This is a genomic window from Rhodobacter capsulatus, assembly GCF_003254295.1.
Taxonomy (GTDB): domain Bacteria; phylum Pseudomonadota; class Alphaproteobacteria; order Rhodobacterales; family Rhodobacteraceae; genus Rhodobacter; species Rhodobacter capsulatus.
The window spans coordinates 1-55,501 of record NZ_QKZO01000015.1; the positions used below are offsets into that span (position 1 = coordinate 1).

A 55,501-nucleotide genomic window follows, 5' to 3' on the forward strand; every position below is an offset into this window, starting at 1 on the left:
GCAAGGCGGTCGAGCGTGTCGAAGGGCAGCGCGACAAAGGCGGTGATGCGGGCCCGCAGCGCGCCATAGGTTTGCGCGAAGACCAGCGCCTTTTCCGCCTCGGTGCCCGTGGCCTTCACCGGATCGGGCAGGCCCCAATGGCCGGTGATCGGCTGGCCGGGCCAGGGCGGGCATTCCTCGGCCGCGGCACTGTCGCAGACGGTGAAGACGAAATCCATCTGCGGCGCGGCCGGGCCCTGAAACTCCGACAGGTGCTTGGCGCGCAGGCCGGTGATGTCGTGGCCGTTGCGGGTCAGCACCTCGAGCACGAAGGGGTGGATCGCGGTTCCGGGCCTTGTGCCGGCGGAATGGGCGGTGAACCGCCCCTTGCCCAGATCGCGCAACAGCGCCTCGGCAAAGATCGAGCGGGCGGAATTGCCCGAGCAGATGAAGAGCGCGCGAAAGGGGGTGTCGGGCATCGGGGTCACCTTGGGCAAGAGGAGGGGCATGAGGTCGGGACGGGCCCGGCCCAGATCGAGGGCGAGATAACCGATCAGGGCTTCGGTTTTGTGAAGGTCGACGGCATAGAACAGCGACCGCCCTTGCCGGGTGACCGTGACCAGCCCGCAAGCAGTCAGATCCGCCAGATGATGCGAGAGCGTGTTTGGCTTGAGCCCCAGCGCCGCGGCGATCTCCGTCGGCCGCACGCCCTGCGGCGCAAAGCGCATCAGAAGCCGGAACACGGCAAGGCGGCCGGGATGGCCAAGAGTTGCAAAGCTGAGAGCGGCTGACTTTTCCATAATTTATGAATTATGGATTTCAGGACGGATGTCCAGTGAAGCTTTCATGACAGCCCAGCTCTGCGCAACCCGAGACAGGGCAGCAAGCGGCAGTCCTCGTGCCAAGACGACAGCGGATGAGCGGATCGCCCTTGATCTGCGACGGCAGACGGGGCACCCCGTTCTTACCCTGAGCGTCTTGCCCCTTTGCGAAGCGGATCATGCCGAACCTCTCTTTTCCGCCGCGCAACCTTGCCGCCTTCCTCTCAGGCGGGGTCATCGGCGCCTTGGGCGGGCTGATCGGCCTTGGCGGCGCCGAGTTCCGCTTGCCGGTGCTGATCACGCTGTTTCGTTTCGGCGCGCTGGAAGCGGTGATCCTGAACAAGGCGATGAGCCTGATCGTGGTGGCGACGGCCTTGCCGTTTCTCGACATGATGAAGACCCGGATGGTCGAGATCGCGGCGGAAGAAGGGGGGGCTCGACGCCACCTCGCGGGCCGAGGTCGGGCGGGCGAAGGTTCAGGGCCGGGCACCCGAGGAACGATTTTGGGTTCGGGACGATCTGCGAGCTGTCGCGGACAATCGCTGCGACCGGCGCGGTGTGCTTCGTCAGAGATACGGGAAGGGGGTTATGGCGGATCTGGCTGCGGGGCGAACCGATGCGCTTATCGGTGACTTTCCGGGAACCGGTGAGAGAGCGTTTGTCGCGAGGAGTATTTTCAGTGCGGCGCGGGCGCATCCGGGCATGGGCCTGATATTGCGCGAGGCAGAGCGCGCCAAGGAGAGGATGCGCAAGGGAGATTGGGAATCGGGTTGAACGGGCAGAGCCTCGATTGCCCGCCTCCCTGCGCCATGGCCCGAATTCATCGCTTCTTTTCGGGCGTTGGTCGTCTCACCTGATCAAGGGGCTTGCACATGGCCGGGACCGCTTTAATCTCCCCGGCATTGGCGAAATGGAGATTGGCGGACATGGACGGTACGGCAGGCGGCATTGGCGTCCTCTTGATGCTCGCCTTCGTGTTTTGGCTCTACATCTGGCTTCCGGCGTCGATGGCCGCCGGCCGTGGCAGATCGTCGGTGGGATGGGTCATTCTGACGATAGTTTTCTCGCCCTTCATCACCATCATCGCGCTGCTGGTTTTGGGGCCGACCGTCGAAACGGCTCTTGCGAGATTGCGAAACAGTTAGCCACACCAGCCACGCGGAACGCCAAAAAATTCGCTCCGTGCCGGGCCTCGGGTCACGCGCCTTCCAGATCGTGGCGTTGCGCGATGACACGATCCGCGATCACCGCGGCCACTGCGCGCACCCGGCGCGAGGCGGCAAGTTCGGCGTGGATGGCCAGGAGGATCGGCCGCTCCATCGGCGCGCCGTCGGGCAGCCGGGCCGCCAGCAGGCGCAGCCCGGCCGCGCGCGCAAGGAAATGCGGCAGCACGGCGACGCCCAGCCCATCCCGCACCGCCTGAACCTGCGCCGCCAGCGTGTTCAGCGCCAGCCGCGGCGCCGCGCGCGCACCGAAAGCGGTCGACCAGGCCAGCGGCACCGCAAGGCTGGGCGCGTCGGGCCAGGTCACATGCCGCGCGGGCGGCGCCCCCTCGGCGGGGCCGTAAAGGCCGAAACCCATCTGCGCCAGCCGCCGCACCGTCAGATTGCCGCGCTCGGGTGGCACCATCCGCAAGGCCAGATCGGCATCGTGGCGGTGCAGGTTCACCGTCGCCGTCCCCCATTGGACCTCGACGTCCAGCCCGGGGTTCGCCGCCAGAAGCGGCCCAAGCGCGGGCAGCACGACCGGCGCCACAAGGCTTTCGATGCTTGCCAGCCGCACGAGGCCGCGGATTTCGACCTGTGCCCCGGCCTCGCGCCGCATCTCCTGCAACGCCAGTTCCATCGCCTCGGCCCGGGGCAGCAGCGCCGCGCCCTGATCGGTCAGCGCGTGCCCGGTCTGGCGGCGCAGGAACAGCGGCAGACCAAGCGCCGCCTCCATCCGCTCGATGCGCCGCGAGATCGTCGCGACGCCAAGACCCAGCCGCCGCGCCGCGCCCTGCAGCGTGCCCTCGCGCGCCAGCGCCAGAAACAGCCGGATGTCGTCCCAGTTCTGCGGCTCCATATGCGTTCCATTATCGGAAAGAAGATGCACGATTTTCGCCATATATTCCACAGATGGGACGTGGGACAGATCCTTCGTGTCAAACAGGAGGGTTCCATGTCCGATGTCTTCTCCGCCCCGCGGCCGCGCGCCGAGACGGCGGCCTTCGCGCTGAGCGCGCTTGCGGCCGTCTGCTGGGGCTCGAATTTCGAGGCCACGCGCGTCGTGCTGCAGGAGATGCCGCCCTGGACCGCGGCGGCCGGGCGGTTCCTGATCGCGGCGCTGGCCATCCTTGGCTGGCTCTGGATCGCCGAGGGCTCCGGCCTTCCGGCGCTGCGGCGGAACTGGAAGGTGTTTCTGGGGCTTGGCGTGGTGGGGGTGGCGGGGTTCAACGCGGCGCTGTTTTTGGGCATGCGCAGTTCCAGCCCGGTCACCGCGGCGCTGATCATGGGCACGAGCCCGCTGACGACGACCCTGATCGAGGCGGCGCTGACCCGCCGTTGGCCAAAGGCGGCGACGCTGGCCGGGATGGCGATCAGCCTTCTGGGCGTGGCGCTGACGGTGGGCGCATTCTCGGGGGCGCGGCTGGCGCCCGGTGACGGGTTGATCCTGCTCGGCAGCCTCGCCTGGGCGCTTTACACCGTCGGCTGCCGCCGCTGGGTGGTCGCGGCAAGCCCGCTCGAAACCTCGGTCTGGACGATGCTCGCCGGGGCGCTGGCGCTGCTGGGGGCGGCCTTCGCGTTTGAGGCGCCGGTGGCAAGCGTTCTGGCGGCCTCGCCCGCGGCCTGGGGCGCGACGCTCTGGATGGCGCTGGCGGGCTCGGTTCTGGCCTATCTGTTCTGGCAGGTCGGGATTCAGGTCCGCGGGCCGGGGGCGACCTCGGTGCTGTTCAACCTCGTGCCGGTCTCCGCCCTGGCGATCGCCGCGCTTTTCGGCCGGACGCCCGAGTTCTCGCAACTGGCCGGGGTCGCGCTGGCGATCCTTGGCGTGCTGCTGGCAAGCGGACGCCTGAGGGTGCCCCGGCGCTGACGGGGCAGATCCGGGCCCGCATCATGGCCCGGGCGCGCCCCTTTTGACGGCGAGATCCACGGCGGCTCCGCGCGGCGCGGCCGCCGTCTTCCGCCTCGGGCGCCTGTCTTCGGTTGCGGCGGATCGATGCGACAAGCCCCGTCTTGTGAAGGGATGGAAAGGCCCCTAAATTGAAAGTCATCGCAGCTCGGGGGACGCATTCGACATGGACAGGATCTTCGCCGCCTTCCCCCCTCTGGTTTCGCTGCGAGAAGTCCTGTCCCATGCCTGCACATGTTTCCCTTTCCGGCCTGTCCTGGGTCACCCCTGACGGCACGCCGCTTTTCTCCGACCTGAGCCTGACCTTCGGCCCCGAGCGCACCGGCCTCGTGGGCCGCAACGGCACCGGCAAGAGCACGCTTTTACGGCTGATCGCGGGGCAGCTGCGGCCGGTCTCCGGTCAGATCCGCGTGACGGGATCCATGGCGATGATGCGTCAGGAGGCCCTGGAGCACCCGGACGAAACCATCGCCGATCTTTTCGGCGTGCGGGCGGCGCTTGAGCTTCTGCGCCGTGCCGAGGCGGGCGCGGCCCGCCTTGAGGATCTGGCCGCCGCCGACTGGACCTTGCCCGCGCGGATCGACGCCGCGTTGGCCAGCTGCGGTCTGGCGATCGCGCCGCAGACCCGGCTTGCCACGCTTTCCGGCGGAGAGCGCGGCCGGGCATCTCTTGCGGCGTTGATCCTCGCGGCGCCCGATGTCCTTCTGCTGGACGAGCCGACGAACAACCTCGACCGGGGCGGACGCAAGGCGGTGATCGATCTTCTGCGCGGCTGGAAAGGCGGGGCAATCATCGCAAGCCATGATCGGGAGGTGTTGGCGGAAATGGATGCCATCGTCGAGATCACGCCGCTTGGGGCGACCCGATATGGCGGCAATTACGCCGCCTTTTTGCAGCAAAAGGAAACCGGGCTGGACGCCGCGCGGCGAGAGGTGAGCCATGCCGAAAAGACCCTCTCCGAGGCGACGCGGCGCGCGCAACAAGCGGCCGAGCGCAAGGCCCGCAAGGACAGTGTCGGACGCAAGGCAAGGGCGAAGGGCGATCAGCCGAAACTCCTGATGGATGCCGCCAAGGAGCGCGCCGAAGCCTCGGGCGGGGCGGGGGCGCGCCTGCACGAAGCCCGGCACCACGCGGCGGCAGAGACACTTGTCGCCGCGCGCGAAAAGATCGAGGTGCTGGAGCCGTTTCGCATGCAGATCGCGCCGACCGGTCTGCATGCCGGCAAGACCGTGCTGCGGTTGGATCATGTGACGGGCGGCCACGATCCGGACCGTCCGGTGATCCGCGATCTGTCGCTCTGCGTCACCGGCCCCGAACGGATCGTCATTGCCGGGCCGAATGGCAGCGGCAAGACCACGCTTCTCAAGCTGATCACCGGCCAGCTTGCGCCGCACTGCGGACGGGTGGACCTTTGCGGCACAGTCGCCATGCTGGACCAGCATGGCGGCCTGCTCGAGGCCAACCTGACCCTGCGCGAGAATTTCCTGGGGCTGACCCCGGTTGCCACGCCGCATCTGGCGCATGCGGCCCTGGCGCGGTTCGGATTCCGCGCCAAGGATGCCCTGCGCAAAGCAGGGGATCTGAGCGGGGGCGAGCGGCTGCGGGCGGGCCTTGCCTGCATCCTTGGCGGCACGCCGCCGCCCGCGCTTCTGATCCTGGACGAGCCGACCAATCACCTTGATCTTGACGGCATCGGCGCGCTGGAAGCGGCGCTGGCGGCCTATGACGGGGCGGTGCTGGTCGTCAGTCATGACCCGGAATTCCTCAGATCGCTCCGACCGGACAGGGCGATTGAGCTGAAGAAATGACCGCCGCCGCGTCCCGGTCGCGTCCCCGACACGCCTCACAGGCCCGACCCGAACAAGGGCAGACATCATGACGCCCGAACTGGTGCTGCCGAAGGGGGCGGCGGCGCCAAAGGTCAGGGCGCTCTCATTCGGCGCTGCTGCTCGCAGATGGGCCATGATCGGCTGGCGGGGTCGGAGCGTCTGAAAGAAGCGCAATAATGTCGGCCATCTGCGCATCTCGGCGTTCCCCATCAGGCCCGCAATCGTCGGTCTGCCGGGTGGGGGCGCGGAAATCCGAACGGCCGGGATGCGTCGCGCCTCGCAGGGGCCGTCATGTCTCAACCCGCCTTTCGGCACCAATGGCCAGCCCATCGCCGTTTTGCAGAACCGTCGCCCAAAGCAGGAGCGGCAAGGCGACGATGCCGCCGATCGCCCCCCAGAGCCAGAGCCCGAACAGAAGCGCCACGAAGACCAGAAGCGGGTTCAACGCCATCCGTCGGCCCACCAGCGCCGGGGTGACGAACTGCCCCTCAAGCGTGATCAGCGCGCCGTAGACCAGCACGGGAAAGGCCGCTGCGCCGCCGTCGAAGGCGGCAACCCCGGCCAGAAGCAGCGCCACGGCAACCGCAGCCGGGCCCAGATAGACGACATAATTGAGCAGGAAGGCCACGATGCCCCAGGAAAACGCGCCGGGCAGGCCAAGCGCCTGCAGCGCGATGGCGGTGGCGATGCCCAGACCGGCATTGATCAGCGTGATCGTCAGGAAATAGCGCGAGACGGTTCCCTCGGCCATGCGCAGGCGCTGCGACAGCTGTCCGCGCCCGGCGGGGCTGACCAGCCTGCGCGCGGCCCAGTCATAGATCTCGCTGCGGGTGAGCAGGAAGAAGAAGAGCGTGCCGACGAAGGTCAGCGCCTGCGCGGCGATCGTGGGGGCGATCATCAGCGCGCCGGTGGTGACGGCGGGCAGATCGACCATCTGTTGCGGCGCGGGCCCCGCCTCGGCGCGGGCACCGTCCACCACCGCGCCCGAAAGCTCGCGCGTGGCGGCCTTCAGCCCGGCAAACAGACCCCGAAACGCTTTCATCACCTCCTGACTGTCGGCCCAGACCTTGGGCGCCTGATGCACCAGCTCGGCAATGAGCGGTTGCAGCAGCAGCCCGAGCGTGCCGAAAGCCGCCAGCGTCAGCACGAGGCTGGCCGAGGCCCCGATCGCCGGGGAAAACCGCAGCCTCTCCCACAGATCGGAAAGCGGCGAGAGCACGACGCCGACGACCAGCGCCAGCGCCATCGGCGCGACAAGGTCGCGCAGCGCCGCAAGCGCGGCCACCGAGGCGATCAGCCCCAGCGCGACAAGCGAAAGCTGCGCGGCCCGATCCATCGCCGCCCCCTAGTGCCGCGCGGCGCCGTTGCGCGCGGTTTTCGCCCGGGACACCGGTTTCGACCCCGCCTCGGCCTTGCGGGCGGCCGCACGCGCCATCGCGGTTGCCCCTTGCCGCGCCGCGCCCGCCTTGCGCGCCACCGCGGTCGAGACGGTTTCAAGGGTTTCCCCGGCGGCTTCGGCAACGGCCTCGGCCTTGCCGCGCAGCGTCGGACGATCGCGCCCGATCACCCGGCCGGCCTGCACCGCAAGCCCCGCAAGCGCCAGCGGCAGCACATATTTCAGCGCCGGCCGGCTGTGCGACGACAGCGCCATCAGCCCCGCCCCTGCGGCGATCCCCGCGGCGCTTGCCGCCACCGGATGCCGCGCGGCGATGTCCTTGCCATCCGCGAGCCCCTGACGCGCGGCGCGGCCGCCCGCCTCCATCGCCTCCCAGACCGATTGCCGGGCGGTGACGATCAGATCCGTGGCGTCAGCGCCCAGCCCGTCAAGCCCGTGCCGGAAGGCCTCCGAGAGCTTGCGCGCCCTCTCGGCGGCGATATCGGCCTTGGCCTCGGCGCTGGCCTTGCCGGTCTCGTAAAGGGACAAAAGCTCGTCCCGGGCGGCGGCGCGGGCGGTCTCGGCGGCTTCAAGCCAGCCTTCGTCGTCCCAATCGAGCGCCTCGAAAGCCGCGCCGCCCTCGTCTTCCCAGCGCGCCAGCGTCTCGGGATGCGGCGAGACCGGGGCAGGGGCCTCCGGCTTGCGGCGCAACAGCGCGTAACCGGCCAGCGCCAGCACCCCGGCCCCCAGCACCCCGGCCCCAAGCGCCAGTGGCAGCGGATGCGCCCTGGCCGCGCCCGGCGCCACGGTGCCGCCGCCCAGGGCACCGGCAAGCGCGCCAAGCTGCGAGCGCAGCGCGGTTTCCCGCGCGGCCAGTTCCGCCGTCAGGCGACGTTTCGAGGAAAAAGTCATCGGACACTCCTTGGTTGATCCGGCCCTGGTTGATCCGGTCCCTTGCGGGCCGGGGATGGCATGTGACGAAAGAAGGGGGCTCAGCGGCCAAGGGCCCCGCGCAACGCCCGCCCGGCCAAAAGCAGGATCACCAGCGAGAGCGCCGCCGCCCCGGCCGAGGCGAGGCCAAGCGCGGCGGGCAGGCCCCAGCCCGCCTGCTGCAGCTGCATGACGCTGGCCGCGAGGCCCAGCCCGATCGCCGCCATGGCCAGCATCGTGGCCAGCAGGCTCAGCATCAGACTGCCCATGCCGAGACGCAGCCGCGCCTGTGCCTCGATCTGCCAGAGCTTCAGGCGCAGCTGCGCCGTTTCCTGCGCCGCCAGACCGATCCGCGCCAGCAGCCACAGGGTTTCACTGACACCCACGCTCATCGCTCAGGCCGAGGCCGAGGAAGACCGAGGCCCGGCCAGCAGCCAGACGAAGAAGCCAAGCACCGGCAACAGCAGGATCAAGAGCACCCAAAGCAGCTTCCGCCCGGTCGAAACGCGCGCGCCCAGAACCGAAATCAGCGCCCAGAGATCGAGCACCAGAACCAGAATGCCGCCAAGGCCGGTGTAGGGGATGTGATCCATGTCGGTCGTCCTCGGATGGTTTCCTGTCCAACGCAGCAGATGGCAAAAGGGTTCCGCGCAGGACCCCGAAAACCGGAATGCAGGATGCATGTCTGCGGTGCGAAAAAACCTGCGATCGCGTGCAACCCGAGGCCTATGTGGGGCATCTGGGCCAAGCCTTTGATGCCGAGGGAAACCTGACCGAGGACCGCACCCGGGCGCATCTGGAGGCGGTGATGCGGGCCTTTGCCGCCTGGGTCGCGCGGCAGGCCGCCTGATCGGCAGCCGTCAAGGGACCGGCCCCGCCCGGGCCCGAAAAACCGAGGGACGGCAGCAAAAAGGGGGGGCGATGCCCCCCCGCGATCCTTTCCGTGCCGGTCGGCTCAGTCGAGCCGCGCGGCCACCTCGTCGGCGAAGGTGTTCACCATCGCCAGGTAATAGGCCTGGGCATCGGTGAAGGCGCCTTTCCGCAGCTTGCCATCGGCGTCCAGCGCGTTCAGCGTCGTCGCATCCACCGCCAGGTCATAGCTGTCGAATTTCGAATTGTCGCTCTGGCTGGTGACATGCACCTTGCCCGCCAGCCGGGCCTGGGCGACGTCGGTGATTTCCTCGAAGGTGTTGGCCATCGACAGCTCGTCGATGTCGACGGTCACCTTGGCGCCCGCGTCGGCAAGCTGGTCGGCCAGCCGTTCGGTGATCGCGGCCTTCAGGTCATAGGCCAGATGGCCCCAGTAAAGCGCGGCCTTCGGGTTCGAGATCGCGGTCAGATCGGCCTGGACGTCGATTTCCTGCACCGGGGTCGCGGCGATGGCAGCGGTGCCCAGAAAGAGGGCGGTGGTGGCGGCAAGAACCTTGCGGATCATGTTCAGTTTTCCTTTCGCATGAATGCCGATGTCTTCGGCGTCAGTAAAAAGGAAACGCATCAGCCCGGACATGGTTCCGAAATATTTTGCAACGCCTTGGACAAAAAGAAAAAACCCGCCGGAACGCGGCGGGTTTTCGAAGCGATCACAGCGGCCGGTCAGCCCACGAGCGTCTCGGTGGAGGCGAAGAACATCGCCTGGCTGACCGCCGAGCGGACCTGCTCTTCCGAGAAGGGCTTGGTGATCAGGAAGGCCGGTTCCGGCTTTTCGCCGGTCAGCAGAAGCTTCGGGAAGGCGGTGATGAAGATCACCGGCACCGGGCCGATTTCCTTGAGGATGTCATTGACCGCATCGATGCCCGAAGAGGCGTCGGCCAGCTGGATGTCCGACAGGATCAGGTCGGGGCGCTGCTTGGCGGCCAGTGTCACCGCCTCGGCCCGGGTGCGCGCGATGCCGGTGACGCGATGGCCGATGCCCGCGACGATATCGGCCAGATCCATCGCGATGATCGCCTCGTCCTCGATCACCATCACCCGGCCCGAGACCGCCGCCGCCATCTCGCGGTTCGCGGCGGCGATGAGAGAGCCGACTTCCTCCGGCTCGACCTGCATGATCGCGCCGATCTCGGCGGCGTCGAACCCCTCGATCGTCTGCAGCAAAAGCGCCTCGCGCGAGTTCGGCGTCAGCCCCGCCATCAGCGCCTGCGCCCGCGCGGCAAGCCCCTCGTCCGGCACCGCCGTCGGCGCCCCGGCGCTGGCCCAGACCAGATGGAAGGCGTGAAACAGCCCGACTTTCGGGCGCGCGGCCGCCTCGATCACCGCGGGATCGACCAGCAGGCTTTCGAGCGTCGCCACCGCATAGGCATCGCCGCTGGTCTGGTTGCCGGTCAGCGCGCGGGCGTAGCGGCGCAGATAGGGCAGTTCGGCGGCAATCGCCTGCGACAGATCGAGGGGGGCGGTGCTCATCATCGTTTTCTCCCAAAAACGCGTTTTCCGGGGAACCAACGCGTGACAGGCGCGTTGGTTCCCTGAAGAGTGACGCAGGCGGCGAGAAAGATCATGGCAGAGGACAAGAGCACACAAAACGGGCGCGACGCGCGGGCCGACATACGGGCCGAAGGGCTGCGCCGCGATATCGACGAGAATTTGAAGCGCGTCTTCGAGGCCTCGCTCGACCCGGAAATTCCGGATCGGTTCAAGGATTTGCTGGCGCAGCTGAAAGCGCGCGGGGGGGGACAATGACCGGGCCCGATCCGCGCACAGAAGATCCGCGCACAGATCCGCGGGACGAGCTGGCGAGCCATATCCCGGCGCTGCGGGCCTTTGCGATTTCGCTGACCCGCAATGTCACCGAGGCCGACGATCTGGTGCAGGAAACGATCCTGAAGGCCTGGGGCAATTTCGACAAGTTCCTTTTGGGCAGCAACCTGCGGGCTTGGCTGTTCACCATCCTGCGCAACACCTTTTATTCGGCGCGGCGCAAGACCCGGCGCGAGGTGCCGGACCCCGACGGCCTGCACGCCGGCACGCTTGTCACCCATCCCGCGCATGACGGCCGCCTTGCGATGGCCGATTTCACCCGCGCCTTCGATCAGCTGTCCGCGGAACACCGCGAGGTGCTGATCCTGGTCGGCGCGAACGGCTATTCCTACGAGGAGGCGGCCGCGATGATGGGCGTGGCCACCGGCACGGCGAAAAGCCGGGCGAACCGGGCGCGGGCGCGGCTGTGTGAGCTGCTGGGGCTGGCCGAGGGCGAGACGGTGCTGATCCCCTCGTCCTCGGCCGGGGCGGCCGCACCGGGGATGGGACCGGGACCGGGGCCGCAGGCGGCATGATCCGGTGGCGGCGCGGCACGGGCGGTCTGGGATTGCGGCTGACGGTGATCATGGGGGCGGTGCTGACCCCGCTGGCCGTGCTCAGCTATGCGCAGACCCTGGCCACCGAGCGCGCGGCCGAAAACCGTCTGCGCGCGGCGATCCTGGGCGAGACGCTGATGGCCGCGGCGCCGCAGGTCGATCTGCTGATGCAGGCGCGCGGCACCGCGGTGGCGCTGGCCGCCAGCCTGCCGCAGCTTGCCACCGATCCGGCGGCCTGTTCGGCTTATCTGCGCCATGTCGCCGAAGAAGCGGGAAATGACTATTCCTTTCTCGGCTTCGTGCCGCTTGACGGGCAGATCCGCTGCGCCTCGACCGGCGCGCCCCATGATCTGAGCGCCAGCGCCTGGCTGGCCGATCTGCGCGAAAATCCGCGCCCGAAGCTGACCGTGAACCGGGACGGCCCGCTGTCGGGGACCTCGATCCTGAACCTGTCGCTGCCCGTCACCGATGACGCGGGGGCGTTGATCGGCTTTGCCTCGGTTTCGATGCCGCAATCCGAATTTCAGGCCCGCGGCCTTGCCCCAAGCGGCAGCGTCGGGCAGCCGCTGGCCGTGGTCACCTTCGATCCGGCGGGGACGGTGCTGACGGCGACGAACGGGCTTGAAGCGGCGGCGCGGCTGCTTCCGGCCGGGCATGCGCTGAGCGATCTGGCGGGCGCGCGCGGCGAGAGCTTTCTGGACACGGCACCCGATGGCGAAAGACACGCCTTCGCCGTCGTGCCGCTCTGGCCGGGCGAGCTTTACCTGTTGTCCTCCTGGCCTGCCGATGCGCTGGACGAGCCACGGCTTTTGTCGGGCTGGCCGCCCTTCGCCTTTCCGGCGCTGATGTGGGCGGCCAGCCTTGCCGTCGCCTGGATCGCCGCGCACAGCCAGGTGCTGCGCCAGATCCGCGCGCTGCGCGCCTCGATCACTGCCTTTGCCGAGGGCGAGCGCCGCCTGCCGCCGCTGCGGCTGACCGGCGCGGCCAACGAATTGCGCGACGTGGCCGAGGCTTACGAGCGGATGACACGGGCCGTCGTGCAGGACGAGGCGGATCTGGAAAACGTCATTCATCAAAAAGAGGTGCTGCTGCGCGAGGTGCATCACCGGGTGAAGAACAATCTGCAGCTGATCGCCTCGATCCTGAACATGCAGCTGCGCCGCGCGAAGACCGACGAGGCCCGGGCGGCGATGCGCAACGTGCAGGAACGGGTGCTGAGCCTCGCCACGATCCACCGCGAACTTTACCTGACCTCGGGGCAGACCGACATCCGCGCCGATGAACTGTTGCCGCGGATCGCGGCGCATGTCCTGAAGATCGGCACGACGCCCGAGCGGCAGTTTGATCTTGATCTGCGCATCGACGAGATCCGGCTGGTCCCAGATCAGGCGGTGGCTTTGGCGCTGTTTCTGGCCGAGGGGCTGGACAAGGCGCTCAAGCACGCCTGGCGCGGGCCGGGCGGCACCGCCGCGGTGGGCGTCAGCTTCACCCGCACCGCCGAGGGGCCGGTGGCGCTGCGGGTGACGAACACGCTCGCTCCGGAGGGCGCGGGGACCGATCCCGGCCCGATGCTGCCCGCCTCGGACGGGTTCGGCGAAAAACTGCTGGCGGCCTTTGCCAGCCAGCTTGACGGCAGTTTCAGCCGCGGCCCGGAGGCGGGCCAATACGTGCTGCGGCTGAGCTTCCCCCCGGCCGCGCTTGAAGCGGGCGAGGAACGCCACCGCCGCGCCGAAACCTGATCGGGAACCCGAAGGCCGTTTGTGCGTTCACTTCCCACGGGCGTCAGGGCACGGCGCCGCGGCAACCACCACATCACGGGAGAGATATCATGCTGGGTTGGGCCCTGACATTCATGGTGCTGGCGCTGATCGCCGGTGCGCTTGGCTTTGGCGGGATCGCGGGGGCCTCGGCCTCGATCGCGCAACTTCTCTTCGTGCTGTTCCTGATCCTGTTCGTCGTGGCGCTGATCGCGCGTGCCCTGCGCGGCCAGCCGCCGGTCTGAACCGGAAACGGACCCTCACGAAGAGCGCCCCCCCGGCCCCCCGGGGGGGCGTTTTCATCCGGCGACGCCCAGCGGAAAGCGCAGGGATACCCGGGTTCCGCCGCCCTCGCGGCGCGAAAATTCAAGCGTGCCGTTCAGTTGCGCGCAGAACTGATGCGCCAGCCGCAGCCCGAGACTGCTGGCCGTCGTCGCATCGAACCCCTCGGGCAGGCCGCGTCCATCGTCAAGAATGTCAAGTTCCGCCACGCCCCCCGCCACCCGCGTGCGCAAGGTGACGGTGATCCGCCCGCGTTCGGGCAGGGCATGTTCCAGCGCATTCGACACCATCTCGACCGCGATCAGCGCCACCGGGCCTGCCTGATCGGCGGGAACCGGCAGCGGCGCCAGATCGAAGTCGAGCCTGACCCGGTCCTGCAGGGTCGCGCCCGCGACGATCTCGGGCAGGGTCGCGCGCATCAGCGCCCCGATCTCGGTCACCTGTCGCGCCGGGTCATGCAACTGCCGCTGCACGGCGGCGATCACGCCCAGCCGCGAGGCCGCCGCCCGCAGCGCCTGCCGCCCCTCGGGGTCGCGCATCTTGCGTTCCTCCATCCGCAAGATCGCGCCGATCACCTGCAGGTTGTTCGACACCCGGTGCTGGAGTTCGTGGAACATCAGCCGGTTCTGCTCGGCCATCTGCGCCGAGGCCGCCCGTTCAAGATCAAGCTTGCGCAGCGCCACGCGCATGAGATGGATCAGCAGCAATCCCGTCGCGACGATGAAGCCGTAAAAGGTCATCGCCACCAGATCGGGGCCGGTCGGCGCGCGCACCCCCCCGGGGGTGACGAAAAACGCATAGGCCGCCGCCCCCGAGACAACCGCGGTCAGGATGCCCGCGCGGGTCGACAGGAAAAACCCGACAAGGAAGACAAGCGGAAAGAAGGTCAGGAACGGGTAGCCGGGGGGCAGGCTGCCCTCGAGCGCGAAGCGCAGGGCAAAGGCAAGGGCAAAGGCGCCGGCACTGCCCCCCCATTCGACAGACGGGCCACGCGGTCGGTTGGTCAGGGCATGCAGGAGTTTCATTGCACCAATCGAAAGATGTTTCGGCAATGCTTGTTCAGCTTCGCAAGAAAGTAAATGCATTCCGCATCGCAGCTGCCGGATCATCGGGGAAGGGGCGGGGGACGCCCTGTTTCACCCAGCATTTCCTGAGCAAAACTTTCTTGAGTTCCTCCGGCTGCGGGGATGGTAAAAAATGACTCTTTCACTCGGAAACCGGACCCTCCCTCATATTGCCCCTCAAGACCGCCATTCTTGGCGGCGTTGCCCTCTCCTGCCTGTGCTCCGCCGCGCTCGCCGAGCGGACGAGCTATCCCCTCACCATCGAGAATTGCGGGCAGAAAGTGACCTTCGTGAAAGCGCCCGAGCGCACCGTGGCGCTTGGGCAGAACAGCGCCGAGATCCTGCTCCTGCTGGGGCTCGAGGACCGCATGGCCGCCACCGCCTTCTGGCCGAACAGCGTCTTGCCGGACCTGGCGGCGGCGCATGACAAGGTGGAGGTGCTGACGGTCGAATTCCCGACGCTTGAAGCGGTGCTGGCGCAGCAGCCCGATTTCGTGCCCGCCATGCTGGTGACGCTGATGGGGCCCGACAGCAAGGTCGCCAGGCGCGAAGATCTGGAAGCGCTCGGCATCCCGACCTATCTCTCCCCCAGCGCCTGCACCACCGAGGCCGACACGCAGAACGCCAGCGGCAGCGCGGCGAGCTCTGCCTATGGTGTCCGCAAGGATCTGTGGTCCATGGACCTCCTCTACAAGGAGATCGAGGACATGGCGCGCATCTTCGACGTGGCCGAGCGCGGCGCGGCGGTGATCGCCGATTTCAAGGCCCGCGAGGCGGCCCTGCGCGCCGAATTCGCGCCGCGCGAGGATCTGACCTTCCTGTTCTGGTTCTCCAGCCCCTCGCCCGCCGATGATGCCTATCTGGGCGGCGGCCATGGGCCTTCGGGCTACATCGCCGACCTGCTCGGCGGTTCCAACGCGGTCAAGACCGAGGCGGAATGGCCGACCCTGGGCTGGGAAGGCATCATGGCCGCCGCTCCCACCGTCTTCGTCGCCGCGCAGGTCGACCGCAACCGCTGGGACCTCGACCGGGCCGACACCAAGATCGCCTATCTGACCTCCGATCCGGCGGTCAGCCAGATGGAGGCGGTCAAGGCGGGGCGCATCGCGGTGATGAGCGGGGCGGGGAAACGCGTCTTGCTTCTGACGGTTTCGCTTCTGGTTCTGTGTCTTGCCGTCGCGGTGGCGATGACCGTCGGCGACTATGCCATATCGCTCGGCACGGTCGTGCTGGCGGCAAACATCTGCTGCACCCGCACGCCCGCTTCTTTCTTCAGGATCCGGTCGCGTTCGCCCTGCATCCATTCGGCGCTCGGCACCGCCTTGGCGAGACGGTCCTTGCGGATCGCGGTGCGGCGTGCCTCGGTCGCTGCGGCATCCGCCGCAAGAAGCCCGTCCGCGCCCTTGACCAGCACGACGCCATAGACGCTGTCGGCAAAGCGCTCGACCAGATAGCCGCGCCCGAAGTAGCTGCGCGACAGGCCGCGCCACAGCTCCGTCCAGGAGGAGACCAGAAAATGCCAGCTGTAGGCGAAGGCCACGCGCCGGTCGTTGGGGGTCATCCAGCTGCCCTTGGGCAGACGGAATTCGGTGCCATAGGCGGCGCCGTCGTTGATCATCTCGGTCGGGATCAGGGTTTGGGTCATCATCACCCGGAACCAGCTTCTGTTCCTGAACAGCGACGCCGAGGCATCCGACGATGACGGGGGCCGTCGCAGCTATGGCCGCCGGATTTCGTGCTGACGCCGATCCCGGGCCGGCGGCTGGTGCTTTCGCGCAACCCGCGCGGATTACGCCACGCGCCCGCAGTTCTGGAAAGAATGAGGATCGGATGCGATCCACATTTTACATAACCTTGCTTACAGGATTTGTGCCTATCTGAGGGCGGGCCGCGGCGGCCCGCTCTTAGAGGTGATCACATGGCACAAATGCCCCGTTCCCTGACGCTTCCCATTCTCTCCATTCTCGGCATCCTCTGCGCCATCTACTGGCCGCAAGCGCATGGCGCGTTCTGCACGGGTCCGAGATCTTGACGTCCAAGCTTGCGAACGCATTGCGGCTGACCTACCGTCGACGCTGATCTTTCATGCGCTGAGGGCTGACCCTTGTTCGGTTGCACAGTTCTTCACAGGTTGACCTTTTTGAGGGCGGCGGTGCTTTTGAACTCGGCGCCTGCCCCGGATAGCCGTAGCTACACTGGGTGCATACCCGCTCAAGCACGCTCCGCCATTCCAATTCGAGGGACGCTTTTCCGCAATTTAGTCCCCCCGATCCAGTCCGATAAAACGGTCGTGGCTTATCGATACCGTTTCCGCCGAAAAAGGAGCGCATGACATGGGTGCCCGCGTCTTCATCTCATACAGCCATGTCGATGAGGCCCTCAGAGACGAGCTCGAGGTTCACCTTGCGATGCTGAAGCGGCAGGGCCTTGTCGATGTTTGGCACGACAAACGTCTGCTCGCTGGTGACCAACTTGATTGGACGATATCGAAAGAACTCGATGAGGCAGATGTAATCCTTCTCTTGGTCGGCCCGAACTTCCTTGCGTCAGACTACTGCTACAAAATCGAGAAAGGCCGTGCTCTTGAACGGCACCGACAGGGGGCAGCCCGGCTGATCTCCGTAATCCTTCGTCCTTGCGAGTGGGGCCACACCGATTTGGCCAAGTATTTGGTCACGCCAAAGGACGGGAAGCCGATCACACAATGGCCGGATCGGGATGAGGCGTTTCTGGACGTTACGCGGCAAATCCGCCGCGCAATCGAAGATCTGGAGGTCGTTGGCCAACCTAAGGTCACTCACGACTTCATCGAGACGGCGAGGGGCGCCGCTGCCGACGAATTGCCCGAACCTTCGCCCATGCCCAGATCGTCGAACCTGCGCCTCAAGAAAGATTTCTCGCAAGCCGAACGTGATGATTTCCTGTTCGAGACATTCGACTACCTCGCCAGGTTTTTTCAAGGCTCGCTTGAGGAGCTGCAGGCGCGCAATGTCGATATTAAGGCCCGTTTTCGCCGCATCGCGGGCGATTGCTTCACTGCAACCATCTACCGGAATGGCGACAAGGTTGCCGGGGGAACCGTCCGGGTCGGGGGCATGTTTGGGGCAGGCATTACATGGCTCGGCGATGACAGCGGCCAGGCCAACAGCCACAACGAGAGTCTGTTCGTAAGGCATGATGATCATAAACTGTTCCTTTCACCCATGGGAATGCCCGTCACCGGCCCAGGTCGAGAGGCGCGCCTTACCCAAGAGGGCGCAGCGGAGTATTATTGGGACCTCATGATCCGCGGCCTCCAGGGGCACTAAGAAATATAAGGGGCGCTTTTGCGCCCGGCTGGTGCCCATGCCACGGCGACCCGGATCCTCTGTGCGCGCATCGCATTGTCCACCACCGGACGAACGAACGACACCTATCGCCTTATCCGCTGATGTGCTCGATCAACTCGGGGCTGTCATCCTGAAACCCGAACGGGGCGACCGGTTGGAACGCCAGCTTCGACCCGACAGCGAGGGAACACCGCCGCGTCGGAACCGCCCAGCCACGCGCCTTGCTCGTCCGCATTCAGGATGACCGGCATCCGGTCGTGCAGTCCGACCATCGCCCCCGTCGCGGCCCGCGCTATGATCGTTCAGGTCAGGTGATCTCGCCAGCGGCTCGCCACGGCAACAAGGAAACGGCGATCTAGAGCTCTCCGCCTTCGATTGGATCGGGATTGGAAGCCTCGGCCTTGGCGCCATCCATACCGACGGCCCGGGTGCTCAGGCCGCCGCACCGGCAGGGGTTTGAGGGCACACACCGCCTCCCCTGACAGCGGTGGCATGATCGCCTGTCTGCGAAAAAATCTCAAGGCATGAGAGCGGCGGACCGGGTGATCGGCCCGCCTCACCGCCGCGGCTAGAAGGGCAGTCACCGCCGCACCGCACCGGCACGCCCATCCTGCGGGAGGCTGAGGCGGTTTTCAACTTTTCGCTTGGTCCGGGAAAACCTCGGAAAGCGACGCGGCCACCAGATGGACGACAACGGTGGCACAGTCGTCCGGTCGGGACCTTCGATTCCTCTCCACCGGAGCGCTTCTCGACGCCCCAGCCTGTCCCGTTTTTCTCAAAAATTCCACGATCGACGATCGGCGGCGAAAGCCGACCTTTCGTAAGCACCCGGTTGTGGCCGCCTTCTGATGCTGCCGGTTTCGGTCTAGCCATCCGTCGTTATTGACGTCGTTACCGACGTCGTCTGTGGCGGAAGGGATCATGCGGCAAGAGATTTTGACGGGCGTCGAGCGGCGACGCCGCTGGTCGGATGCGGAGAAGCGGTCGATCCTGGCGGAGGTGGGTGTGAAAGGGGCGTGGGTTGCGGATGTCGCCCGTCGTCATGATCTGACCCGGCAGCACATCTATCAGTGGCGGGCGAAGTTCCGGCGGCGAGGCGAGAGCCTTTCAGATGAGACCGGGTTCCTGCCGGTCGAGATGACGCCAGAGAACAGCGTCCCGTCGGTTCCCGCGGCGACGACACCGGTCGAGATCGTGCTCGTGAACGGCCGGCGCCTGCGCGGGATCGAGGGTCTGTCGCCTGCCGGACTCGCGCAACTGATCCGGGTGCTGAAAGGCGCATGATCGGGCCTGGGAATGGCGTGCGCGTGTTCCTCGCGGCAGGCACCACGGACAGCCTTCTGACCCCGATCGCAACCGACCTTGGTGTCAGCGAAGGGCGGGCGGGTCAGATGATCTCGATCTCCGGCCTTTTTGCCGTGATCACCAGCCTGACGATCACCGGATTGACCCGCGGTATTGACCGCAAGCTGCTGCAATCTGCCTTCACCATCCTGCTGATTGTCTCTGTCCTGATCGTGGCACTTGCGCCGGCCTATCCTGTGCTGATGGTCGGACGCGCCCTGTTGGGCGTTGCCATCGGCGGGTTTTGGTCACTGTCCACCGCCACCGTGATGCGACTTCTGCCCATGGATCAGGTGCCACAAGGCCTTGCTGCCCTGAACGCCGGAAACGCCATCGCGGCCACGATTTCGGCACCGCTGGGGGCGTGGCTTGGCGACATCATCGGCTGGCGCGGGGCTTTTGCGCTGATCGTCCCGGTCGCGGTTCTGGCGCTCGTCTGGCAGCACATCCACATGCCCTCGCTGCCGCCCCGCGACGCGAGGCGCATCCATCCTCTCGGGTTGCTTCTCCGCCCTCAGGTGGCGCTTGGCATGGCGTCGATCTTCCTGCTGTTCATGGGGCAGTTTGCGCTGCTGACCTATCTGCGCCCCTATCTGGAAGGTGTGGCCGGCTTTTCCGTTCCGCGGCTCTCAGCAGGCTTTCTGGCCTTGGGTCTGGCGGGGCTTGCGGGCACCTGGGTGGTCGGCCGCCTGCTGCGCTTGCGGCTTTACGGCCTGCTGATCGCGATCCCTGCGGTGATGGCGGTGCTTGCCGTGCTGATGATCGTGCTGGCACCTCTGCCCGTAGCGGTCGGCGCGCTGATCGTCCTGTGGGGCTTCTTTGCAACGGCGGCGCCCGTTGGCTGGGGCACCTGGCTGGCCCGGACACTTGGCCCCGAGGCCGAGGCTGGCGGCGGGCTACAGGTTGCAGTGATCCAATTGGCCATCATGGCGGGTGCGCGAAGGTCGCCGCCAGCAGCGACACCGCCAGCCCCGGTTGCCGCTCGATCAGGCGCAGGATTTCCGCCGTCTCGATCCGCACCAGCACGACATCGCTCGCCGCCTCCGCCGAGACCGGATAGACGCCGCCGGTGAAGGCCACCGCCTCGCCGAAACTGTCGCCGCGGTCGAAGGCGCGTTCGCGCGCCGTGGCAAGGATCAGATCCTGCGCCGGTTTCGGCACATTGCCCAGAAGCAGGGATTTCCGGGCGATCCGGTCGGCATCGGGTTTCATCGGCGGCGGTCTCCTTGCGCCGGTTATCGCATGACCCTGTCGCCCGCGAAAGCCGCAGCTGGCGCGAAAGGCCCCCGAAGCCGGACATGCCAATACCTGACTGTTTTGATAAATTATAATCTTGAAACCCGGCCGCGGCTCTGACATGATCCGGGCAGGCAGCAAGTCCCGCAGGGGCATGCTTCTGTCGGGCCCCCACGGGCCGACGACAGAAGGAGCGACCCTTCCCGCAGATCCCCGCACCGCTCCGCATCGCCTTGCGCGATCGGCGTTTTTTCGCGGCGCATGACCACAACCCCAGCGCGAGAGACGCCCCGCGCGCAATGCCGAGTTTGCTGCATGACCATGCCCTCCCTTGCTTCAAGCGCCGATGTCGGCGCCCCCGCCGGGTTCGACCAGCCCTTCGCCTTTCGCAACGCCGCCGGGCGGGTCTGCGCCGCGGGCCCGGGCCGGGCGCTTGCGCGCGGCACGCGCGAAAGCCTGGCCGACCGCCTGGCGCCCTTCTTTGCCGGCCCGGCCGATGGCGCGGTGATCGGCGGGGCCCTGCCCTTCGACACCACCCGGCCCGACTGCCTGTGGCAGGCGGCGCGCGGCGACGGGGTCTGGCCCGGCGATGCCGTTACGGCCACGGGGCCCGGCCGCCCCGCAACCCCGCCCCCTCCCGCCCCCCTGCCGCGCCCGCAACCACCCGCCCGCGGCTATATCGACAGCGTCGCCCGCGCGCTCGAGATCATGCGCCGCGAAGACGGCCTGCCCGAGGCGCTGCAAAAGATCGTCCTGGCCCGCACCCTGCTGGTCGAGGAGGCGCAGGCCTTCCCGATGCGCGAGGTGCTGGCCCGGCTGAGCGAGGATCCGTCGGTGACCGCCTTCCAGGTCTCGCTGCCGCCGCGCGCCGATCAGGCGGCGCCGCGCCATCTGGTCGGGGCGACGCCGGAGCTGCTGTTGCAAAAGCGCGGCGCGACGATCCTGTCCCATCCGCTGGCGGGCTCGGCGCGGCGGTGCGAGGAGCGCGAGGCCGATGCCCGGGCGGCGCAGGCGCTGGCCCGGTCGGAAAAGGATCAGCGCGAGCATCGGCTGGTGGTCGATTACATCCTCGACCTGCTTGCCCCCGACTGCGCCGAGCTTTCGACCCCCGAGGGCACCGCGCTGACCAAAACCCGCTCGATGTGGCATATCGGCACCCGGATCACCGGGCGGCTGAAGGATCCCGACACCCCCGCCGTGATGCTGGCCGCGCGGCTGCATCCGACGCCTGCGGTCTGCGGCCTGCCCTGTGCGCGGGCCGCCGGGCTGATCCGCAGCCTCGAGCCGGTCGAGCGCGATTTCTATGCCGGGGCCGTGGGTTGGTGCGACCGGCGCGGCGATGGCGACTGGCATGTGGCGATCCGCTGCGCGGAACTTTGCGGCGCCCAGGCGCGGCTTTATGCGGGCGCGGGCATCGTGCTCGGCTCGGAACCGCGCGCCGAGGCGGCCGAGACCGGCGCGAAATTCGGCGCCCTTCTGGCCGCGCTCGGCCTGCCGCGGGACGCGGCATTGCGCGACCTGCCGCGCGAGGCGGCATTGCATGACTTCGATCCCCGTCACGACTGAGCACAGGACATCCAGATGGCCCTTCCCGGCATTCTCTCCTATCCCCTGCCCCGCCCCGAGGCGCTGCCCGCGGCCCGTGCCCCCTGGCATGTCGCGCCCGACCGCGCGGCGCTGCTGATCCATGACATGCAGCGCTATTTCTGCGCGCCCTTCCCGCAGGAGGCGGCGCCGCTGCCCGCGGTGATCGACAATATCGCCACCCTCGCCCGGGCCGCCCGGGCCTGTGGCATGCCGGTTTTCTACACCGCGCAGGAGGGCGCCCAGCTGCGCATCGACCGTGGCCTTCAGGCCGATCTCTGGGGGGCCGGGATGTCGCGCCGCCCGGAGCATCAGGACATTCTGCCCGACCTTGCCCCCTCGCCGGGCGATCTGGTGCTGACCAAGCACCGCTACAGCGCCTTTCAGCGTTCGAACCTCGAAACCCTGATGCGCGCGCGCGGCCGCGATCAGCTGCTGATCACCGGGGTTTATGCCCATATCGGCTGTCTTGCCACCGCCGCCGAGGCGTTCCAGCGCGATATCGAGCCCTTTGCCATCGCCGATGCCCAGGCCGATTTCGACGCCGGGCGCCACGAGATGGCGCTGCGATGGGTGGCGGGCACCTGTGGCGGGGTGATCGCGACGCGCGACGCCCTTGCCACGCTGAGGGAGGTGGCAAGATGCGCCTGAGCGGATTTTCCGGGCGCCGGGCGTTGGTCACCGGCGCGGCGGGCGGCATCGGCCGCGAAACCGTCCGCCTGCTGCACGACGCGGGGGCGCGCGTCATTGCCACCGATACCGCCGAAGCGCTGGCCAGCCTGCCCGACGACATCCGCGCCTGCGCCGGGATCTGGCTGCCCTGCGATCTGCGCGACCCCGCCGCGATCGAGGCGATGCTGGCCACGGCCGAGGCGCAGGCGGGGCCGATCGGCCTTGCCGCCCATACCGCCGGGGTGCTGGCGCTTGGTCCGTTGCTCGAGATGACGGCCGAGGACTGGCGCCGGGTGATGGCGATCAACCTTGATGGCAGTTTCCATCTGCTGCAGGCGCTCGGGCGGCGGCTGGTGCGACAGCCCGGGGCGGCGCTGGTGGTGGTCAGCTCGAATGCCGCGGGGATTCCGCGGCTGGGGATGGGCGCCTATTGCGCCTCGAAGGCGGCGCTGACCATGCTGACCCGCTGCCTCGGGCTGGAACTGGCGCGGCAGGGCCTGCGTTGCAACGTGCTTGCGCCCGGCTCGACGCTGACGCCGATGCAGACGGCGATGTGGACAGACGATCAGGGCCCGGCGCGGGTGATCGCGGGCGATGGCGCCAGGTTCCGCACCGGGATTCCGCTGGGCAAGCTGGCGACGCCCGCCGATATCGCGCAGGCGGCGGTGTTCCTGCTCTCGGATCAGGCGGGCCACATCACCATGGCCGATCTTTACATCGACGGCGGCGCCACGCTTCGCGGCTGAGCCCCGGCCCTGCCGTCCTCGCGCGGCAGGGCAACGGCCGTCATCACCCCCGCCGGTCCGGCCAAAAGCACCGCCCCGATCCGCCGCCCCGCGAACCAGCCCGGCGCCAGATCGCGCGTCAGCCGCAGCATGGGCGGCTCTGCCGCTGTCGCGGGGCAAAGCTCGGCCGCGCCGAAATCGAAGCCTTGCCCGATCTGCGGGCTCAAGGCCTTGAAAAGACTTTCCTTCACCGAAAAGATCAGCCCGACCCAGCGCGGATCGGCGCCGAAGGCCTCCTGTTCCGCCGCGGTCAGGGCCACCGAGGCGATCTGCTGTGCAAGCGGCGGGGTCAGATGCTGCTCGATGTCGATGCCAAGCCCGCCCCAAAGCGTGGCGGCGCCCAGAAGGGCGATCGCCTGCCCGTCGCAATGGCTGATCGCGCCGCACAGCCCCGCGGGCCAGACCGGCGCGCCCCTGGCGCTGCGCCCGGCCAGACAGGGCGTGCCGCAAAGCGCGCGCGCGGCGGCGGCGGCGGCCAACCGCCCGGCGCGATATTCTGCCCGGCGGCGCAGGCGCGGCACCCCGGGCGGGACCGGCGCGGCCGGGCGCATCTCGGCCCGACAGCCGGGCAGCGCCGCCCGCAGCTGCGCCAGCGGCCGTTCCCAGCCCGCCAGACCCGGGTGCGGCTCAGCCACCGCGCCGCGCCGCGATCAGCGCCTCCCAGGCCTGCAGCGTCGGCGCGCTGGCCAGATCCTCGAAGCTGACGGCGATGCCGCGCGCCTTCAGCTCGGCCGCCAGGGTCATCACCCGCAGCGAATCCAGCCCATAATAAATCAGGCTCTCGGCCGGGTCGATCGGCCCCTCGTCCTCCAAAAGCGCACCGAGGCGCGCGAGAAGCCAGTCACGATCGGCGGTGTCGGTATGGGCAGTCAGGGTCATTCGGCTCTCCTTGGGGATCAGGGGTCATCGGGGGGCATCCGCGGCGGGCAGGATCGCGGCGCGCAGGGCCCGCTTGTCGATCTTGCCGACCGGGGTCAGCGGCATCGCCTCAAGAAAGGCGAACCGGTCGGGCAGCTTGTAATCGGCCACGCCCGCGGCGATCAGATGGCGGCGCAGCACGACCGGCCGCAGCGGCTGGCGCAACACGAGACAGGCGCAGCTGCGCTCGCCCAGCCGCGGGTCGGGTTCAGAGACGAGCGCCGCCTGCACCACCTCGGGATGGCGCAGCAACAGCGCCTCGATCTCCTCGGCCGCGATCTTCTCGCCGCCGCGGTTGATCTGGTCCTTGACCCGGCCGACGACGCGCAGATAGCCCGCGGCGTCGCGCTGCACCAGATCGCCGCTGTGATAGAAGCCCTCGGCATCGAAGGCGGCGGCATTCTGTGCCGGGCTGCGGAAATAGCCGCGGAACGTATAGGGCCCGCGCACCCAGAGCTGCCCGGTCTCGCCCGGCGCGCAATCGCGGCCCGTGGCATCGCGCACGCGGATCTCGTCATCGGGGCTGATCGGCCGTCCCTGGGTGGTGAAGATGCGCTCGGGCGGATCGTCCAGACGGGTGTAGTTCACCAGCCCCTCGGCCATGCCGAAGACCTGCTGCAAGGCGCAGCCCAGCAGCTCCGGAACCTGCCGGGCGAGCGCCTCGGCGAAACTGGCGCCGCCGACCTGCAGCAGCGCCAGGCTTTCGGGCACGGCAAGCCCGTCGCGCACCGCCTCCAGCCAGAGCCCGACCGCCGAGGGCACCAGCGCCGCCATCGTCACCCGATGCCGCGCGATCAGCTCGAAACAGAGCTGCGGTTCGGGGTTGGGGGCCATCACCACGGTGCCGCCGGCATGGAACACGCCAAGCGCGCCGGGCGAGCTGAGCACGTAGTTATGCGGCGCGGGCAGCGCGCAAAGAAACACCGTATCCGGCGTCAGCGCGCAGATTTCGGCGCTGGCCCGGATCGAATAATCGTAATCGTTATGGGTGCGCGGGATCAGCTTCGGCGTGCCGGTGCTGCCGCCCGAAAGCTGGAAAAAGGCGACCGCGCCGGGATCGATCCGGGGCAGCGGCCCCCCATCCCAGGCCCCGTCAGGCGTGGCCCAGGCGGCAAGATCCCGCACCGGGTCGGGATCGTCGAGATAAAGGCACAGCGCCAGCCGGTCCGAGCGCGTGCGCAACTCGGCGGCGAATCGGTCGTCGTGAAACAGCGGATGGCTGCGCGCGGCGATCAGCAGCTTCGGCCGCAGCTGTTCGGCATAAGACCGCAGCTCCAGCGCGCGATGGCTGAAAAGCGCATTGACCGGGGTGATCCCGGCCTTCAGCAGCGCAAGGAAGGTGACGAAGAACTCGGCCCGGTTCGGCAGCTGCACCAGCGCCGTGTCGCCCGGGCGCAGCCCCCGTGCCAGAAGCCGCCGCGCCAGCGCCGTGGCCATCCGGTCCAGCGTGCCATAGCTGATCGCGCGCGCGCCGCAACGGATCGCGCAGGCCTCGGGCCGCTGCCGCGCCTGGGTTTCCAGCCCGCGCGTCAGCGGCGCATCCAGCCAGTAGCCCTTTTGCCGGTAACGCTGCGCGAGGTCGTCCGGCCAGGGGGTGAAATCGGTCATTGCAAATCGGTCCGTTCGGGGCGGCCTGGGCCCGCCTCCGCTGTCAGTGCCGCCCGGATCCGGTCTCCGGTCCGGCGCCCGCAGGCCACAGGTTGACGGGCTGCTATAGTTGAGTATTTATATCAACAAATGTCAACTGGGTGAGATCCGATGCCTGACCTGACGCCGATGCAGACCGCTTGCTGGATCAACGGACATGCCGGGGGGCGCGATCCGCAGGCGCCTTCGGCGCATCTTTATGTCGAACTTGAACCCCGCAACGCGGCGCGCCCGCTTGCGCCCGCGCGGCTGGCGCAGGCCTTTGCGGCGCTGATCGCGCGGCATCCGGCCCTGCGGCTCTCGGTCTCGGCCGAGGGGCGGGCGGCGATCGTGCCCCCCGGCCCCGGCCATGCGCTGCGCCAGCACGACCTGCGCGGGCGTGACCCGCAGGCGGTCGAGACGGCGCTGGCACGGCTGCGCGAGGACAAGACCCACCAGCGCCTGCCGTTGGCGGCGGGCCAACCCCTTGAGGCCACGCTCAGCCTGCTACCCGGGGGCGGGCACCGGCTGCATCTTGATCTTGACATGGTGGCGGCCGATCCCTCCTGCCTGCCCGCGCTGCTGGACGATCTGGCGCAGCTTTACGAGGACGGCCCGGAGGAGGCCCCGCCCGCCCCGGACCCCGCCGACCGACCCGACCGGCCGCTCGATGCGCAGGCCCTGGCGCAGGCGCGGGACTGGTGGCGGGACCGTCTGGCCACCCTGCCCGAGCCCCCCCGCCTGCCCGCCCCGGATGCCGCGCCCCATGACCGCCGCGCGCGCAGCACGCGGCTGGCGGCGACGCTTGATCCGGCGCAGGCGCGCGGATTTCTCGCCCAGGCCCGGGCGCTGCGGGTGACGCCCTCGGCGCTGGCGCTGGCGGTTTTCGCGCAGGAACTTGGCCGGGCCTGCGGCCAGACGGCGTTGCGCCTGACCGTGCCGCTCTTTCACCGCGACGCGGCGGAGCCGGAGATCGGCGAGGCTTCGAACTTCACCCTTCTGGGCCTTGCGGGGCTGCAGGACGATCTGTCCGCGCTGGCGCCGCGGGTGCAGGCGGGGCTGGTGCAGGGCATCGCGCAGGCCGCCTGCCCCGGCCCCCAGCTGCTGCGCGATCTTGCCCGGCAGCTTGGCCGGATGCCCGCGGCGCCGGTCGTCTTCACCGCCGGGCTGGACCATCCGCGCGGCTCGATCCTGAGCGACCGGGCGCGGCGCGTGCTGGGCGATCTGGTCTGGAGCGTGTCGCAGGGGCCGGGCGTAGCGCTGGATGCGCAGATCGCCCGGCTTGGCGAGGGGATCTTGCTGAACTGGGACATCCGGCTTGACCTGCTGGACCGCGCCTGGACCGAGGCGCTTTTCGCCCGGGTGCTCGGGCGGTTGCGGGCGTTGGCGCAGGCGCCGGTGCCGCCGCGCAGCTGGCCGCTGGCGCCGCTGCAACGGGCCTATCTGACGGGGCGCGAGACGGTGCTGCCGCTGGGCGGCGTGGCGATGCAGGAGGCGCGGCTGTTTCGCGGCACGCTTGACCCGGCGGCGCTGCGCGAACGGCTGTCGCAGCTTGTCGCGGCCCATCCCGCGCTGCGGCTGCGCGTCGAGGCCGCCACCGGCCGCCAGCACTGCCTGCCCCGGATCGAGCTGCCCTGGACCACGCTGGATCTGACCCGGGCGCCCGATGCCGCGGCGCGGCTTGACGCTTTCTGGGAGGAATTCGCCGCTGCGCCCTGCCCGCTTGACGACGCGCTCTGGCAGGTCGTTGCCCTGCGGATGCCCGCGGGGCAAGCGGATGCGCTGGCGGTGAAATTCGACGCGCTGGCGCTGGATGGTCCGGCCATCGCGCAGATCTGCGCCCAGATGCTGGCCCCCACCCCGCCCGGGATCGAGGAGACCGCCGACCCGCCCCGCAGCGCGCCGATGGATGCGGCGCAGCGGGCCGCCGATACCGCCTATTGGGCCGCGGCGCTGGCGCGGATCGAAGAGCCGCCGCGGCTGCCCTGGCGCCTGCCGCTGGACCAGCTTGGCCCGGCGCGGCGGCGGCGCTGCGAAAGACGGATCGACGCGCCGCAGGTGGCGTCGCTGCGCCGCATCGCCGCGCGGGAAAAGCTGTTCCTGAACACGCTATTGAGCTTCACCGTGCTGGAGGTGCTGGCGCGGTTCACCCCCGATCTGCGGCTGTGCGTCGGCCTGCCCACCGCCCCGGCGCTGGACCGCACGGGGCTTGGCAACCGCTCTTCCTTCCTTGTGATCGACCATGCCGTCGGCCCGGGTCCGGCCGCCGCGCGGGCCGCGGCGCTGCAGGCGGAAACGATGCGGGCGCTGGCCCATTCCAGCCTGTCGGGCGTCGATCTGGCGCGCCAGTTGCTGGCCCGCACCGGCGCGGCGCTGGCCTTGCCTGTCGTGCTGACGAACGGGCTGAACTGGCCGCTGCCCGACCCCTCTGCCCCGCTGCGCGAGGTCGCCGGACTGACCCAGACGCCGCAGGTCGCGCTGGATCTGCGGCTGCTGCGCGCGGCCGGGGGCGGGATCGAGATTGCCGCCGATTACGCCGAAACCGCGCTGGCGCCCGAAACCGTCGTGGCGATGCTGGACGCGATCGCGGCAGCTTTGGCGGCGATCTGCACGGCAGGCGCGCTGGTGCTGCCCGATCCGCTGGTGCCGGTCGCGCTGCCCGCGCAGAGCGCCGAAATCCCCGATCCGGTGCCGCATCTGCCGCGCCTTGCCGCGCAGCTGCGCGCGGGCCGGGGCACGGCGCTGATCTGCGGCGAGAGGCGGCTGAGCTATGAAGACCTGCGCCGCGATGTCGAAGCGTTTCTGGCCGGTCTTGCCGCGCAGGGCATCGGTCCCGGCGACGTGGTGGCGATCGAGCTGCCGCGCGGCCCCGATCATGTCGCGCTGCAGCTTGCCACCGCGATGGCCGGGGTGATCCGGGTGCCGATCGACGCCGCCGCCCCGCCCGCCCGGCGCGATCAGCTGCTCTCCCGCGCGGCCCCGGCGCTGGTGGTGTCGCAGCGCGCCATCGCCGGTTGCGCCGCGATCGGGCCCGAGGCGCTGCGCAGGCCTGGCGGCGCCCTGCCCGACGATGCGACGCTGGCTGCGCGCAGCCTGAGCCGCGATCCGGCCTATTACCTCTTCACCTCGGGCAGCACCGGCACGCCGAAATGCGTGGTGCTGAACAACCGCGCCACCGCGAACGTGCTGGCGCAATCGCTGCGGGCCTGGCAGGTGACCGGCGCGGATGTGCTGCTTTCGGTCACGCCGCTGCACCATGACATGTCGGTTTTCGATGTCTTCGGCACGCTTTGCGCCGGGGCGACGCTGGTTCTGCCCGCGCAGGAAAAGGATGCGATGGACTGGGCGCGGCTGGTCGCGATGCACGGGGTGACGCTTTGGGTTTCCGTGCCCGCGATCCTTGAGATGCTGCTCGCCTGTGCCCGGCCCGACCAGCTGGCGACGCTGCGGCTGGTGGCGCAGGGCGGCGATTACATCAAGCCCGCGGTCATCGCCCGGCTGCGCGCGGAGCTGCCCGGGGCGCGGCTTGTCTCCTTGGGCGGGCCGACCGAGACGACGATCTGGAGCATCTGGCACGAGATCGACACCGTGCCCGAAAGCGACTTGGACACGATCCCTTATGGCCGGGCGCTGGCGGGCGCCGAATATCGGATCTGCAACCCTTTGGGCGAGCCCTGCCCGCCCGGCGTGCCCGGTCGCATCCACACGCTGGGCGATTGTCTTGCGCTTGGCTATCTGGAGGACGGCCGCCTGATGCAGACCGATTTCATCGCTCTGGCCGGGGCTGCGGGCCCACCGCGGCGGGCCTTTCGCACCGGCGATCTGGGCAGATGGCGGGCGGACGGGGTGATCCTGTTTTCCGGCCGCCTCGGCAGCCATGTCAAGGTGCGGGGGGTGCGCGTCAGCCTGGCCGAGATCGAGGCCGCGCTGGCCGCGCATCCGGGGCTGCGCGCGGCGATGGTGGTCGATCTGGTCTCGGGCGACGGGCATGAGACGACGCTGGCCGCGGTCTATGCCTGCCGCGCGGGGGCCGAGATCTCCTCCGGCGCGCTGCGCGCCTTTTTGCGCCAGACCCTGCCGCCGTCGCATCTGCCCGACCGCTTCGTGCCGGTGCCAGACCTGCCGCTTTCCGCCAACGGCAAACCGGATCGCGCCGCCGGGCGGCGGCTTGCCAGCGCCCCGCCGAGGACGCCCGCGCCCGTCGCCGAAACGCAGGCCGACCCGGCGCTCGTGGCGCAGGTTCTGGCGCTTTACCTTGAGCGGCTCGGGCCGCGGAACGCGACAGGGGCAGGCGCGACGGCGGACAGCCCGTTGCTCGATCTCGGGCTTTTGCCCGACGATCTTGCGCCGATCGCCGCGGCGCTGAACGCGCGTTTCGGGTCTGCCCTGACGCCAATGCAGCTTCTGGCGCCGCGCAGCGCCCGTGCGGTGGCGGCGCTGATCGCCGCCGCGCCCGCCCTGCCCCCCGCCTGAAACCGCCACCTGAAACCCCCGCCTGAACCCTCAAGGAAGGACCGCTGATGCCCGATCCGACGACGGCCGCCGCGCGCCCCTGGCACGCCCTGACGCTGGCGCAACTCGATTTCTGGGAGGAATTCCGCTTCCACCCCGACCGGCCCCTGTCGACCGTGGCGCATTGCACGGTGATCGAGGGCGATCTGGACGAGGCGGCGCTGATCGCGGCGCTGCGCCAGCTGGCGCAGGAGGCCGAGGTGCTGGCGCTGCGCTTTCGCGACGGGCCCGAGGGGCCGCGCCAGCAGATCGACCCCGCGCGCATCCCGGGGCTGCGCTATCACGACCTGCGCTATGAAGCCGATCCCGAATCCGACCCCGAGGCGACGGCGCGCAAGATGATGGAACGCGACATCGCCGCGCCGATCGATCTGCGGCAGGATCCGCTCGCCGCGCTGTGGCTGCTGCGGGTCGGGGCCAGGCGCTGGCTGTGGTATCTGCGCGGCCATCACATCGGGCTTGACGGCTATGGCGTGGCGCTGATCGAGCGGCGGGCGGCGGCGCTTTATGCGCAGGCCCGCGGGCAGGTGGCCGAACCGGGGCCGCTGCGCCCCTTCGCACAGTATCTGGAGGAGGAAGAGCGCTATCGCGCCAGCCCGCAACATGCCCGCGACGGCGGCTGGTGGGCGCAGCATCTGGCGGGCGGGCCGAAGCTTGCGGTGCTGCGCAAGGGCGCCGAAGACTATGGCTGCAGCGCGCTTGCCGCCGAACCCGCGCTGCCCGCGGAACTGCCCGCCGCGCTGGCGCGGGCGGCCGCGGCGGCGGATCTGGGCTGGCCCGACCTGCTGACGCTGCTCTGCGCCGCCTGGCTGGTGCGCGATCTGCCCGAAGACGGGACCGGGCGGGCGATCTGGCTGCCCTACATGAGCCGCCTTGGCAGTGTCGCCGCGACGATCCCGGCGCTGGTCGTCAACATCCTGCCGCTTGTGGTGACGCGCCAGCCGGACGAGACCCTTGCCGCCTGGCTGGGCCGCAGCGCCGCAAGCCTGCGCCAGCTGCGTCGGCACGGGCGCTACCGGGTCGAGCAGCTGGCCGCCGATCACGGCCTTGGCGCGGGCGAGCGCTTCTTCTTCTCGCCGCTCGTCAATCTGCTGCCGTTCGACCCGCCGCATTTCGCGGGCTGCCAGGCCCGGCGCGAAGTGCTGGCCGCGGGCCCGGGCGACGGGTTCAACCTGACCTGCGCCGCCGCGGCCGACGGCAGCGGGCTCGCGCTCTGGATCGATGCCGACCCGGCCTCGGCCGAGAGCTTCGACGCGGCCTGCACCGGGCTTGTGCCCTTCCTTGCGCGGTCTTGCGCCGAGGGGGCGGCTGTAACCCCGCTTGCGGCGCTGCTGGCAGGCCCCGCCGCCACGGGCCATCCGCGCCTGCCGCCGCGCGTCCCTTCCGTCCGGCCGATCGCCGGGCGGCTGGAGGAGGCATGAGCCGCCCCGAGATTTCCCCCCGCCCCCAGCCAGCCCCGGCCCCGGCCGCGCAAGCCCTGCCCTTTCCCCCCACCGCAGGAACGATGATGACCGAACCCGGACCGCCCCCCGACAGTCTTTCCCACAGCCGCCCCGCCCGGACCGACGAGGCGCGGATCTGGCTTGCCGCGCAGCAGGGCGCCACGGATCTTGCCCCCGCGATCTGCACCGCGACCCTGCCCCTGCCCGGCTGCGAGCCCGGCGCCGTCATCGCCGCGCTGGTAGAGGGCGTGCTGGCCCGCCCCGAGCTGACACGGCGCTATCATTTCGACGCCAGCGGCGCGCTGCGGGTCGCGCTTGCGCCGCGCGGGCCCGATCTCTGGCTGCGGGCGCTGCGCGCGGCCCCCGAGGCCGAAGCGGCGATCGCGGCGGTCGCCGCCGAGCCCTGGGATCTGGCCCGGGGCGCGCCGCTGCGCTTCGTGCTGGCGCTGGCGCCCGGGGCCGCGGCGCTCGCGCTGATCCGCCATCCGATCGCCGCCGACCTGCCGGAAAGCGCAGCTTTGCTGGCGGATCTGGCCCCGCAGGCGCAGACCGAGCCCGCAACCGATCTGGCCCGGATCGAGGCGATCATCCTTGATACCTTCCGCGCCGCGCTCGAGGCGCCGCAGATGACCGCGGCTTGCGATTTCTTCGATCTGGGCGGGCATTCGCTGGTGGCGACGCGGGTGATCGGCCAGCTCGCCGCCGAACACGGGCTTGCGCTGCGCTTTGCCGACATCTTCACCCATCCGACCGCCGCCGCGCTGGCGCCGCTGGCCCAGCCCGCCCCGGCGCCATCAGCCCCGGTCGAGATCCGGCGCAGCGCGCCCGACCCTGTCGACCGCGCGCCGCTCTCGCTTGCGCAGCAATCGCTGTGGAAGATCCACGCCGCGCTCGGCTATGGCCCGGCCTTCAACATTCCCTTCGTGCTGCGCTTTCTTGACCCGGTCGACGAGACGGTCTTCGCCGCCGCCTTCCGCGACCTGCTGGAACGGCATCCGGCGCTGCGCAGCCGGTTCCGGCCCGAGGGCGACACGGTGCTGCAAGAGACCGTGCCGATGGCCGAGGTCGACCGGCTGGACTGGTTCCGCGCCTCGGGCCCGGTCATCGACGCCGCGCCGGTGCTGGCCGCCGAAGCCGGGCATGTCTTTGATCTTGCCCAAGAGCTGCCGTTGCGGCTGCGCTTTTTGCGCACCGCCGGGGGACAGATCCTGTCCTTCCTGTTCCATCATGTCGTGCTCGACGAATGGTCGGTCAACCTGATGATGGCCGAGCTGGCCCGCGCCTATGCCGCCCGCGCGGCGGGACAGGCCCCGGACTGGCCCGGCCCGGTCGCGCCGTTTCACGCCTTCGCCCGCGCCCAGGCCCGCGCCGGCATCGACGCGCGGTCGCTGGAACATTGGGTCACGGCGCTGCGCGACGCGCCGCCGCCGCAGCCGATCCGCGCCCCGGGCGCCGCGCCGCTGCCCGCGACCCCGGAAGATGCCACCGCGGGCGGCTGGTGCGAGATCGCCGTGCCGCCCGCGGTCTGCACCGGCTTGCATGCGCTGGCAAAGACCTGCTCGGCCTCGCTGTTTCACACCGTCTATGCGGCGATCTCGGCGGCGCTGCAGCGGCTGGCCGGGCTTGAGGCGCTGACCATCGGCACCTCGGCCGCGGGCCGCACCGATCCGGCCTGGTTCGACACGATCGGCTATTTCACCACCGTCACCGCGCATTGCCTGCGCGCCCCCGGCGATGCGACCCCGCGCGCGCTGATCACCGCGGTGCGCGACCGGATCACCGCGTCGATGCCGCACAGCGAAATCCCGATCGATCTGGTCGAAGCGGCGCTGTCGGGCGGCACCGCGCCCCTTGATGCGCATATGTTCGAGGTCTTCATCCAGATCCACGCCCAGAACCGGCTGAACGGCGCGCTGCCGGGGCCGCAGGGGCCGATCCGCTTCCGCCAGGTCGATCCCGACAAGGCCGGATCGGTGCTTGGCCTGCAGTTCGAGGTGGTCGAGGACGTGATCGAGGGCGACCGCGGGCTGCGCGTGATGATGAGCTATCGCCACGCCCATTACGACGCCGCCGATGTCGCGGCGCTGGTGGCGGCGGTCGGGCGCAGCTTTGCCGCCTTCGCCAGCGCCGGGGCCGCCGACCGGCCGCTTGACGCGCTGCTGCCCTGATCCGGCGGGCGCCCGCAAATGCCCGGCCCCGAGGATCGTCCCGGGGCCGGGCTGTCGTTCAGAAGGTCATCTTCAGGCCGACGCCGACCGAGCGCGGATCGACCACCGTGCCCTGCAACGTGCCTTGCAGCGACCGCAGGTTGGTCACCGAACGATCGTCGAAGATGTTGTTCACATAGGCGAAGAGCGACAGATCCTCGCGCGGGGTCCAGGTCACCCGGGCATCGGCCACGGTATGCGCGTCGATCAGCAGCGCCGTCGCATTGGTGTCGTCCGAGAAATAGGCGTCGGTATAGCGCACCGTGCCCGCCAGCGTCACATCGGGACGGATCGCCCAATCCGCGCCGAGGCTGAGCGTGCGGCTGGGCGCGCGGCCGAACTCATGCCCCTCGTAATCGGCCAGTGCATTTTCGAAGCTGACGATTTCGGTGTGCAAGAGGCCAAGATTGCCGCGCAGGGTCAGATCGTCGCGCGCCGCGAAGCTGAAGCCCAGCTCCAGCCCGTAGGATTCCGCCTTGTCGGCATTGACGGTCACCGCATCGGTATAGCCGCCCTCGATCACCGAGGTCACATAGCGCTGCGCATCCTTCATCCGGCTGTAAAACAGGTTCCCGGTCAGGTCGAGCCGCTCGTCAAACAGTTTCGTGCGGCCGAAAAGCTCGTAGTTCCAGACCGTTTCCGGCTCGAAGGTCACATAGTCCTTCGACACGAAGCCAAGCGTCACACCGCCGGGGTTGTAGCCCTTGCTGACCATCGCGCCGATGCTGGTGGTGTCGTTCAGGTCATGGGTGAGCGCGAGCTTCGGCAGCCAGGCATCGAAGGTCCGGTCATAATCCAGCACGTCGGGCGTGAAGCTGGAGGTGCCGCGCCGCTCCACCCTGTCGCGCTGATAGCGCAGCCCGCCGGTCACCATCCAGTCGGGGGCGAAGCGATAGTTCAGCTCGGTGAAAACCCCGGTGCTGCGCTTTTCGTCCTCATAGACGCTCGAGCCGCGCAGGTTCAGCGTCTCGTCGGTCTTCGTCGAGGACAGGAAAAGCCCCGCCAGACCGCTGAATTGCGACATCTCGTCGCCGAAGGTCAACCGGGTCTCGTTCGAGACGATGTCCTGATCGTTTTCGGCGCTGCCCGAGGTCACCGGCTCGGTGATCCGCGAGGTCTGCACGTCGGCGACGCGCAAGCTGTTGACGATCTTCACGCCATTGCCGAAATCCTTGCTCAGATCCAGCACGGTGGCATTGCTGCGCACGTCCCAGCTCGGGTTGCCGGTGACGGTGCTTGCCAGATCCTCATAGGGCGCCATCGCCGCTTCCCAGGTCGGACGGCTGGTGTCGATATGGGCGAAGCTCAGTTTCGCCTCGAACCCGGAAAGCCCCGCAGGCTGCCACAAAAGCTTGAAGCGCAGGGTCCTGGCGTCGAAATCCTGCTCGGTGCCCCCCGGCGCAAAGGCGGGGTTGGTGTAGGAAATATAGGTGTCGCGGGCAGAGTAATCGACCGAAAGCCGTGCCGCCAGATCGGTCGCGACCGGCCCCGAGACCACTGCCGAGACGCGGCGGCGGTTGTCGCTGCCATATTGCAGCTGCACCGCGCCTTCGCGGGTGAAGCTCGGGTCTTTCGTGGTGACGATCATCGCCCCGGCGATGCTGTTGGCGCCCTGGGTCACCGTTTGCGGGCCGCGGAACACCTCGATGCCGTCGACATCCCAGATCGCCGCCGAACTCCAGACCAGCTCGTTATAGGTCAGGTAATGGCCGTCGACGCTGACCGCCATGCGCGGCACGGTGCCGCCGAAAAACGCGGTGGCGCCCGAGTTCGGCCCCTCGCTGTCCTGACCGCGGATCGTCGGCGCCCCGCCCTGACCGCCCGCGGCGGGAGTGGTCACGTTCGCCATCCCCTCCGCGGCCTTGGCAAGGCTGTCCTTGCCGGCCTCGTTTTCCTTTGCCACGGCGGCGGCGTCGAGCGCGCTCACCGACGACGCGGTACGTTGCAGGCTGCGGGCCAGTTTTTCGCCGGTGATGACGATCGTACCCAGCGAAAAGCTTTCCTCGGCGGCCTCCTCGGCAAACCCGGTTTGCGGGCTGAGAACACACAGGGCCGCAATGCTCGCGCCGCGCAAAAGGCGCGCTCCTTTCAGTCGTTTCATGCTGCTTTCCTTGAAATGGCGACGGCTGGCGTGAAACGGCTGGCATCGGTATGGGACGGCCCGGCCGCAAGGCTGGGGCCGGGCCGTCACGTTTACGCGATCCGGCGGCGGCGGAAAGCGATTCCTGACAAAAAGACTAGGCTTGTTGCAATTTGGTCGCGGCGGGCATGTCTGACACCGCCGATCCCGCCCCGGCTGCACCGCAAGGCCAGGCAAAGCTTGACGGGCCTGATTATCTTAGTATTTTGCTCGGCAATTAAGGCCGGGGCAAGCAATGCCGGACGCGGGCTTCGGCGCCCTGCCCCGGGCGCGGAGGAAGCATGAATCGTCGCCATTTTCTGATCGCCAGTCTTTGCGCCAGCGCCTTGCCCGGCCGGGCCGCGCACGCCCGCACCGCCGAGGGCTGGCCGCGGCGGCTTGAGAATGCCGATGGCTCCGCGACGGAGCTGCCTGCCCCGCCCGCGCGCGTGCTTTCAAGCTCGGTCACGCTCTCGGGCAGCCTGCTGGCGATCGGGGCACCGCTGATCGGCTCCGCCACCACCGCGCATGGCGGGTTTTTCGCGCAATGGCAGGCGGTTGCCGAAACCCGCGGGGTCGAAAAGCTCTGGCCTGCCGGGTCGGTCGATCTGGAGGCGGTCTGGGCGCTTGCCCCGGATCTGATCGTGGTTTCCGCCGGGGGCGCGGATTCCGCGCTGGCGCATCGGCAGGCTTTGGCCGAGGTGGCGCCGGTTCTGGTGCTCGATTACGGCGCGCTGGACTGGCAGGAGCTGTCGCGCCAGCTCGGCCGCGCCACCGGCCGCGACGCCGAGGCCGGGGCGCTTCTGGCGGGCTTCACGCAAGAGCTGGAGGCGACGCGGGAGCGGCTGATCCTGCCCGCGGGCCGCGCCAATATCATCAGCTACAACGGCGCAGGCGCCCCCAATCCGATCGCCACCGCGACGGGGGTGCATGGCCAGCTGCTGGCACGGCTGGGCTTCACCCTCGAAGATCCGCCGCAGAGCTGGCAGGAGACCGGCGCGACGGCCTCGGCCGATTTCGTCCGCGCCAGCTATGAACATCTGACCGCGCTGCAGGCCGAGACGACCTTCCTGCTTTCGGGCACCGGGGCCGATGCCGCCCGGTTTCTGGCCGATCCGATCCTCGCCAACCTGCCCTCGGTCCGCAGCGGGCAGGTCTACGGGCTGGGGCCGAATTCGTTCCGGATCGATTATTACAGCGCGCAAGAGATCGTGGCGGGCATCGCGCAGCAATTCGGCGGGGCGTGATCATGCAAGCCCCCCGCGCGCGTCCGCGCCTGCTGCTTTGGGCGGCGCTGCTTTTCCTGCTCTGCACCACGTTGGCCAGCCCCTTCATCGGCCCGCGCGAGATCGGGCTGCGGGTGACGCTTGCGGCGCTGAGCGCCTTTGATCCGGGCGACGGCGCGCATCTGCTGGTGCGCGAGCAGCGCCTGCCGCGGGCTTTCTTGGCGCTGGTCGTGGGGGCGGCGCTTGGCGCGGCGGGGGCGTTGATGCAGACCTTGACGCGCAATCCGCTGGCCGATCCGGGGCTTTTGGGGATTTCGGCCGGGGCGACGCTGGCGATCGTCTGTCAGATCGCGATCTTTGGCCATGTCGAGGTGACGGCAGCGCTTTGGGCGGGCATTTTCGGGGCGGCGCTGGGGGGCGCGGCGGTTTTCGGGCTCGGCGGGCTTGCGCGCGGGCATGATCCGGTGCGGCTGGTGCTGGCCGGGGCGGCGCTCTCGATCGTGCTTCTGACCCTGACGCGGGTGATCACCGTCAATGCCGAGGCGGCGATCTTCGATCAGTTCCGCCATTGGGCGGTGGGGTCGCTGCAGGGGCGCGGCTGGGCGGTGCTGGGGCCCACGGCGGCGATCGGGGCGGCGGGGGTTTGCGCGGCGCTGGCGCTGGCGCGGCCGCTCGATGCGCTGGCGCTGGGGCAAGAGTTCGGCCAGAGCCTTGGCGCCGATCCGCGGCGGATCTGGTTTGCCGCCGCGGCGGTGATCGTGGTGCTGGCGGGCGCGGCCACCGCGGCGGCGGGGCCGATCAGCTTTGTCGGTCTGGCGGCGCCGCATCTGGCGCGGCCCATCGCCGGACCGGCGCATCGGCCGCTGCTGCTGGCCTCGATGCTGACCGGCGCGGCGCTGGTGGCTTTCGCCGATCTGGCCGGACGGGTGATCGGCGCGCCGGGGCAGATCGACCTTGGCATCATGGCGGGGCTGATCGGCGGCGGGATCTTCATCGCGCTGGCGCGGCGGCTGCGGATGGGCGGGCTGTGAGCGGCCCGGCCCGGATCACGCTGCGGCATCGGCGCTGGTCGCTGCGGCTCCATCGGCGCGGGCTGGGGCTGAACCTGATGCTGGCGGGGCTGCTTGTGGCAGGCGCCATCGCCGCGCTGTTGCAGGGGCGGATTCCGGTCAGCCCGGCCGATCTGTGGCAGCTGCTGACCGGCGCCGCGCCCGGGCGCGCGGTTGCCCATGCGGTCTTCGACATCCGGCTGCCAAGGCTGCTGGTCACGCTGGGCGCGGGGGCGGCGCTTGGCGCCTCGGGCGCGGTGTTTCAAAGCATCGCGCGCAACCCGCTGGGCTCGCCCGATGTGATCGGCTTCACCGCCGGCGCGGCCTCGGGGGCGTTGTTGCAGATCATCGCCTTTGGCGGCACGGGGGCCGATGTCGTGCCCGCGGCGATGGCCGGGGCGCTTTTGACCGGGGCCGGGGTCTATCTTCTGGCGCGCAAGAACGGCCGCGTCGGTGCCCATCGGCTGGTGCTGACCGGGATCGGCGTCGGCGCGATGCTGAGCGCGCTGAACGCGCTGTTGCTGGTCAAGGGCGATCTGGACGCCGCGATCTCGGCCAATCTGTGGCTGGCGGGCTCGGTCGAGGGGCGCAACTGGGGCCATGTCTGGCCGCTTTGGGCGGGGCTTGCGCTGCTGCTGCCCGCGATGCTTTTCGGCATGCGGCCGCTTGCCCTGATGGCGATGGGCGACGATCTGGCCGGGCCGCTTGGCGTCGCGGTCGAGCGGGTGCGGGGCGCGATGCTTCTGGCCGCGCTGCTGCTGGTCGCGCTGGCCACCAGTGCGGCAGGCCCGATCGCCTTTGTCGCGCTGGCCGCGCCGCAGCTGGCGCAACGGCTTGGCCGAACGGTCGAACAACCGCTTTTCGGCGCGGCGCTGATGGGGGCGCTGCTGCTGACCGGGGCCGATCTGCTGACCCGGGTCCTGCCCGTCGGGGCAACGCTGCCGGTCGGTCAGGTCACCGGCGTGCTGGGCGGTCTGTATCTGATCTGGCTTTTGACACGGCAGGGACTCGCGGGGCAGAGGGGATGAGGGACGAAGGCAAAATCGCCGCGGCGACCGGGGCGCAAAGCCGGTTGCGCACGCAGGCGCTGCAGCTGGGCTATGCGGGGCGGAAGATCTGCGCCGATGTCACGCTTGCGCTGCCCGAGGGGCGGTTTTCCGTCATCCTCGGGCCGAATGGCTGCGGGAAATCGACGCTTCTGCGCGGGCTGTGCAATCTTTTGCCGCCGCAGGCCGGGCAGGTGCTGCTGGATGGTCAGGCCATCGCGCGGCTGCCCGCGCGGGCGCTGGCGCGGCAGATCGGGCTTTTGCCGCAAAGCGCGCAGGCGCCCTCGGGGATCAGTGTCGAGGATCTGGTGGCGCGCGGCCGCTATCCGCATCAGGGGCCGTTCCGGCAATGGAGCGCGGAAGATGCCCGCATCGTCGCCGAGGCGATGGCGGCGACCGGGGTGGCCGATCTGGCGCAGGCCGAGGTCGATGCGCTGTCGGGCGGGCAGCGGCAGCGGGTCTGGATCGCGCTGGTGCTGGCGCAGCAGACGCCGATCCTGCTTCTGGACGAGCCGACGACCTTTCTGGACATCGCGCATCAGCTCGAGCTGCTGACGCTGCTGCAACGGCTCAACCGCACGCAGGGGCGCACCATCGTCGCCGTGCTGCATGATCTCAACCAGGCCTGCCGCTATGCGGATCATCTGGTGGTGATGGCGGCGGGCCGGGTGGTGGCCGAGGGCCCGCCCGCCCGGCTGATGACCCCCGATCTGCTGCGGCAGGTCTTCGGGCTGGAGGCGGTGATCCTGGATGATCCGATCAGCCACACGCCACTGATCGTGGCGCGCTGAGCCCGATCAACGCCCCCCAAATCAACGTCCCGCCGACCAGCGTTTCACCGCCCCCTGCGCCGCCCACATCCGCGCATAGCGCCCGCCCGCGGCCAAGAGATCGGCATGCCGCCCCGCCTGCGCCAGCCGCCCGTCCTCGATCACCAGGATCTGATCCGCCCCGACGATCGTCGACAGCCGATGCGCGATCACGATCACCGTCTTGCGCGCCACCAGCGCATCAAGCGCGCGCTGCACCGCCAGCTCGCTTTCGGTGTCCAGCGCCGCCGTCGGTTCATCCAGCACGACGATCGGCGCATTCTTGAGCAGCGCCCGCGCAATCGAGATGCGCTGCCGCTCGCCGCCCGAAAGCCTGCCGCCGATCTCGCCCAACGGCGTCTGCCAGCCCTGCGGCAGCCGCTCGATGAATTCAAGGCACTGCGCCGCCTGCGCCGCCGCCCGCACCTCGGCCTCGGTCGCTTCGGGGCGGCCCATGCGGATATTCGCCAGCACCGTGTCGTTGAACAGATAAACGTCCTGAAACACCACCGAAATCAGATCGTTGAGACGCTCCGCCGGGATCTGCCGCAGATCCACCCCGCCGATCTGCACCGCGCCCTCCTGCGGATCGAAATGGCGCAGCAAAAGCCGCGTCAGCGTGGTCTTGCCGCAGCCCGAGGGCCCGACCAGCGCGGTCAGCGAATGTTCGGGCAACAGGGCGCTGAAGGCGCGGATCGTCGGCGCCTCGGCCCGGGCATGGGTGAAGCTGACCGCCTCGAAGCGGATGTCATGGCGGTCGGGCATCGCGGCGGGGGCCCGCTGCGGCAGGGGCGCCATCGCCAGAAGCGCGCCGATCCGTTCCAGCGCGGCCTCCATAACCTCCAGCATCGCGGTGTAAAGGATGAAGGTCGAAAGCGGCTCGGAGAGCCGCACCACGATCACGAAGACCGCGCCAAGCGCCGCCGGATCAAGGCTGCCGCGCGTCACCAGAAAAACCCCGATCATCAGGACGGCGAGCAGCCCCAGCTCGACCACGCTGGCCACCAGGATATTGGGCTTCGCCCCCTTGCGATGGCCAAAGACTTGAATCGCCTCAAGTTTCTGGAAGGTCTGCGACAGCCGGGCGGCCTTTTCCCCGGCCCGCCCCGCCGCGCGCAGGATCGCCAAGCCTTGCGTGTATTCCAGCACATCGGCGCTTGCCTCCTGATGCGCCTGACCGAGGATGCGCTTGCCGCGTCCCAGCGCCGGACGCCGCCAGCGGTAAAGCGGCACGATCGCCGGAAACACCGCCAGCAGCAAAAGCCCGAGCCGCCAGTCAAACAGCATCAGCCCCAGCGCGGCGCAAAACGGCGTGACGACGGCGGCAAAGACCAGATTGAGCACGGTCAGCGCGTAAAGCAGGTTTTCATCGACATTGCCGAGCACGACCGCGTTCATCTCGCCCGCGCGTTTGTCCTGCAGTTGTTCCAGCGGGATCTCGCGCAGTTTCGCCCCTAGCCGTCGGCGCAGCCGCCAGGTCGCCCGCACCATCCGGCCGTCGAAATCGAAGCCCTGCGCGCGCCAGCGCAGCGCCGAGGCCGCGCCCATCAGCAAAAGCAGGACGGCAAACCACGAAAGCGCCCGGTCAAGCCCGCCCGGCGTCGCCGCGGCGGTGAAAAGGGGCGCGATCACCGCCAGCCCGAGCCCCTGCAGCGCCGCCGCCGCGATCAGCCCGAAAAGCGCGCGCCGCAGCCCCGGCGCATCTTCCGGCCCGACGCTTTCGGCCAGTTGCCGGAACATCGTCGCAAAGGAACTTGCCCCCGACCGCCCGGCCGGTTGTTTGCCGATGACCGCCATCAGATCCCCTCCCGCGCCGCGCCAAGCGACCAGTTTTGCGCGGTTTCGTAATTCTGCCAAAGCCTTGCATAAAGCCCGCCCTGCCCCACCAGCGCCGCGTGGCGGCCGCGCTCGACGATCCGGCCGCGCTCGAAGACAAGGATCTGGTCGGCGTCGCGGATCGTCGCCAGCCGATGCGCCACCATGATCACCGTGCGCCCGCGCATCAGCTCGGACAGCGCCGCGATCAGCTCGGCCTCGTTTTCCGGATCGGCAAAGGCCGTCGCTTCGTCCAGCACCAGCACCGGACGATCTTGCAACAGCGCCCGGGCAATGGCGATGCGCTGGCGCTGCCCGCCCGAGAGGAACACGCCGCGTTCCCCCGCCCGGGTCTCGTACCCCTGCGGCAGCGCGGTGATGAAGTCATGCGCCTGCGCCGCCCGTGCCGCGGCGATCACCTCGGCCTCGGTGGCCTCGGGGCGGCCGATGCGGATATTCGCGGCGATGGTATCGGCAAATAGAAAGCTTTCCTGAAACACGAAGGCGACCTGTTGCAACAGCGGCTCGGCGCCGATCGTTCGGATGTCATGGCCGCCGATCTCGATCTTGCCCGCGGTGACATCCCAGAACCGCGGCACCAGACGCGCCACCGTGGTCTTGCCCGCGCCCGAGGGCCCGACCAGCGCGGTCACGCTGCCGCGCGCGACCTCGAAACTGACATCGTCAAGCGCCGGGGGCAGGTCGGGCGCATAGGAAAACCGCACCCGATCAAAGCGCAGCGCAGGCGCCGCCGGGTCGAAGGCGAGCGGCCCGGGCGGCATCGCCCCGGCCGCGTCCAGATCGGGGGCGGCCATCACCTCCTCGATCCGCGCCACGCTCAGCCCGACCTTTTCGATCATGTGGCGCAGCATCATCATCGGCATCATCGCCTCGGCCATGCCGGTGCAGGCCAGAAGCACGCCAAGCCAGCGCGGCACCGACAGATCGCCCATCGCGCTGAGCCAAAGCCCCGCGCCCAAGACCAGCGTCAGCGTCGGCATCGGACCCAGCATCAGCCAGGAGAACCGCGCCGGAAAGCCCGCGGCGCGGTACCAGTCCAGCATCACCGCAAGATAGCCGTCCAGCGCCGCCTGATAGCGGCCGAAACTGCTTTGGCCGCTGTCGAAATTGCGCACCACGGGCATCGCCTGCACATATTCCACAACCGCCGCGCTGACCTTTTCGCGCGCCGCATTATAGGCCCGCACCATGTCGCGCCGCCGCCGCTGCGCCCCGCGCAGGATGCCCCAGCCAAGCGCCAGCACCGCCAGCGCCACCAGCGCCAGCCGCCAGTCGAACAGCAACAGCAGCGCGAAGGTCACGACCGGCGTGACATAGGCGCGGGCATAAAGCGGCGTGCTGTCGGCGACAAAGACATGCAGCGCCTTCACGTCGTCATGGATGACCTTGGCCAGCGCGCCTGCGCCCTGCGCCTCGACATAGCCCAGCGACACCCGCGCCAGCCGGTTCGCCAGACCGATGCGCAGGATCCGCTCCAGCCGGAAGGCCGCGTAATGCGCCTGGTTGAAGGCCCCGAGCCGGGCAGCATAGGCGGCGACGGTGCAAAGCGCCGCCGCGCCAAGCGCGGCCCAGGGCATGGTGTCCGGCCGTTCCAGCAGCGCGCGGATCACCAGCATCAGCGACACCATCACCCCGAGGGCAGCAAGCGCCGAGCCCGCCGAGATCGCCATCGCCAGCCGGATCTGCCCCTGCACGGGTTTCAGGATGCGCCAGGGCGAAGGCGGCTTGCGCCCCGCCCGCCGGTCCGGGACGGCCGCTGCCCCCGGTGCCTCTGTGCCCGCCTGTGCCGAAACCGCCATCTGCCCGCCTTTTCCTGCATGACTGCAATCTCTGGCTGGGCTGCGGCAAGGCACAGCATGGCTGACGCGCGAAATCTGACGGCTTGGCCCGGGAAAGGCAAGCTGTCTTGTCCGATTTGCCGCACCGGCGCGAGACGGGGGCGATTCGCGGGCCGCAGCCCCCGCGACGGGTTGTGGAACGCCCGTCCCCCGCCACCAGATCTCGTGTCGTCATCGGTGCTAACGGAAAAGTCACATTTTATCAGGGGTTTGGGCAAATCCTGTTCGCGCCGCAGCAGGGCCTTGCCGGGCGCCCGCGTGCGGGATTTGCAAATAACTGTTGTCTGGGGGAAAGTTGCGTGCAATGTCTTGTCTTGTCGCAAAAAGGCGCAAACAACGCGTTTTCGCGACGAAACCAAGACGGCCCACCAAGAGGCCAAGAGGGCAGAATGAGCATATCGTCAAAACCGGCCGTTTCTGGCACTGTTGCAGCCTCCATCGCCGCGAATGCGGTACGGCTTTCGGAGGCGCTCGACAACCATATGCGCAACAGCTTTCAGCCGGAAAGCCGGAAAACGCTGCGCAAATTCCAGCCTTCCGAAGTTTCGGAATTGACCGGAATCAGCATGTCGAACCTGCGGACGCGCCATCAGGATGGCGATTTCCCCGAGGTGGAGACCGATTCCCGCGGGCGGCGGCTTTATTCCGCGGCGGAAATCGACCAGATCCGCCACATCATGGCGAAGACCGGCCGCAACGGCGAGGCTTACCTGCCCGGACGCCGCGCCGGGGACGCGTTGCAGGTGATCTCGATCGTCAATTTCAAGGGCGGGTCCAGCAAGACGACTTCGGCGATCCATCTTGCACAACGCTATGCGCTGCGCGGCTACCGGGTTCTGGCGATCGACATGGATCCGCAGGCCAGCCTGACGACGATGTTCGGCTATCGGCCCGAGATCGAATTCGCCGAGGGCGGGACGATCTATGACGCGCTGAAATACGAAGAGCCGGTGGCCCTGAGCCAGGTCATCCGCAAGACCTATTTCCACAATCTCGATCTGGCCCCGGCCGGGCTGATGCTGTCGGAATATGAGACCGAAACCGCCTATGCGCTGCAACACAAGATCGACCCGCCCTTTACGCAGCGGCTGGCGATTGCGCTGGACGAGGTGGAGGCAAACTACGATCTGGTGATCATCGACTGCCCGCCGCAGCTTGGCTTTACCACGATGACGGCGCTTCTGGCCTCGACGGGGCTTCTGATTACCGTCGTGCCCAGCATGCTTGACGTCGCCTCGATGGCGCAATTCCTTGAAATGGCGGGCGAAACCGTGCGTGCGCTGGAGGAGGCCGCCGGTCCGATCGACTGGAATTTCCTGAAATTCCTGATCGCGCGCTATGAGCCGACCGACGTGCCGCAATCGCAGATGGCGGGGTTCCTGCGCTCGATCCTGCTCGATCAGGTGCTGACCACGCCGATGCTGAAATCGACCGCGATTTCCGATGCCGGGATGACGCAGCAGACGATCTACGAAATCGAACCGTCGCAGGTGCTGAAGAAAACGCTCGACCGGATTTTGGAAAGCGTGAACGGCGTCGCCAACGAATTCGAGACGGTGATCCAGAATTCCTGGGGACGGGAGACTGACTGATGGCGCGTCGCAACCTGTTTCAGCCCCCTGCCCCGCCGCCCGCTGGCGCGGAAAAACCCGCAACCGAAAGCAAATCCCGCTTCCCGAACACCGGCGCGATGAGCGGCGTGAAATCGACGCTCAAGGATCTGTCAAGCAATGCCGTGCGCGAGATCCCGCCCGAGCTGATCGAGGAGGGCGGCCCCAGGGACCGGCTCGCCTTCAGTGATGCCGATGTGGCGCAGCTGGCCGAAAGCATCCGGCTGCACGGGCAGCAGGTGCCCGTCATGGTGCGGCCGATCGCCGAGAAGCCGGGATATTACCGCATCGTTTACGGGCGCCGCCGGCTGCGGGCGCTGCGCCTGCTTGGCCTGCCCGCGAAAGCCCTTGTCCGCGCGCTGTCCGATGACGAGGCGATCCTGGCGCAAGGGCAAGAGAACGCGCAAAGGCTGGATCCGAGCTTCATCGAGAAGTCGCTCTTTGCCGCCGAGCTGGGGACGAGCGGCTATGAGACGGCGGTGATCCTTGACGCGCTGGCGATCGACAAGCCGATGCTGTCGCGGATGCAGAAAGTTGCGCGGAGCATTCCCGAAACGGTGGCACGCCGGATCGGCCCCGCGCATGGCATTGGTCGGCGGCGGTGGGAAGAGCTGGCCGATCTGGTCAACAACCATGACCTTGATCTTGTCGCGCTGGCGGAAACGGCGCTGGCACAGGCGGCCGAAACCTCGGACGGGCGGTTTGCCCAGCTGGCCGAGGCGGCCGCGGCGGACCTGCGCAAGGCGGCTTCCGGGGCGGAGCCCCCCTCCCCTGCCCTGCCGGTCGTGTCGGAAGACGGGGTCCGGCTGGCGCAGATCACCGAATCGGCGCGGGCGGTGACGGTGAAACTGTCGAAAACCGACGCGCCGGAGTTTGCCCGGTGGTGGCGCGAGAACGCCGAGGCCGAATTGCGGCGTCTTTACGCGGAATGGCGGTCAGGCCCCAAGGCCGACTGACCGGAAAAGAAACGAGCAGCAGAAAGGAGCACCAAGCAACCCGAAAAGAAAGAGCCCCCCAAGGTCATCCTCGGAGAGCCCCATCTGTTCTTTGCACCCTCAGATGTACCAGCTTCTCTGCCGCAGTCAACAGCAACCGATTCGGTTGATGACTCATTTTTGCCTTCGTGCAAGGCTGGATGGCCCGGGGCCCTTGCCGCCCGGTTTGCCGTGAAAAATCCATGGCTTTCATTCAAGCAACCGCCGCCTTCGGTGCGCGGGCGTCAGAGCTGTTGTCCGCGGACAACGCCCGGCCCGGCCGCCAGATCTCCGCCAGCCAAGCCCCCGAACGTCACATCATTGTCGAGACCCTGCGCAAGGCGGCCCCGCTTCTGGGGCTGAAGCCGACCGTGCTTGCCACGCTCGAGGCGATGCTGTCCTGCCTAGCGCCGAAGCGGAACCACAACATGGTCTTCGCCTCAAACCTGACGCTGAGCGCGCGCCGCAACGGCGTTTCGGACCGGACCTTGCGGCGCCATGCGGCGACGCTGCAAGAGGCAGGCCTTTTGCAGCGCAAGGACAGCGCCAATGGCAAGCGCTTCACCCGCTACGATCCCGCCGCGAAACAGGCGATGCATTTCGGCTTCGATCTCAGCCCGTTGTTTGACAAGCTTGCCGAGATCGCCGCCCTGGCGGTGCAGGCCGAACAGACCGCGGCGCAGATCGCCTATCTGAAATCGAAGATCCGGGCGCAGCTTCGCCCGCTGCTGCAAGCCGATCCGACCGACACGCGCGGGCTGGATCTGTTGCGGCGGCTGCGCACCAGGCTGACCGTGGCAGAGCTGTCCGCGCTGTCCGCGGCGCTGCCGCAAGAGGTTCAGGAGGCTGAGGATGACCGCCTCGAAACGCATGTCGGCGCATCGAAACTGTCCGCCAGCGACGGCCAAAATGTCCGCCACCATCAGAAGTCAAACAAAGAAAAACCTGAAGAAGAACCGCCGTCGCAAGACAAACCGGCTGCAGCGGAGACGCTGTCGCTGGCAGAGCTGGTGACGGCTTGCCCGGAGGCCGCGTCTTTTTCGCTGGGAAGCATCGCGCATTTTGGCGATGTGATCGCACATGCTCAGACCTTGGCGCCGATGATCGGCATCGACCGGGCAACCTATGGCCAGGCCGTGCGCAGCATTGGCGCCTTGCGAAGCGCGATCACCGTTTGGGCGATTGTCCAGTTCCACGATCGGATCAGAAACGTCGGCGCCTATTTCAGGGCGATCACCAGCGGCGCCAGAAGTCGAGACTTCGACGCGATCAGACTTGTCAGGCGGCTTGGCGCCATGGCCCCGGCCTGAAATTGTCCGCGGACAACTGGCCCAGAAACCGGCTGTGCTGTCGGGTTTGACCGGGTGGAAGATCGCGAAAGACATCCGTCCCGACCGCATCGAAGCCAGGAATCGGGAAGGGCAGGGGGCTTGCATCCAGAATCAGGTCACAAGCGGGACCGATTGACCTGCTTCAGACGCCGACATGATCCCCAGCGGATGAACCCAGGTACCGACGCGGCGCCTTATCCGCATCAGCAAGCTAAATTGAATACAATCAATAGATTGTGCGATGTTGCGCGGGCAGGGGGCTGATTATCCTGCGCGGCCTGCATCGAGGCTGCGGGGCATTTGTCTGACCGGGAAAGCCTGAAACGCCACAGCGCTTACCTAAAAATTTCGCAGGCTTGGAAGTTTAACAGCTTGTTCAACTATCGCGCGCATCCTGATATCCCTTCAGTCAGGAGTGGCAGATGAGGAAATACCCCGATTTTCCGCGCGACCTGGCCGATCCGTCCGAGGCGAACCCGCTCGCCTTCGCGGTGGCCAGCCGCGACCGGGAAACGCTTGCGATGGTGCGCCGCGCGATCGAGCGCAACGATGTGCTGCTCGCCTTCCAGCCGATCATGCAGACGGCCCGGCCGGAGCATCCGGCGTTTTACGAAGGCCTCATTCGCGTGCTGGACGATGCGGGCCGGGTGATTCCGTCGCATGATTTCATCGGTGCCGCGGAAACCTCCGACCTTGGCCGCAGGCTCGATTGCCTGGCGCTGGACATGGGGCTGATGTCGCTTGCCGAAAACCCGAAGCTGCGGCTGTCGGTGAACATGTCGGCGCGCTCGATCGGCTGGCCCGAATGGACACGCATCCTCACCCGCTGGCTTGCGCGCGACGACACTTTGGGCGAGCGGCTGATCCTGGAAATCACCGAAGCCTCGGCGATGACGATGCCCGAACTGGTTTCGGTCTTCATGCACGAAATGCACATGAAGGGCATCTGCTTCGCGATCGACGATTTCGGGGCGGGCTACACCTCGTTGCGCTATCTGCGCGAGTTCTATTTCGACATCCTGAAGATTTCCGGCCAGTTCATTTCCGGCATCGCGGACAATCCCGACAGCCAGGTGCTTACCAGGGCGCTGTTGTCAATTGCCGGGCATTTCGAGATGTTCACGGTGGCCGAAGGCGTGGAAACCGCCGAAGATGCGGCCTGGCTGGCGGGGCAGGGGGTCGATTGCATGCAGGGTTACTATTTCGGTGCGCCCAGTCTGACCCCGCCCTGGAGAGCCGCCGAGGCGCGGCAGGCGGGCCGCTGACCTCGGCCGAAGGGGCGGATGACCCGTGTCCGACAGGGCCCGCGATGGGGCGCCTGCCGCCCCGTCGCTCTCCGACCTCGGGCGGCGTGCGGTTCCCGCCCCATGCGCTCATTTCATGTCGTCCGGAGGCATGTAAAGATCCCCGCCCGCGCGGTACTTCTCCGCCATCTTCTGCATGCCTTCCTTCTGCGCCTCGGCACGGATGTCGTGGCTCAGGCGCATCGAGCAGAATTTCGGCCCGCACATCGAACAGAAATGCGCCAGCTTGTGCGCCTCCTTGGGCAGGGTTTCGTCATGCATCGACCGGGCCGTGTCCGGGTCGAGCGACAGGTTGAACTGATCCTCCCAGCGGAACTCGAACCGTGCGCGGCTCAGGGCATCGTCGCGGATCCGCGCCGCCGGATGCCCCTTGGCCAGATCGGCGGCATGGGCGGCGATCTTGTAGGTGATCACCCCCGTTTTCACGTCGTTCCGGTCGGGCAGGCCAAGATGCTCCTTGGGCGTCACGTAGCAAAGCATCGACGTGCCGAACCATCCGATCATCGCGGCGCCGATGCCGCTGGTGATGTGGTCATAGCCCGGGGCAATGTCGGTGGTCAGCGGACCGAGCGTGTAAAACGGCGCCTCGCCGCAATCGCGCAGCTGCCGGTCCATGTTTTCCCTGATCTTGTGCATCGGCACATGGCCCGGCCCCTCGACCATCACCTGGCAATCCCTGGCCCGGGCGATCCGGGTCAGCCGACCCAGGGTTTCCAGCTCGGCGAATTGCGCCGCATCATTGGCATCGGCGATCGAGCCCGGGCGCAGCCCGTCGCCCAGGCTGAACGCCACGTCATAAGCGCGGGCGATCTCGCAGATCTCGTCGAAATGCTCGTAAAGGAAGCTCTCGCGGTGATGGTGCAGGCACCATCTGGCCATGATCGCCCCCCCGCGCGAGACGATGCCCGTCACCCGGCCCACCGTCATCGGGATCATGTGCAACCGCAGCCCGGCATGGATGGTGAAGTAATCCGCCCCCTGCTCGGCCTGTTCGATCAGCGTGTCGCGGAACACCTCCCACGTCAGGTCTTCGGCGATGCCGCCCACCTTCTCCAGCGCCTGGTACAGCGGCACCGTGCCGATCGGCACCGGGGAGTTGCGCAGGATCCATTCACGAATGGTGTGAATGTCCTGGCCCGTCGAGAGGTCCATCACCGTATCCGCGCCCCAGCGGATGGCCCAGACCATCTTCTCGACTTCCTCGGCCATCGACGAGGTGACGGCGGAATTGCCGATATTGGCGTTGATCTTGACCAGGAAGTTGCGCCCGATGACCATCGGTTCGGCCTCGGGGTGGTTGATGTTGGCGGGGAGGATCGCCCGGCCCCGCGCGATCTCGTCGCGCACGAATTCGGGGGTGATGACATCCGGGATCTCGGCGCCGAAGCTCTCGCCGTCGCGGGCCGGCGCCTCTTGCGCGGCCTTGCGCCCAAGGTTTTCGCGGATGGCGGCGAATTCCATTTCGGGCGTGACGATCCCGGCCCGGGCATAGGCCAGCTGCGTCACCGCATGCCCCGGCCGGGCCCGGCGCGGCACCGGGCGCTGCGGGAAATCGGGCGTCCGCCGCGCGTTTTCGGGGCAACCGTCATCCCCGGGCGTCCGCTGGTGTCCTGCACAGGTCTCGGTATCGCCCCTTGCGGCAATCCAGCCCTCGCGCAGACGCGGCAGGCCGCGGTCAATGGCGATCTCGGCTTGCGGATCGGTATAGGGGCCGGAACTGTCGTAGAGGGTGACGGGGGGCTCCCCGGCCGTGGGATGCAGGTCGATCTCGCGCATCGGCACGCGGATCTCGGGGTGGCGTTCGCCCGCCTGCCAGACGCGGCGCGAGCCGGGCAGGGGGCCCGTGGTGACGGTTGGGGTCAGGTCTTTCATCGGTCGGAGCCTCCAGAGCTCAAGGCGTTGGAGACCCAGTTCCGCGTCGAATGGGAGTGCCGGTATCGGAGACGTCCCTTCCCACGAAGAGGTGGTCGGGGCCCGCGCGGCCAGTGCACCATCCCTACGCCAGTGTGAACTGGATCAGGTTCATCGGGTCACTGCGCTGCGCGGATTTGCCGTCCGGCCATCAGTATCTCAGCCTCTTGTCGAGACCCCCCGGGTGAGTGCGCAAGAATTGCGCCGCGGGCTGCCAGTTGTCAACCTCCGCAGCCTGCGCCACATGGCCTAGGCGCTGCGCTTTTGCGCCAGAAACGCGCAGACCAGCAACTGGCTCATGTGGTAAAGCATCGCGGGCAGGACGATCGCGCCCACCTGATCGGCCGGAAACAGCGCGGCGGCAATCGGCAATCCGGTGGCGATGCTTTTCGTCGCGCCGCAATAGAACAGCGCCGCGCGGTCGGGGCGGGGCAGGCGACAGGCCCGCCCCGCCGCCGCCATCGCCACCATGCCAAGCGCCAGAAACAGCGCGATCACCCCGGCCAGCAGGACCAGTCGCAGCGCCGGAATCGCCTGCCACAGCCCCGCTACCGTCCCCGCGCTGAAGGCCGCATAAACGATCAGAAGGATCGAGCCGCGGTCGACGACCATCGTCAGGCGCTTGTGCCGGGCAACAAGGCCGCCGATCCGCGGCCGCAGGATCTGCCCCAGGGCGAAGGGCAAAAGGATCTGCGTTCCGATGCCCGCCACCGCGGCAAGGCTGGTGCCGCCACCGGCGCGATGCATCAGAAGCGTGACCAGAAGCGGCGTCAGCACCACGCCGATCAGGTTCGACACCGAGGCCGCGCAGATTGCGCCGGGCACATTGCCGCCCGAAAGCGCGGTGAAGGCGATCGAGGATTGCACGGTCGAGGGCAGCACCGACAGGAACAGCAGTCCCAGCGTCACCTCCGGCCCCAGGACCGGGGCGAAGACCGCGGCAAAGCCGATCCCGAGCAGCGGAAACAGCAGATAGGTCGCGCCAAAGGTCAGCCCCTGCAGGCGCCAGTTCAGCAGTTCCGCCCGCACCGTGCGCGGATCAAGCTTCGCACCGTAAAGAAAGAAAAGCAGCCAGACTGCCCCCCAGGTGACCTGTTTCAGCCCCGACGCCAGCGCGCCCTGGGCGGGCAGGAGGACGCCCGCCAGCACCATGGCCAGCAGCAGAACCATGTAACCGTCGATGCCGAAGCGTTTGAGCGGGTTCATCTTTTCTCCTTTCAACGCAAAGACCGGGCCCCTCCTTGCGGCGGGCCCGGCGGGTTGTTTTCAGTTTTGCCCGTTCAGGCCGTCGCGATATCGCGGGCGCGAATGATCGGCCAGGCCCGCTTGACCGAGAGGGCGACCGCGGCGGTGAGCGCCGCCTTGACCAGATCGCCCGGGATGAAGGGTGCGGACCCCAGCGCGGCGGCCTTGAGCGAGAGCCCCGCCTGCACCGCCAGCACCGGAACGCCAAGACCGTAAAGCACGACGATGCCGCCCAGCGTGGCAAAGACGAACGAGCGCAGCGCGGTCAGCTTGTTCCAGCCCAGTTCGTGCAAAAGACCGGTCACATAGGCGGCGGGGATCCAGCCGAGCAGAAAGCCCACCGTCGGCCCGGCAAAGACGCCAAGCCCGCCGCGCCCGCCCGAGAGGATCGGCAGGCCCAAAGCGACAAGGGCGACGACAAGGCCCATCGCCAGCGCCCCGCGCCGCGCGCCCAGCACCGCGCCCGCCAGCATCGGCCCCATCGATTGCGCGGTGATCGGCACGCCGATCAGCGGCAGGGTGATCGGCGGAAACAGCGCCAAAGCGGCGGTCAACGCCGCGAAAAGCGCGATCAGGACGATGTCGCGGGTGGAAATGGCCGTCATCGGAGGGGTCCTTCGCAGGGGTTATCGGGAAAGGGCGGGGCCGTCGTCATGGCCTGACCGCGCCTCGATCGCCTCGGCGACCTCTTCGGCGGCTTTCAGGACGCGCACGATCAAGGGCAGGATCAGCGCCAGCGGATGGGTGCCAAGACCGCGCGCGGCCTGCGCCTCGCGCACGCGTTCGGCCTCCTCGGCGATGACCGGCAGGAAGCGCAGCGCCAGCGAGACGGCCAGCCCGACCTTTGCCGGGTTCACGCCAAGGGGCGCAAGCGGCGTCAGCAGGCGTTCCAGCGTCGCGATCAGATCTTCGGTGCGGGTGGTCAGCGTGACAAGGCTGGCCAGAAGCATCAGCGTCAGGAGGCGGGCGACGATCAGCGCGGCCAGGGTCCAGCCCGCCAGTCCGCCCTGCACCAGGAACAGCACCGCCAGCATCCAGAGCATCGGGCGGATCTGGCGCCAGATCCGTGCCCCGCCAAAGCCCGCGACGTGAAATCCAAGCAGCGTCAGGGCCAGAAAATCAAGCATCGCAAACGGGTTGGTGACAAACATCAGGCCGGTTCCGGCAAGGGCCAGTGTTGCCAGTTTCGGCCCCGGCGGGCAGCGGTGCAGCGGGCTCATGTCATCCGCTCCACATAGGCCCGCAGCGCCGGGCCAGGTTCATCATCGGCGACGATCCGGCCCTGATCGAAGACCAGCACGCGGTCGAAACCGGCCAGAAGCGGCAGGTCATGGGTGACGACGATCGCGGTTTGCGTCAGATCGGCGATCACCTGCCCGACCCTGCGGGCATTGCGCAGATCCAGCAGCGTCGTCGGCTCATCGAAGACGATGCAGTCGGGGGCGGTGATCAGCACGCCCGCGATGGCAAGAAGCTGTTTTTGCCCGCCCGACAGCCGATGCGCCGGGGCCTGGCGCAGATCGGCCAGGCCGAAGCGGTCCAGGATCTCGGTCACTTTCGCGGCACGGTCCGCCGCGCCGGACTTATGGCCCTTGAGTCCAAAGGCGATGTCTTCCTCGACCGTGGGCAGCACGATCTGGGTATCGGGATTTTGAAACACGAAGCCGACCTTGCGCCGCACCGCCCTGAGATCGCGCGCGGGGTCGAGCCCGTCGATGCGCACCTTGCCGCGTGCGGGAAGCAGCAGCCCGTTCAGCAATCGCGCGAATGTGCTCTTGCCCGAGCCATTCGCGCCGACGATGCCGATCCGCCGCTGGGTCAGGGTCACGCAGAGCCCGCGCAGCACCTCGCGCCCGTCAAAGCCATGGAAAACATCGGAAATTTCGATGGTCGTGGCGGCCGCAGGCAGGCTTGGAAGCGGGCTGCCCGCGGCGCCTTGCAACCGCAAGCTGCTGGCGGCAATACTTGAAACCGTCATCGGATTGCCCCATTTCACTTGTGGTTGCATGGTTCTGGTCACTCGGTTGGACGTTCCGCCAAGAAAATCAACCGAAGAGAGCGGCGAGGGTCATGTAACCGACCGAAGGCACCATCAGGCAGCCGAAGCCGGTGTAGAAGGTCGCCGTCAGCGCGCCATAGGGCACCAGTTTCGGATCGGTCGCGGCAAGGCCCGCGCTCACACCGCTCGTCGTGCCCATCAGACCGCCGTAAACCGCCGCCGCCGCAGGCGTCGTCAGCCCCGCGGGTTTCGCCAGAAGCGGCGTCAGGATCATCACGGCGATGGATTTCACCACGCCCGCCGCCACCGAAAGCGCGATCACCTCGGAGGAGGCGCCAAGCGCCGCGCCGGTCACCGGACCGACGATGAAGGTCACCGCGCCGCCGCCGATCGTCGCCATGTCAACCACGCTTGTATAGCCGAAGGCATAGGCCACGGCCGCGCCGATCGCGGTCGAGATGATGACCGAAACCACCAGCGCGATGCCGCCTGCCAGACCGGCCTTTTTCACTTCTTCCAGTTTCACCCCGAAGGCGGTCGAGACGATGGCGAAATCGCGCAGCATCGCGCCGCCCATCAGCCCGAAACCGGCAAACAGAGAGATGTCCGAAATGCCCTTGGAGCCGCCGGTGACCTTGCCGCCGACATAGGCCAGCACCAGCCCCGCGACGATGGCGATGGCCGACCCGTGGATGCGGTTGCTGGTCAGTTTGCCGATCGCATAGGAAATCCACATGATCACGCCGACGATGGCGAAGGCGGTGACCAGCGGCAGTTTTTCCAGCGTTCCTACGATGATGTCGAGCATGTCATTTCGCTCCTTGCGCAGAACGTTTGGCCGCGTCTTCGGTTTCGACCGTGCCGCCAAGCGCCGCCAGCGGACGGATCAGCAAAAAGCCCGCAACGACGGGCAGGAACCCGGCGATGAAGGCCATGGTGCCCGCATCGAAAGCGGCCACGACGTTCTGGCTCGCCGCCATGGCAACGACGATCGGGATATACATCGCCGACCAGAATTTGATCCCGTCCTGCGCCATCGCCGACATCCGCTCGCGGTCGATGAACCAGCGCGAGATGACGACCAGAAGCAGCATCGCGATGCCGACCCCGC

The 55,501-nt window shown here is 68.4% G+C and carries 50 protein-coding genes and 1 riboswitch (1 of these 51 cut by a window edge); of the genes, 27 read left to right on the top strand and 23 right to left on the bottom strand.

Annotated features, from left to right (window positions below; translation table 11 throughout):
• The coding region (locus LY44_RS16530; RefSeq protein ID WP_111396066.1) for a metalloregulator ArsR/SmtB family transcription factor at positions 1-779 on the bottom strand (779 nt) is incomplete at its 3' end.
• A 266-nt stretch (positions 780-1,045) separates the two neighbouring features.
• Here LY44_RS16530 and LY44_RS18355 point away from each other — a divergent pair.
• Together LY44_RS18355 and LY44_RS16540 are read left to right on the top strand one after the other, a co-directional pair.
• Positions 1,046-1,432 carry a hypothetical protein gene (locus LY44_RS18355; RefSeq protein WP_236692530.1) on the top strand — a complete coding sequence of 129 codons (387 nt, stop codon included), beginning with the start codon at positions 1,046-1,048 and terminating at the stop codon, positions 1,430-1,432.
• Between the two features lie 240 nt (positions 1,433-1,672).
• Positions 1,673-1,945, top strand: coding sequence for a hypothetical protein (locus LY44_RS16540; protein WP_236692528.1), 273 nt, complete (start codon positions 1,673-1,675; stop codon positions 1,943-1,945).
• A gap of 52 nt (positions 1,946-1,997) precedes the next feature.
• Here the strand turns inward: LY44_RS16540 and LY44_RS16545 are convergent, their stop codons facing one another.
• Positions 1,998-2,894: a LysR family transcriptional regulator gene (locus LY44_RS16545; RefSeq protein WP_249031100.1), complete on the bottom strand. Its 897-nt coding sequence runs from the start codon at positions 2,892-2,894 to the stop codon at positions 1,998-2,000.
• A 66-nt stretch (positions 2,895-2,960) separates the two neighbouring features.
• Between LY44_RS16545 and LY44_RS16550 the strand changes: the two genes are divergently transcribed.
• Both LY44_RS16550 and LY44_RS16555 read left to right on the top strand, forming a co-directional pair.
• Positions 2,961-3,872 carry a DMT family transporter gene (locus LY44_RS16550; RefSeq protein ID WP_055211457.1) on the top strand — a complete coding sequence of 304 codons (912 nt, stop codon included), beginning with the start codon at positions 2,961-2,963 and terminating at the stop codon, positions 3,870-3,872.
• Positions 3,873-4,135: 263 nt separating this feature from the next.
• Entirely contained in the window at positions 4,136-5,719 is a 1,584-nt protein-coding gene (locus tag LY44_RS16555; RefSeq protein ID WP_055211455.1) for an ABC-F family ATP-binding cassette domain-containing protein, read from the top strand.
• Positions 5,720-6,029: 310 nt separating this feature from the next.
• Here the strand turns inward: LY44_RS16555 and LY44_RS16560 are convergent, their stop codons facing one another.
• The 4 genes from LY44_RS16560 to LY44_RS16575 form a co-directional block, all read right to left on the bottom strand.
• Positions 6,030-7,076, bottom strand: a complete 1,047-nt coding sequence (locus LY44_RS16560; RefSeq protein ID WP_055211453.1) for an AI-2E family transporter — start codon at positions 7,074-7,076, stop codon at positions 6,030-6,032.
• A gap of 9 nt (positions 7,077-7,085) precedes the next feature.
• Positions 7,086-8,027 (bottom strand): hypothetical protein, encoded by a 942-nt coding sequence (locus tag LY44_RS16565; RefSeq protein ID WP_055211451.1) that lies wholly within the window; start codon positions 8,025-8,027, stop codon positions 7,086-7,088.
• Between the two features lie 80 nt (positions 8,028-8,107).
• Positions 8,108-8,437 carry a hypothetical protein gene (locus tag LY44_RS16570; protein ID WP_055211449.1) on the bottom strand — a complete coding sequence of 110 codons (330 nt, stop codon included), beginning with the start codon at positions 8,435-8,437 and terminating at the stop codon, positions 8,108-8,110.
• A 3-nt stretch (positions 8,438-8,440) separates the two neighbouring features.
• Positions 8,441-8,638: a PLDc N-terminal domain-containing protein gene (locus tag LY44_RS16575; RefSeq protein ID WP_055211447.1), complete on the bottom strand. Its 198-nt coding sequence runs from the start codon at positions 8,636-8,638 to the stop codon at positions 8,441-8,443.
• A 77-nt stretch (positions 8,639-8,715) separates the two neighbouring features.
• On the opposite strand from LY44_RS16575, the gene LY44_RS16580 reads away from it, so the two are divergent.
• Positions 8,716-8,895, top strand: coding sequence for a hypothetical protein (locus LY44_RS16580; RefSeq protein WP_055211445.1), 180 nt, complete (start codon positions 8,716-8,718; stop codon positions 8,893-8,895).
• 105 nt (positions 8,896-9,000) lie between these two features.
• Here the strand turns inward: LY44_RS16580 and LY44_RS16585 are convergent, their stop codons facing one another.
• Both LY44_RS16585 and LY44_RS16590 read right to left on the bottom strand, forming a co-directional pair.
• On the bottom strand, positions 9,001-9,480 hold the full coding sequence (locus tag LY44_RS16585; protein WP_170126699.1) for a hypothetical protein: 480 nt from the start codon (positions 9,478-9,480) through the stop codon (positions 9,001-9,003).
• A 158-nt stretch (positions 9,481-9,638) separates the two neighbouring features.
• Complete coding sequence (locus LY44_RS16590) at positions 9,639-10,448, bottom strand: response regulator (RefSeq protein ID WP_055211441.1); 810 nt, start codon at positions 10,446-10,448, stop codon at positions 9,639-9,641.
• A 66-nt stretch (positions 10,449-10,514) separates the two neighbouring features.
• On the opposite strand from LY44_RS16590, the gene LY44_RS16595 reads away from it, so the two are divergent.
• The 4 genes from LY44_RS16595 to LY44_RS16610 all read left to right on the top strand — a co-directional run bounded on the left by LY44_RS16595 (position 10,515) and on the right by LY44_RS16610 (position 13,337).
• Positions 10,515-10,721, top strand: coding sequence for a NepR family anti-sigma factor (locus LY44_RS16595; protein ID WP_330219263.1), 207 nt, complete (start codon positions 10,515-10,517; stop codon positions 10,719-10,721).
• Positions 10,718-11,314 (top strand): RNA polymerase sigma factor, encoded by a 597-nt coding sequence (locus LY44_RS16600; RefSeq protein WP_055211438.1) that lies wholly within the window; start codon positions 10,718-10,720, stop codon positions 11,312-11,314. Before LY44_RS16595 ends, LY44_RS16600 begins: the two co-directional genes overlap by 4 nt.
• On the top strand, positions 11,311-13,074 hold the full coding sequence (locus tag LY44_RS16605) for a sensor histidine kinase (RefSeq protein ID WP_055211436.1): 1,764 nt from the start codon (positions 11,311-11,313) through the stop codon (positions 13,072-13,074). Before LY44_RS16600 ends, LY44_RS16605 begins: the two co-directional genes overlap by 4 nt.
• 89 nt (positions 13,075-13,163) lie before the next feature.
• A complete protein-coding gene (locus tag LY44_RS16610) occupies positions 13,164-13,337 on the top strand; it encodes a DUF1328 domain-containing protein (RefSeq protein ID WP_023911629.1) in 174 nt (57 codons plus the stop codon).
• 54 nt (positions 13,338-13,391) lie between these two features.
• On the opposite strand, the gene LY44_RS16615 is transcribed toward LY44_RS16610, so the two are convergent.
• Positions 13,392-14,399, bottom strand: coding sequence for a sensor histidine kinase (locus LY44_RS16615; RefSeq protein WP_055211434.1), 1,008 nt, complete (start codon positions 14,397-14,399; stop codon positions 13,392-13,394).
• A gap of 209 nt (positions 14,400-14,608) precedes the next feature.
• Between LY44_RS16615 and LY44_RS16620 the strand changes: the two genes are divergently transcribed.
• Positions 14,609-15,862, top strand: coding sequence for an ABC transporter substrate-binding protein (locus LY44_RS16620; protein ID WP_236692526.1), 1,254 nt, complete (start codon positions 14,609-14,611; stop codon positions 15,860-15,862).
• Positions 15,863-16,771: 909 nt separating this feature from the next.
• Entirely contained in the window at positions 16,772-17,746 is a 975-nt protein-coding gene (locus LY44_RS16630; RefSeq protein ID WP_055211432.1) for a toll/interleukin-1 receptor domain-containing protein, read from the top strand.
• A 146-nt stretch (positions 17,747-17,892) separates the two neighbouring features.
• Here LY44_RS16630 and LY44_RS18590 read toward each other — a convergent pair whose 3' ends face one another.
• Positions 17,893-18,066, bottom strand: a complete 174-nt coding sequence (locus LY44_RS18590; protein WP_394341881.1) for a hypothetical protein — start codon at positions 18,064-18,066, stop codon at positions 17,893-17,895.
• 622 nt (positions 18,067-18,688) lie between these two features.
• On the opposite strand from LY44_RS18590, the gene tnpA reads away from it, so the two are divergent.
• The 5 genes from tnpA to LY44_RS16655 all read left to right on the top strand — a co-directional run bounded on the left by tnpA (position 18,689) and on the right by LY44_RS16655 (position 23,349).
• A complete protein-coding gene (gene tnpA, locus LY44_RS16635) occupies positions 18,689-19,051 on the top strand; it encodes an IS66-like element accessory protein TnpA (RefSeq protein ID WP_055211461.1) in 363 nt (120 codons plus the stop codon).
• A complete protein-coding gene (locus LY44_RS16640) occupies positions 19,048-20,184 on the top strand; it encodes an MFS transporter (RefSeq protein WP_081029203.1) in 1,137 nt (378 codons plus the stop codon). Before tnpA ends, LY44_RS16640 begins: the two co-directional genes overlap by 4 nt.
• A gap of 478 nt (positions 20,185-20,662) precedes the next feature.
• On the top strand, positions 20,663-21,913 hold the full coding sequence (locus tag LY44_RS16645; protein WP_065118406.1) for an isochorismate synthase: 1,251 nt from the start codon (positions 20,663-20,665) through the stop codon (positions 21,911-21,913).
• Positions 21,914-21,928: 15 nt separating this feature from the next.
• Positions 21,929-22,582: an isochorismatase family protein gene (locus LY44_RS16650; protein WP_055211429.1), complete on the top strand. Its 654-nt coding sequence runs from the start codon at positions 21,929-21,931 to the stop codon at positions 22,580-22,582.
• Complete coding sequence (locus tag LY44_RS16655) at positions 22,573-23,349, top strand: SDR family oxidoreductase (protein WP_055211427.1); 777 nt, start codon at positions 22,573-22,575, stop codon at positions 23,347-23,349. The genes LY44_RS16650 and LY44_RS16655 overlap by 10 nt, the downstream gene beginning before the upstream one ends.
• Here LY44_RS16655 and LY44_RS16660 read toward each other — a convergent pair.
• Genes LY44_RS16660 through LY44_RS16670 form a run of 3 tightly spaced genes read right to left on the bottom strand, consistent with a single transcriptional unit; the run spans position 23,316 to position 25,914 of the window.
• Positions 23,316-24,023, bottom strand: coding sequence for a 4'-phosphopantetheinyl transferase family protein (locus LY44_RS16660; RefSeq protein WP_111396064.1), 708 nt, complete (start codon positions 24,021-24,023; stop codon positions 23,316-23,318). The genes LY44_RS16655 and LY44_RS16660 overlap by 34 nt on opposite strands.
• Positions 24,016-24,267 (bottom strand): phosphopantetheine-binding protein, encoded by a 252-nt coding sequence (locus LY44_RS16665; RefSeq protein WP_055211245.1) that lies wholly within the window; start codon positions 24,265-24,267, stop codon positions 24,016-24,018. Before LY44_RS16665 ends, LY44_RS16660 begins: the two co-directional genes overlap by 8 nt.
• A 24-nt stretch (positions 24,268-24,291) precedes the next feature.
• Positions 24,292-25,914, bottom strand: coding sequence for a (2,3-dihydroxybenzoyl)adenylate synthase (locus tag LY44_RS16670; protein ID WP_055211247.1), 1,623 nt, complete (start codon positions 25,912-25,914; stop codon positions 24,292-24,294).
• Between the two features lie 150 nt (positions 25,915-26,064).
• On the opposite strand from LY44_RS16670, the gene LY44_RS16675 reads away from it, so the two are divergent.
• The 3 genes from LY44_RS16675 to LY44_RS16685 all read left to right on the top strand — a co-directional run bounded on the left by LY44_RS16675 (position 26,065) and on the right by LY44_RS16685 (position 34,054).
• Positions 26,065-30,405: an amino acid adenylation domain-containing protein gene (locus LY44_RS16675; RefSeq protein ID WP_055211249.1), complete on the top strand. Its 4,341-nt coding sequence runs from the start codon at positions 26,065-26,067 to the stop codon at positions 30,403-30,405.
• 47 nt (positions 30,406-30,452) lie between these two features.
• The gene (locus LY44_RS16680; RefSeq protein WP_065118403.1) at positions 30,453-31,865 is read left to right on the top strand and encodes a condensation domain-containing protein; all 1,413 of its coding nucleotides are present in this window, start codon (positions 30,453-30,455) and stop codon (positions 31,863-31,865) included.
• Positions 31,866-31,951: 86 nt separating this feature from the next.
• Positions 31,952-34,054 (top strand): condensation domain-containing protein, encoded by a 2,103-nt coding sequence (locus LY44_RS16685; RefSeq protein WP_161805947.1) that lies wholly within the window; start codon positions 31,952-31,954, stop codon positions 34,052-34,054.
• Between the two features lie 58 nt (positions 34,055-34,112).
• Here the strand turns inward: LY44_RS16685 and LY44_RS16690 are convergent, their stop codons facing one another.
• On the bottom strand, positions 34,113-36,194 hold the full coding sequence (locus tag LY44_RS16690; RefSeq protein WP_055211253.1) for a TonB-dependent receptor: 2,082 nt from the start codon (positions 36,192-36,194) through the stop codon (positions 34,113-34,115).
• A 320-nt stretch (positions 36,195-36,514) separates the two neighbouring features.
• Between LY44_RS16690 and fepB the strand changes: the two genes are divergently transcribed.
• From fepB to LY44_RS16710, 4 genes are read left to right on the top strand one after another with little or no spacing between them, the layout of a single operon-like run.
• The gene (gene fepB / locus LY44_RS16695) at positions 36,515-37,459 is read left to right on the top strand and encodes a Fe2+-enterobactin ABC transporter substrate-binding protein (RefSeq protein WP_055211255.1); all 945 of its coding nucleotides are present in this window, start codon (positions 36,515-36,517) and stop codon (positions 37,457-37,459) included.
• 2 nt (positions 37,460-37,461) lie between these two features.
• Entirely contained in the window at positions 37,462-38,469 is a 1,008-nt protein-coding gene (locus tag LY44_RS16700) for a FecCD family ABC transporter permease (protein WP_055211256.1), read from the top strand.
• Entirely contained in the window at positions 38,466-39,515 is a 1,050-nt protein-coding gene (locus tag LY44_RS16705) for a FecCD family ABC transporter permease (protein WP_055211258.1), read from the top strand. Before LY44_RS16700 ends, LY44_RS16705 begins: the two co-directional genes overlap by 4 nt.
• Complete coding sequence (locus LY44_RS16710; protein ID WP_055211260.1) at positions 39,512-40,324, top strand: ABC transporter ATP-binding protein; 813 nt, start codon at positions 39,512-39,514, stop codon at positions 40,322-40,324. The genes LY44_RS16705 and LY44_RS16710 overlap by 4 nt, the downstream gene beginning before the upstream one ends.
• A gap of 21 nt (positions 40,325-40,345) precedes the next feature.
• Here LY44_RS16710 and LY44_RS16715 read toward each other — a convergent pair whose 3' ends face one another.
• Positions 40,346-42,139, bottom strand: a complete 1,794-nt coding sequence (locus LY44_RS16715) for an ABC transporter ATP-binding protein (RefSeq protein WP_055211261.1) — start codon at positions 42,137-42,139, stop codon at positions 40,346-40,348.
• Positions 42,139-43,977 carry an ABC transporter ATP-binding protein gene (locus LY44_RS16720; protein ID WP_055211263.1) on the bottom strand — a complete coding sequence of 613 codons (1,839 nt, stop codon included), beginning with the start codon at positions 43,975-43,977 and terminating at the stop codon, positions 42,139-42,141. Before LY44_RS16720 ends, LY44_RS16715 begins: the two co-directional genes overlap by 1 nt.
• Before the next feature lie 428 nt (positions 43,978-44,405).
• Here LY44_RS16720 and repA point away from each other — a divergent pair, with 428 nt between their 5' ends.
• The 4 genes from repA (at position 44,406) to LY44_RS16740 (ending at position 49,196) form a co-directional block, all read left to right on the top strand.
• Positions 44,406-45,608: a plasmid partitioning protein RepA gene (gene repA / locus LY44_RS16725; protein ID WP_055211265.1), complete on the top strand. Its 1,203-nt coding sequence runs from the start codon at positions 44,406-44,408 to the stop codon at positions 45,606-45,608.
• Positions 45,608-46,582 carry a plasmid partitioning protein RepB gene (gene repB, locus LY44_RS16730; RefSeq protein WP_055211267.1) on the top strand — a complete coding sequence of 325 codons (975 nt, stop codon included), beginning with the start codon at positions 45,608-45,610 and terminating at the stop codon, positions 46,580-46,582. The genes repA and repB overlap by 1 nt, the downstream gene beginning before the upstream one ends.
• Positions 46,583-46,803: 221 nt before the next feature.
• Entirely contained in the window at positions 46,804-47,910 is a 1,107-nt protein-coding gene (gene repC / locus LY44_RS16735) for a plasmid replication protein RepC (RefSeq protein WP_055211269.1), read from the top strand.
• A 443-nt stretch (positions 47,911-48,353) separates the two neighbouring features.
• A complete protein-coding gene (locus LY44_RS16740; RefSeq protein ID WP_055211270.1) occupies positions 48,354-49,196 on the top strand; it encodes an EAL domain-containing protein in 843 nt (280 codons plus the stop codon).
• A gap of 108 nt (positions 49,197-49,304) precedes the next feature.
• Here LY44_RS16740 and thiC read toward each other — a convergent pair whose 3' ends face one another.
• From thiC to madL, 7 genes are all read right to left on the bottom strand, one after another.
• Positions 49,305-51,107 (bottom strand): phosphomethylpyrimidine synthase ThiC, encoded by a 1,803-nt coding sequence (gene thiC / locus LY44_RS16745; protein WP_055211273.1) that lies wholly within the window; start codon positions 51,105-51,107, stop codon positions 49,305-49,307.
• A 103-nt stretch (positions 51,108-51,210) separates the two neighbouring features.
• Positions 51,211-51,339, bottom strand: a riboswitch (TPP riboswitch).
• Positions 51,340-51,395: 56 nt separating this feature from the next.
• Positions 51,396-52,352 carry a bile acid:sodium symporter family protein gene (locus tag LY44_RS16750; RefSeq protein WP_111396065.1) on the bottom strand — a complete coding sequence of 319 codons (957 nt, stop codon included), beginning with the start codon at positions 52,350-52,352 and terminating at the stop codon, positions 51,396-51,398.
• Positions 52,353-52,426: 74 nt separating this feature from the next.
• Positions 52,427-52,996 carry a biotin transporter BioY gene (locus tag LY44_RS16755; protein ID WP_055211275.1) on the bottom strand — a complete coding sequence of 190 codons (570 nt, stop codon included), beginning with the start codon at positions 52,994-52,996 and terminating at the stop codon, positions 52,427-52,429.
• Positions 52,997-53,017: 21 nt separating this feature from the next.
• The gene (locus tag LY44_RS16760) at positions 53,018-53,611 is read right to left on the bottom strand and encodes an energy-coupling factor transporter transmembrane component T family protein (protein WP_055211276.1); all 594 of its coding nucleotides are present in this window, start codon (positions 53,609-53,611) and stop codon (positions 53,018-53,020) included.
• Positions 53,608-54,369, bottom strand: coding sequence for an energy-coupling factor ABC transporter ATP-binding protein (locus LY44_RS16765; RefSeq protein WP_330219262.1), 762 nt, complete (start codon positions 54,367-54,369; stop codon positions 53,608-53,610). Before LY44_RS16765 ends, LY44_RS16760 begins: the two co-directional genes overlap by 4 nt.
• Before the next feature lie 67 nt (positions 54,370-54,436).
• Positions 54,437-55,198, bottom strand: a complete 762-nt coding sequence (gene madM, locus LY44_RS16770; RefSeq protein ID WP_055211278.1) for a malonate transporter subunit MadM — start codon at positions 55,196-55,198, stop codon at positions 54,437-54,439.
• A gap of 1 nt (position 55,199) precedes the next feature.
• A protein-coding gene (gene madL / locus LY44_RS16775) for a malonate transporter subunit MadL (RefSeq protein ID WP_055211280.1) crosses the window boundary here: on the bottom strand, positions 55,200-55,501 show its 3' portion. The gene runs 100 nt beyond the window's last position; only the last 302 of its 402 coding nucleotides appear in the window; its start codon lies off the right edge, out of view; the stop codon is at positions 55,200-55,202.

What these genes read in the sequence shown, in the direction of transcription:
- LY44_RS16645 (WP_065118406.1), top strand. Translation starts at nt 20,663, where the DNA reads ATGACCATGCCCTCCCTTGCTTCAAGCGCCGATGTCGGCGCCCCCGCC.
- repB (WP_055211267.1), top strand. Translation starts at nt 45,608, where the DNA reads ATGGCGCGTCGCAACCTGTTTCAGCCCCCTGCCCCGCCGCCCGCTGGC.
- LY44_RS16560 (WP_055211453.1), bottom strand. Translation starts at nt 7,076, where the DNA reads ATGGATCGGGCCGCGCAGCTTTCGCTTGTCGCGCTGGGGCTGATCGCC.
- LY44_RS16580 (WP_055211445.1), top strand. Translation starts at nt 8,716, where the DNA reads ATGCAGGATGCATGTCTGCGGTGCGAAAAAACCTGCGATCGCGTGCAA.
- repA (WP_055211265.1), top strand. Translation starts at nt 44,406, where the DNA reads ATGAGCATATCGTCAAAACCGGCCGTTTCTGGCACTGTTGCAGCCTCC.
- LY44_RS16665 (WP_055211245.1), bottom strand. Translation starts at nt 24,267, where the DNA reads ATGACCCTGACTGCCCATACCGACACCGCCGATCGTGACTGGCTTCTC.
- LY44_RS16685 (WP_161805947.1), top strand. Translation starts at nt 31,952, where the DNA reads ATGACCGAACCCGGACCGCCCCCCGACAGTCTTTCCCACAGCCGCCCC.
- LY44_RS16585 (WP_170126699.1), bottom strand. Translation starts at nt 9,480, where the DNA reads ATGATCCGCAAGGTTCTTGCCGCCACCACCGCCCTCTTTCTGGGCACC.
- LY44_RS16565 (WP_055211451.1), bottom strand. Translation starts at nt 8,027, where the DNA reads ATGACTTTTTCCTCGAAACGTCGCCTGACGGCGGAACTGGCCGCGCGG.
- LY44_RS16710 (WP_055211260.1), top strand. Translation starts at nt 39,512, where the DNA reads ATGAGGGACGAAGGCAAAATCGCCGCGGCGACCGGGGCGCAAAGCCGG.
- LY44_RS16600 (WP_055211438.1), top strand. Translation starts at nt 10,718, where the DNA reads ATGACCGGGCCCGATCCGCGCACAGAAGATCCGCGCACAGATCCGCGG.
- LY44_RS16690 (WP_055211253.1), bottom strand. Translation starts at nt 36,194, where the DNA reads ATGAAACGACTGAAAGGAGCGCGCCTTTTGCGCGGCGCGAGCATTGCG.
- LY44_RS16655 (WP_055211427.1), top strand. Translation starts at nt 22,573, where the DNA reads ATGCGCCTGAGCGGATTTTCCGGGCGCCGGGCGTTGGTCACCGGCGCG.
- LY44_RS16715 (WP_055211261.1), bottom strand. Translation starts at nt 42,139, where the DNA reads ATGGCGGTCATCGGCAAACAACCGGCCGGGCGGTCGGGGGCAAGTTCC.
- fepB (WP_055211255.1), top strand. Translation starts at nt 36,515, where the DNA reads ATGAATCGTCGCCATTTTCTGATCGCCAGTCTTTGCGCCAGCGCCTTG.
- LY44_RS16630 (WP_055211432.1), top strand. Translation starts at nt 16,772, where the DNA reads ATGGGTGCCCGCGTCTTCATCTCATACAGCCATGTCGATGAGGCCCTC.
- LY44_RS16765 (WP_330219262.1), bottom strand. Translation starts at nt 54,369, where the DNA reads ATGACGGTTTCAAGTATTGCCGCCAGCAGCTTGCGGTTGCAAGGCGCC.
- LY44_RS16590 (WP_055211441.1), bottom strand. Translation starts at nt 10,448, where the DNA reads ATGATGAGCACCGCCCCCCTCGATCTGTCGCAGGCGATTGCCGCCGAA.
- LY44_RS16740 (WP_055211270.1), top strand. Translation starts at nt 48,354, where the DNA reads ATGAGGAAATACCCCGATTTTCCGCGCGACCTGGCCGATCCGTCCGAG.
- LY44_RS16650 (WP_055211429.1), top strand. Translation starts at nt 21,929, where the DNA reads ATGGCCCTTCCCGGCATTCTCTCCTATCCCCTGCCCCGCCCCGAGGCG.
- thiC (WP_055211273.1), bottom strand. Translation starts at nt 51,107, where the DNA reads ATGAAAGACCTGACCCCAACCGTCACCACGGGCCCCCTGCCCGGCTCG.
- LY44_RS16755 (WP_055211275.1), bottom strand. Translation starts at nt 52,996, where the DNA reads ATGACGGCCATTTCCACCCGCGACATCGTCCTGATCGCGCTTTTCGCG.
- LY44_RS16570 (WP_055211449.1), bottom strand. Translation starts at nt 8,437, where the DNA reads ATGAGCGTGGGTGTCAGTGAAACCCTGTGGCTGCTGGCGCGGATCGGT.
- LY44_RS16550 (WP_055211457.1), top strand. Translation starts at nt 2,961, where the DNA reads ATGTCCGATGTCTTCTCCGCCCCGCGGCCGCGCGCCGAGACGGCGGCC.
- LY44_RS16575 (WP_055211447.1), bottom strand. Translation starts at nt 8,638, where the DNA reads ATGGATCACATCCCCTACACCGGCCTTGGCGGCATTCTGGTTCTGGTG.
- LY44_RS16605 (WP_055211436.1), top strand. Translation starts at nt 11,311, where the DNA reads ATGATCCGGTGGCGGCGCGGCACGGGCGGTCTGGGATTGCGGCTGACG.
- LY44_RS16700 (WP_055211256.1), top strand. Translation starts at nt 37,462, where the DNA reads ATGCAAGCCCCCCGCGCGCGTCCGCGCCTGCTGCTTTGGGCGGCGCTG.
- LY44_RS16615 (WP_055211434.1), bottom strand. Translation starts at nt 14,399, where the DNA reads ATGAAACTCCTGCATGCCCTGACCAACCGACCGCGTGGCCCGTCTGTC.
- LY44_RS16670 (WP_055211247.1), bottom strand. Translation starts at nt 25,914, where the DNA reads ATGACCGATTTCACCCCCTGGCCGGACGACCTCGCGCAGCGTTACCGG.
- LY44_RS16555 (WP_055211455.1), top strand. Translation starts at nt 4,136, where the DNA reads ATGCCTGCACATGTTTCCCTTTCCGGCCTGTCCTGGGTCACCCCTGAC.
- LY44_RS16540 (WP_236692528.1), top strand. Translation starts at nt 1,673, where the DNA reads ATGGCCGGGACCGCTTTAATCTCCCCGGCATTGGCGAAATGGAGATTG.
- LY44_RS16675 (WP_055211249.1), top strand. Translation starts at nt 26,065, where the DNA reads ATGCCTGACCTGACGCCGATGCAGACCGCTTGCTGGATCAACGGACAT.
- LY44_RS16640 (WP_081029203.1), top strand. Translation starts at nt 19,048, where the DNA reads ATGATCGGGCCTGGGAATGGCGTGCGCGTGTTCCTCGCGGCAGGCACC.
- madM (WP_055211278.1), bottom strand. Translation starts at nt 55,198, where the DNA reads ATGCTCGACATCATCGTAGGAACGCTGGAAAAACTGCCGCTGGTCACC.
- LY44_RS16610 (WP_023911629.1), top strand. Translation starts at nt 13,164, where the DNA reads ATGCTGGGTTGGGCCCTGACATTCATGGTGCTGGCGCTGATCGCCGGT.
- LY44_RS16680 (WP_065118403.1), top strand. Translation starts at nt 30,453, where the DNA reads ATGCCCGATCCGACGACGGCCGCCGCGCGCCCCTGGCACGCCCTGACG.
- LY44_RS16750 (WP_111396065.1), bottom strand. Translation starts at nt 52,352, where the DNA reads ATGAACCCGCTCAAACGCTTCGGCATCGACGGTTACATGGTTCTGCTG.
- LY44_RS16720 (WP_055211263.1), bottom strand. Translation starts at nt 43,977, where the DNA reads ATGGCGGTTTCGGCACAGGCGGGCACAGAGGCACCGGGGGCAGCGGCC.
- tnpA (WP_055211461.1), top strand. Translation starts at nt 18,689, where the DNA reads ATGCGGCAAGAGATTTTGACGGGCGTCGAGCGGCGACGCCGCTGGTCG.
- LY44_RS16760 (WP_055211276.1), bottom strand. Translation starts at nt 53,611, where the DNA reads ATGAGCCCGCTGCACCGCTGCCCGCCGGGGCCGAAACTGGCAACACTG.
- repC (WP_055211269.1), top strand. Translation starts at nt 46,804, where the DNA reads ATGGCTTTCATTCAAGCAACCGCCGCCTTCGGTGCGCGGGCGTCAGAG.